The sequence below is a fragment of the Corynebacterium sp. HS2168-gen11 genome (assembly GCF_024834075.1).
GTDB lineage: Bacteria > Actinomycetota > Actinomycetes > Mycobacteriales > Mycobacteriaceae > Corynebacterium.
In genome coordinates this window covers 1-57671 of the sequence record NZ_JANUXR010000003.1, presented here as the reverse complement: position 1 = coordinate 57671, position 57671 = coordinate 1, and the positions used below count along the sequence as shown (strand labels likewise).

48 protein-coding genes, 3 tRNA genes and 1 rRNA gene are annotated in these 57671 nt (G+C 50.9%); 22 read left to right on the top strand and 30 right to left on the bottom strand.

Going from position 1 to position 57671, the window contains the following annotated elements:
* Positions 1-338: 338 nt before the first annotated feature.
* Positions 339-1568, bottom strand: coding sequence for an MFS transporter (locus tag NXS99_RS02815; protein WP_259287163.1), 1230 nt, complete (start codon positions 1566-1568; stop codon positions 339-341).
* An 860-nt stretch (positions 1569-2428) separates the two neighbouring features.
* Here NXS99_RS02815 and NXS99_RS02810 point away from each other — a divergent pair.
* From NXS99_RS02810 to NXS99_RS02795, 4 genes are all read left to right on the top strand, one after another.
* Positions 2429-2501: transfer RNA gene (locus NXS99_RS02810), tRNA-Lys, on the top strand.
* A 145-nt stretch (positions 2502-2646) separates the two neighbouring features.
* A complete protein-coding gene (locus NXS99_RS02805) occupies positions 2647-3216 on the top strand; it encodes an isochorismatase family protein (RefSeq protein WP_259287162.1) in 570 nt (189 codons plus the stop codon).
* Positions 3217-3750: 534 nt separating this feature from the next.
* A complete protein-coding gene (locus NXS99_RS02800) occupies positions 3751-3888 on the top strand; it encodes a hypothetical protein (protein ID WP_259287161.1) in 138 nt (45 codons plus the stop codon).
* Positions 3889-3947: 59 nt separating this feature from the next.
* A complete protein-coding gene (locus NXS99_RS02795) occupies positions 3948-4214 on the top strand; it encodes an excalibur calcium-binding domain-containing protein (RefSeq protein ID WP_259287160.1) in 267 nt (88 codons plus the stop codon).
* Between the two features lie 768 nt (positions 4215-4982).
* Here the strand turns inward: NXS99_RS02795 and NXS99_RS02790 are convergent.
* Complete coding sequence (locus NXS99_RS02790) at positions 4983-5261, bottom strand: DUF3618 domain-containing protein (protein WP_259287159.1); 279 nt, start codon at positions 5259-5261, stop codon at positions 4983-4985.
* A gap of 92 nt (positions 5262-5353) precedes the next feature.
* On the opposite strand from NXS99_RS02790, the gene bcp reads away from it, so the two are divergent.
* Both bcp and NXS99_RS02780 read left to right on the top strand, forming a co-directional pair.
* Positions 5354-5827, top strand: a complete 474-nt coding sequence (gene bcp / locus NXS99_RS02785) for a thioredoxin-dependent thiol peroxidase (RefSeq protein WP_259287158.1) — start codon at positions 5354-5356, stop codon at positions 5825-5827.
* Positions 5828-6490 carry a TetR/AcrR family transcriptional regulator gene (locus NXS99_RS02780; protein WP_259287157.1) on the top strand — a complete coding sequence of 221 codons (663 nt, stop codon included), beginning with the start codon at positions 5828-5830 and terminating at the stop codon, positions 6488-6490.
* A 24-nt stretch (positions 6491-6514) separates the two neighbouring features.
* Here NXS99_RS02780 and NXS99_RS02775 read toward each other — a convergent pair whose 3' ends face one another.
* The 4 genes from NXS99_RS02775 to NXS99_RS02760 form a co-directional block, all read right to left on the bottom strand.
* Positions 6515-6916, bottom strand: coding sequence for a holo-ACP synthase (locus NXS99_RS02775; RefSeq protein WP_259287156.1), 402 nt, complete (start codon positions 6914-6916; stop codon positions 6515-6517).
* Between the two features lie 102 nt (positions 6917-7018).
* Positions 7019-16096: a type I polyketide synthase gene (locus NXS99_RS02770; RefSeq protein WP_259287155.1), complete on the bottom strand. Its 9078-nt coding sequence runs from the start codon at positions 16094-16096 to the stop codon at positions 7019-7021.
* Between the two features lie 265 nt (positions 16097-16361).
* On the bottom strand, positions 16362-16541 hold the full coding sequence (locus NXS99_RS02765; protein WP_259287154.1) for a hypothetical protein: 180 nt from the start codon (positions 16539-16541) through the stop codon (positions 16362-16364).
* A 231-nt stretch (positions 16542-16772) separates the two neighbouring features.
* Positions 16773-16854: transfer RNA gene (locus NXS99_RS02760), tRNA-Leu, on the bottom strand.
* A gap of 73 nt (positions 16855-16927) precedes the next feature.
* Here NXS99_RS02760 and NXS99_RS02755 point away from each other — a divergent pair.
* The gene (locus NXS99_RS02755; protein WP_396124804.1) at positions 16928-17332 is read left to right on the top strand and encodes a hypothetical protein; all 405 of its coding nucleotides are present in this window, start codon (positions 16928-16930) and stop codon (positions 17330-17332) included.
* Positions 17333-17381: 49 nt separating this feature from the next.
* Positions 17382-17741 carry a DUF3817 domain-containing protein gene (locus NXS99_RS02750; protein ID WP_259287152.1) on the top strand — a complete coding sequence of 120 codons (360 nt, stop codon included), beginning with the start codon at positions 17382-17384 and terminating at the stop codon, positions 17739-17741.
* 148 nt (positions 17742-17889) lie between these two features.
* Here the strand turns inward: NXS99_RS02750 and rdgB are convergent, their stop codons facing one another.
* The 4 genes from rdgB to murI form a co-directional block, all read right to left on the bottom strand.
* Complete coding sequence (rdgB, locus tag NXS99_RS02745; protein ID WP_259287151.1) at positions 17890-18513, bottom strand: RdgB/HAM1 family non-canonical purine NTP pyrophosphatase; 624 nt, start codon at positions 18511-18513, stop codon at positions 17890-17892.
* A gap of 11 nt (positions 18514-18524) precedes the next feature.
* Positions 18525-19271: a ribonuclease PH gene (gene rph, locus NXS99_RS02740; RefSeq protein ID WP_259287150.1), complete on the bottom strand. Its 747-nt coding sequence runs from the start codon at positions 19269-19271 to the stop codon at positions 18525-18527.
* 184 nt (positions 19272-19455) lie between these two features.
* The gene (locus NXS99_RS02735) at positions 19456-20223 is read right to left on the bottom strand and encodes an MBL fold metallo-hydrolase (RefSeq protein ID WP_259287149.1); all 768 of its coding nucleotides are present in this window, start codon (positions 20221-20223) and stop codon (positions 19456-19458) included.
* 62 nt (positions 20224-20285) lie between these two features.
* Positions 20286-21131 carry a glutamate racemase gene (gene murI / locus NXS99_RS02730; RefSeq protein ID WP_259287148.1) on the bottom strand — a complete coding sequence of 282 codons (846 nt, stop codon included), beginning with the start codon at positions 21129-21131 and terminating at the stop codon, positions 20286-20288.
* A gap of 441 nt (positions 21132-21572) precedes the next feature.
* Between murI and NXS99_RS02725 the strand changes: the two genes are divergently transcribed.
* Positions 21573-22520, top strand: a complete 948-nt coding sequence (locus NXS99_RS02725) for a substrate-binding domain-containing protein (protein ID WP_259287147.1) — start codon at positions 21573-21575, stop codon at positions 22518-22520.
* 309 nt (positions 22521-22829) lie between these two features.
* Positions 22830-23669, top strand: a complete 840-nt coding sequence (locus tag NXS99_RS02720) for a GDSL-type esterase/lipase family protein (protein ID WP_259287146.1) — start codon at positions 22830-22832, stop codon at positions 23667-23669.
* A 188-nt stretch (positions 23670-23857) separates the two neighbouring features.
* On the opposite strand, the gene NXS99_RS02715 is transcribed toward NXS99_RS02720, so the two are convergent.
* From NXS99_RS02715 to clpS, 4 genes are read right to left on the bottom strand one after another with little or no spacing between them, the layout of a single operon-like run.
* Entirely contained in the window at positions 23858-24529 is a 672-nt protein-coding gene (locus NXS99_RS02715) for a rhomboid family intramembrane serine protease (RefSeq protein WP_259287145.1), read from the bottom strand.
* A 5-nt stretch (positions 24530-24534) separates the two neighbouring features.
* Positions 24535-25650 carry a P1 family peptidase gene (locus NXS99_RS02710; protein WP_259287144.1) on the bottom strand — a complete coding sequence of 372 codons (1116 nt, stop codon included), beginning with the start codon at positions 25648-25650 and terminating at the stop codon, positions 24535-24537.
* The gene (locus tag NXS99_RS02705; RefSeq protein ID WP_259287143.1) at positions 25650-26195 is read right to left on the bottom strand and encodes a DUF2017 domain-containing protein; all 546 of its coding nucleotides are present in this window, start codon (positions 26193-26195) and stop codon (positions 25650-25652) included. Before NXS99_RS02705 ends, NXS99_RS02710 begins: the two co-directional genes overlap by 1 nt.
* Positions 26196-26202: 7 nt before the next feature.
* Positions 26203-26523, bottom strand: coding sequence for an ATP-dependent Clp protease adapter ClpS (gene clpS / locus NXS99_RS02700; protein WP_259287142.1), 321 nt, complete (start codon positions 26521-26523; stop codon positions 26203-26205).
* Between the two features lie 269 nt (positions 26524-26792).
* Here clpS and NXS99_RS02695 point away from each other — a divergent pair, with 269 nt between their 5' ends.
* The 3 genes from NXS99_RS02695 (at position 26793) to NXS99_RS02685 (ending at position 30820) form a co-directional block, all read left to right on the top strand.
* Complete coding sequence (locus tag NXS99_RS02695; protein WP_259287141.1) at positions 26793-27401, top strand: serine protease; 609 nt, start codon at positions 26793-26795, stop codon at positions 27399-27401.
* 84 nt (positions 27402-27485) lie between these two features.
* A complete protein-coding gene (locus NXS99_RS02690; protein WP_396124808.1) occupies positions 27486-28823 on the top strand; it encodes a nicotinate phosphoribosyltransferase in 1338 nt (445 codons plus the stop codon).
* Positions 28823-30820, top strand: coding sequence for an ATP-dependent DNA helicase (locus NXS99_RS02685; protein ID WP_259287140.1), 1998 nt, complete (start codon positions 28823-28825; stop codon positions 30818-30820). Before NXS99_RS02690 ends, NXS99_RS02685 begins: the two co-directional genes overlap by 1 nt.
* A gap of 38 nt (positions 30821-30858) precedes the next feature.
* Here the strand turns inward: NXS99_RS02685 and NXS99_RS02680 are convergent, their stop codons facing one another.
* The 4 genes from NXS99_RS02680 to nrdF form a co-directional block, all read right to left on the bottom strand.
* On the bottom strand, positions 30859-31641 hold the full coding sequence (locus NXS99_RS02680; protein ID WP_259287139.1) for a peptidyl-tRNA hydrolase: 783 nt from the start codon (positions 31639-31641) through the stop codon (positions 30859-30861).
* A 6-nt stretch (positions 31642-31647) separates the two neighbouring features.
* On the bottom strand, positions 31648-32913 hold the full coding sequence (gene serB / locus NXS99_RS02675) for a phosphoserine phosphatase SerB (RefSeq protein WP_396124803.1): 1266 nt from the start codon (positions 32911-32913) through the stop codon (positions 31648-31650).
* A gap of 398 nt (positions 32914-33311) precedes the next feature.
* Positions 33312-35006, bottom strand: coding sequence for a cytochrome c oxidase subunit I (gene ctaD / locus NXS99_RS02670; protein WP_259287138.1), 1695 nt, complete (start codon positions 35004-35006; stop codon positions 33312-33314).
* 551 nt (positions 35007-35557) lie between these two features.
* Positions 35558-36547 (bottom strand): class 1b ribonucleoside-diphosphate reductase subunit beta, encoded by a 990-nt coding sequence (gene nrdF, locus NXS99_RS02665; RefSeq protein WP_259287137.1) that lies wholly within the window; start codon positions 36545-36547, stop codon positions 35558-35560.
* Positions 36548-37102: 555 nt separating this feature from the next.
* Between nrdF and NXS99_RS02660 the strand changes: the two genes are divergently transcribed.
* Entirely contained in the window at positions 37103-37588 is a 486-nt protein-coding gene (locus tag NXS99_RS02660; RefSeq protein WP_259287136.1) for a ferritin, read from the top strand.
* A 252-nt stretch (positions 37589-37840) separates the two neighbouring features.
* On the opposite strand, the gene nrdE is transcribed toward NXS99_RS02660, so the two are convergent.
* The 3 genes from nrdE to nrdH all read right to left on the bottom strand — a co-directional run bounded on the left by nrdE (position 37841) and on the right by nrdH (position 41011).
* Positions 37841-40000: a class 1b ribonucleoside-diphosphate reductase subunit alpha gene (gene nrdE, locus NXS99_RS02655; protein ID WP_259287135.1), complete on the bottom strand. Its 2160-nt coding sequence runs from the start codon at positions 39998-40000 to the stop codon at positions 37841-37843.
* A 186-nt stretch (positions 40001-40186) separates the two neighbouring features.
* Positions 40187-40612, bottom strand: a complete 426-nt coding sequence (nrdI, locus tag NXS99_RS02650) for a class Ib ribonucleoside-diphosphate reductase assembly flavoprotein NrdI (RefSeq protein ID WP_259287134.1) — start codon at positions 40610-40612, stop codon at positions 40187-40189.
* 171 nt (positions 40613-40783) lie between these two features.
* Complete coding sequence (nrdH, locus tag NXS99_RS02645; RefSeq protein ID WP_259287133.1) at positions 40784-41011, bottom strand: glutaredoxin-like protein NrdH; 228 nt, start codon at positions 41009-41011, stop codon at positions 40784-40786.
* A 489-nt stretch (positions 41012-41500) separates the two neighbouring features.
* On the opposite strand from nrdH, the gene NXS99_RS02640 reads away from it, so the two are divergent.
* Complete coding sequence (locus NXS99_RS02640; protein WP_259287132.1) at positions 41501-41824, top strand: hypothetical protein; 324 nt, start codon at positions 41501-41503, stop codon at positions 41822-41824.
* Between the two features lie 3 nt (positions 41825-41827).
* Here NXS99_RS02640 and ykgO read toward each other — a convergent pair whose 3' ends face one another.
* Positions 41828-41950 carry a type B 50S ribosomal protein L36 gene (gene ykgO / locus NXS99_RS02635; RefSeq protein ID WP_005511141.1) on the bottom strand — a complete coding sequence of 41 codons (123 nt, stop codon included), beginning with the start codon at positions 41948-41950 and terminating at the stop codon, positions 41828-41830.
* Between the two features lie 384 nt (positions 41951-42334).
* On the opposite strand from ykgO, the gene nadE reads away from it, so the two are divergent.
* Positions 42335-43159 (top strand): ammonia-dependent NAD(+) synthetase, encoded by an 825-nt coding sequence (gene nadE / locus NXS99_RS02630; RefSeq protein ID WP_259287131.1) that lies wholly within the window; start codon positions 42335-42337, stop codon positions 43157-43159.
* Positions 43160-43643: 484 nt separating this feature from the next.
* On the opposite strand, the gene NXS99_RS02625 is transcribed toward nadE, so the two are convergent.
* On the bottom strand, positions 43644-44069 hold the full coding sequence (locus tag NXS99_RS02625; RefSeq protein ID WP_259287130.1) for a pyridoxamine 5'-phosphate oxidase family protein: 426 nt from the start codon (positions 44067-44069) through the stop codon (positions 43644-43646).
* A 46-nt stretch (positions 44070-44115) separates the two neighbouring features.
* Here NXS99_RS02625 and NXS99_RS02620 point away from each other — a divergent pair, with 46 nt between their 5' ends.
* Both NXS99_RS02620 and NXS99_RS02615 read left to right on the top strand, forming a co-directional pair.
* Complete coding sequence (locus NXS99_RS02620; protein WP_259287129.1) at positions 44116-44448, top strand: multidrug efflux SMR transporter; 333 nt, start codon at positions 44116-44118, stop codon at positions 44446-44448.
* The gene (locus tag NXS99_RS02615) at positions 44445-44759 is read left to right on the top strand and encodes a multidrug efflux SMR transporter (RefSeq protein ID WP_259287128.1); all 315 of its coding nucleotides are present in this window, start codon (positions 44445-44447) and stop codon (positions 44757-44759) included. Before NXS99_RS02620 ends, NXS99_RS02615 begins: the two co-directional genes overlap by 4 nt.
* A 15-nt stretch (positions 44760-44774) precedes the next feature.
* Here the strand turns inward: NXS99_RS02615 and NXS99_RS02610 are convergent, their stop codons facing one another.
* Entirely contained in the window at positions 44775-45155 is a 381-nt protein-coding gene (locus tag NXS99_RS02610) for a hypothetical protein (RefSeq protein WP_259287127.1), read from the bottom strand.
* An 850-nt stretch (positions 45156-46005) separates the two neighbouring features.
* Between NXS99_RS02610 and NXS99_RS02605 the strand changes: the two genes are divergently transcribed.
* Positions 46006-46491 carry an Ltp family lipoprotein gene (locus NXS99_RS02605; protein ID WP_259287126.1) on the top strand — a complete coding sequence of 162 codons (486 nt, stop codon included), beginning with the start codon at positions 46006-46008 and terminating at the stop codon, positions 46489-46491.
* 357 nt (positions 46492-46848) lie between these two features.
* Here NXS99_RS02605 and NXS99_RS02600 read toward each other — a convergent pair whose 3' ends face one another.
* The 5 genes from NXS99_RS02600 to pgm all read right to left on the bottom strand — a co-directional run bounded on the left by NXS99_RS02600 (position 46849) and on the right by pgm (position 51484).
* Entirely contained in the window at positions 46849-47196 is a 348-nt protein-coding gene (locus tag NXS99_RS02600; RefSeq protein ID WP_259287125.1) for a hypothetical protein, read from the bottom strand.
* 755 nt (positions 47197-47951) lie between these two features.
* A tRNA-Ala gene (locus NXS99_RS02595) sits at positions 47952-48024 on the bottom strand.
* A 125-nt stretch (positions 48025-48149) separates the two neighbouring features.
* On the bottom strand, positions 48150-48860 hold the full coding sequence (locus NXS99_RS02590; protein ID WP_259287124.1) for a thioredoxin domain-containing protein: 711 nt from the start codon (positions 48858-48860) through the stop codon (positions 48150-48152).
* A gap of 234 nt (positions 48861-49094) precedes the next feature.
* The gene (locus NXS99_RS02585) at positions 49095-49577 is read right to left on the bottom strand and encodes a MauE/DoxX family redox-associated membrane protein (protein WP_259287123.1); all 483 of its coding nucleotides are present in this window, start codon (positions 49575-49577) and stop codon (positions 49095-49097) included.
* A gap of 248 nt (positions 49578-49825) precedes the next feature.
* Entirely contained in the window at positions 49826-51484 is a 1659-nt protein-coding gene (gene pgm, locus NXS99_RS02580) for a phosphoglucomutase (alpha-D-glucose-1,6-bisphosphate-dependent) (RefSeq protein WP_259287122.1), read from the bottom strand.
* A 179-nt stretch (positions 51485-51663) separates the two neighbouring features.
* Between pgm and NXS99_RS02575 the strand changes: the two genes are divergently transcribed.
* The 3 genes from NXS99_RS02575 to NXS99_RS02565 all read left to right on the top strand — a co-directional run bounded on the left by NXS99_RS02575 (position 51664) and on the right by NXS99_RS02565 (position 56637).
* Positions 51664-52047: a CrcB family protein gene (locus tag NXS99_RS02575; RefSeq protein WP_259287121.1), complete on the top strand. Its 384-nt coding sequence runs from the start codon at positions 51664-51666 to the stop codon at positions 52045-52047.
* Positions 52044-52355, top strand: a complete 312-nt coding sequence (locus NXS99_RS02570) for a CrcB family protein (RefSeq protein WP_259287120.1) — start codon at positions 52044-52046, stop codon at positions 52353-52355. The genes NXS99_RS02575 and NXS99_RS02570 overlap by 4 nt, the downstream gene beginning before the upstream one ends.
* A gap of 727 nt (positions 52356-53082) precedes the next feature.
* The gene (locus tag NXS99_RS02565; RefSeq protein ID WP_259287119.1) at positions 53083-56637 is read left to right on the top strand and encodes a hypothetical protein; all 3555 of its coding nucleotides are present in this window, start codon (positions 53083-53085) and stop codon (positions 56635-56637) included.
* A gap of 917 nt (positions 56638-57554) precedes the next feature.
* On the opposite strand, the gene rrf is transcribed toward NXS99_RS02565, so the two are convergent.
* Positions 57555-57671: ribosomal RNA gene (rrf, locus tag NXS99_RS02560) — 5S ribosomal RNA — on the bottom strand.

The window sequence follows — 57671 nt, the reverse complement described above, 5'->3', positions numbered from 1 at the left end:
ACTATAAAGGCTTCAAATATTACTTCTATACGCCAGTTTCAGGGGTTCAATACTCAAGGGAACTATTTACACCAAGGAAATAGGCGCTGATGGCAGGCAGACAAGTGCGCGATCGATTAGTGAATTATGCGGGTGAGCAAGTAGCAATGGCAGGCGTTTGTTTCGTCTGTGTCCACGCTGTGTTGGTTGCGTATTTTCAACGCATCTTCTGCTTTGATCTTAGTCGGCTGTCTGGCATGAGTTTGTTCACTCGATTCTTTATTACAGACCACTCCGCCCCAGACCTGACGGGGGCGGCAAGCCTATATTCTCACTCTAAAATCAGCAGAGATTCCTAATTAAGCAACCCTTTCCCTTACTTCACTCTTTTCAATTCCTTTCCAAAGGCCAGGAATTACACATAGCACTATGCTAGCCCCTAATGCGATCAATACCGTAGTTACCCCAAGCATGGGATTTCCAGCCGTAAAAGCAACAAGAAGCATCCCTAAAGGAATCGCCGTCGTGTTCACCAACTGATCACGAGTAGCGAAAGAATGAACTGCACCAGGGTTGGAGAAAGCTTGGCCTAAAATGTCCCACGCAATCCCCGCAAGTGTAGTTACTGCAGATCCCAAAAAAGATAAGGCGATGACTAAGGCCAAATGAGGCGCCAGAACCAACGCCAGAACTTGCCCCATCACCGTTAAACAAGCAAGTCCTTGTTTACCCCTCCAGGAAACTAGATTAAGCCAAGACGTCATCGATACAGATGAACCAATTAAGGAACCGACAGCCATACCCATGGCAACCCATCCCCAAGAAGACTCGTCAAAGCGATTCATAATGAATGTAGGCGCAGCGGAGCCCAAATATCCAATGGTCAACGATACTGCAAACCAAGTAGCCAATCCGGCAGTAACCCAATAAGGTAATGTATCCCCACGCACTTCCCGAGAATGAGTGACCGCATCTGAAGCCTCTGAAAAGGAATCCTCTTTCTCAGAAGTCGATGCACCATAAAATCGCGAGAGTAATATCATTCCCACCACAAAGGTCGCAGCATCCAAAAGCAATACCACATCAAATCCGAACCATAGCATCAGCCAAGTGCCCACGACGGGGCCAACAACAAAAAAGATATCCCCGATAATAGATAAGGCCCCGTTCACTTTTTGTCGCTCATCTGCTGTGAAAATTGTGCTTATCAAGCCGAATCTTCCAGGCGCAAAGAAAGACGTGGCTATCCCATAAAACAACGCTGAAATCGCCAATGCCACAATTGTGTATCCGAGTCCGGATATGTGTGCCCATGCAAGCAGCAAAAGTTGTGCGAGCAACCGGATTCCATCAGCCCAAAGCATCCATCTCACAGGGAAAGTCGGCGGAGGAAGCCTCCGTACCAGCAATGACGAAGCGAATCGTCCAATCCATAAGGCAATGAGGACAATCGTTAGTCCCCTACCCGAATCATCTAGCCTATGAGATTGGATAGCAAACGCTGTAGGAACTAAGCCATCTCCTAATCCTGAAATTGCTGCAGCTGAGAGCAAAAACAAAGACTTCCTTGTCGTAAGAGCTGTACGCATTAGAAACTCCAGTCATCGAAGGGATCAATCGAATTAAATATGACTCCTGCTTGGTAGCATCGCTGCCAAAACTGAAGAACTCGAGTTAGATCCATATCAAGCACTTCCGCCACTTCCTCTGGCAAAACCGAAGCTCCCTATCTACAGCTATGCCAAGCGCTTCCGCCAGTTCTAATTCCATTCAATCCTCCAAAAATTAACTGGGGGTGAGGCATATAAGCTTCACTCCCAGCCTTCGCCATATCTCTTCATGACCGACATCCTGGCGCGGACTCATAACCGTGTTAGAATCCTCCACTTCAAACGCGTCCTTGGATTCTTCATCGATATAACGATGCATCGAAACTCTCCCTATCTCATAGATTGAAGAAATTCCTATCCAGGATGAGATATGCACCACATCGGTAATTGAATTATGACACATTATAAAATTAGATTTGGCAATTCTATCGATGTTTATTTGCATATATCGAAAGGCGCAATCACAAAGATCGAAGCGTTGCCTACGATCCAAAGCTTGATATAAACCAGCAATCAAAGCGCTCCGACAACCAGCGTGCAGGAGCGCTTTTATCAGGGAATAAGGGTTAAGGGACACACTTTTTGTCCCTTAACCCTCACACCGTGTCGATATCGCTTACTCTCGATTCTTCAAGCTACCTACTGAAACGCACGGCACGACACCCGTGCAATACACACGAAAGCGAAGCATCAGCGAGATGCCGAGGAACGGGTCCGCGTCGAAAAGCAATGAGCAGAGCCATAAATGGCTCTCACGAGCTGCGAATTTTCTTTTAGCAACGGATCTTGCTAGTATCAAGCGCGTGCGTATGAAGGCCAAGCCTTTGATACACATATACGCGCCATTAGCTCAATTGGCAGAGCAACTGACTCTTAATCAGTGGGTTCGGGGTTCAAGTCCCTGATGGCGCACAGTTTACCTCCTTGCTTCGTGCGAGGAGGTTTTTTATATGCATATCGCTTTGTCTCCGCTGAAACTTTCAGAAAGACCACACACAAGGGGCAATTCTGACACCATGCATTTATTTCTACTGTGTTTCACGCTACACTAACGTGCATGAAGCGAGCATTAGTAGTTGTTGATGTTCAACAAGATTTTTGTCCAGGCGGTTCCCTTGCCACAGAACGCGGCGGAATTGTTGCCGAAGCAATCGCTCAATACATCGTGGCAAACACACACCGATACGCCGCGATCGTAGCAACCAAAGACTGGCATATCGATCCAGGCTCCCATTTTTCAGCAGAACCTGATTTCGTAGACTCCTGGCCAGTGCACTGCGCAGCAGAAACGCAAGGCGCAGAGTTCCATCCGGCGCTGCAGCCGCTTGAAGATCAGTTCGACGAGATCTTCCTCAAAGGCGCGCACGAAGCCGCCTACTCAGGATTTGAAGGACTTGCGGCCTCTGATTCCACAACTAAGTTGCACCAGTGGCTCAGCGAGCGGGAAATTACCATCCTTGACGTTGTTGGCATCGCAACCGACTACTGCGTACGCGCAACCGTACTCGACGGCTTAGCAAACGGTTTTGAGGTAAAGGTACTCACCGATTTAGTGGCACCTGTCACCGAAGAAACTGGCAACGCCGCTTTGCAGGAAATGGTGAAAACCGGCGCGCAGTTAGCTTAATCGCAAAAGCTGTGTGCCATTCCAGCGATATACACTTTGCTCTACCGATTCTCCCGATGTTGCATGCCCGTGACATCGGGTTTTATACGTCACACCTGCTGGTTGTACACCGCTTGCACTGCCTTCCCGAGGAATGCAGTTTTTTACACCGTTACGTTACAATACAACCAGAGTTTGAACCTGGCTTTTCTGCATTCCCCTATCATTTGGCTCAGGCTCTGCACCTTAGTGCCATATCATCGCCACTTGGTGCAAGAGCATCTGCGCAGCTTATGTGTTAAGGATGATCGATTCGTATGCTCGCAACCCTGCACCAGCCCCCTACTGCTTTACGACGCACTCCGATTCGCATTCTCGCCGGTAGTCTTTTCTGTATCCTCACCCTCACAGCCTGTGGAGATCTTGAATATTCAGACGCTACGGCTGAGACAAGCGCGCTTCCATCAACATCTGTAGCTATCTCTGCTGATTCTAAGCCATCAAGAACCACTACGAATACGCTAATATCGAAAACTTCGGCCAACAGCACCAGTCGTGTCATCAGCACCACACGTGCCAGCAGCACCAGCCGTGCTAGCAGCACCAGCCGTGTTAGCAGTACCAGCCGTGTTAGCAGTACCACACGTGTTAGCAGCACTGAACCATCACCGCAAACTTCACCAACTCATGTAGATTCATCAGCGCCTACGCCGGAATCTCCTCTACAAAAGCCTCCTGCTCCACCAACTATCGTGGAACAACAAGTAACACCGCCTCCACCTGTGGACCCACCAGTAGCACCGCCAGTCGTGCCAGCAGCCGTACCCCCACCTGCTCCAGCACCTGCGCCAGCGCCTGCGCCTGCGCCAGAAGTTCCTATCCCAGCACCAGTGGAGCAGACTTATTACGCTAATTGCAAGATTGCGAAGGCTGTTGGTGCTGCACCACTGTATATCGGTGACCCAGGCTATCGGCCTGGCTTGGACCGTGACGGTGATGGCGTTGCCTGCGAAAAATAGTTACTTCAATTTCACAGGTCCGATGTTTTCTGTTCTGTGAAGTATGTAGCTCTTTGATTTGGTATACGCCAAATATGTTGCAAGCGCAGTCGAAACCTACCGTCACTCCTGCGCTTCTCTGCTCCTCGATGTCGAGTTGCAGGTAGATGATCCATGTTCTCGGCTATATCCCGCAGCCAATTGCGATCCACTTTTTATTTCGTCAATGGAAGATACGGCACTCCAGTAACACTCAGCATATTCAAAAGCACCAGTGGCTTCGTCGCCATCGGTATCAGTACGTCTCATGTGTACTAGGCACCGATCTTTTTCTATGCAACATCAATTCACTTCATCCGTCACAACGCCATAGAGTCCTGAATATGCACTTCCAACTGCACCAAATCATCATCACAGCCACAATTCAGGCGTCGTACTACTGTCCCCTTACTTCAAAAACCAAGCAGCACGAAAATGCACACAAAGATACCGTGCCTTCCGGTGTACCGCATACGTCAGCCTCGCGATAGTCACAAGCTCACCTGTACTTGCAACGATGCGGGCCTGTGCAATAATCTGACTCTTTGCATCTGCCATTTCATCTTGTGCTCTTAGTGCCACACGCGCACACGGTTATTATTCGAACAACACAACCGCACTAACGTGACATATCCATAACGCACAAAACCCCGCTACTCCACACTGTGAATATCGGGGTTCTATGCTCGTTTGTACTTTCGAAAAAGCAAGTATCACATCAGCACTACGCTGTATCCGCAGCGTAGCTACTTATGCTCGGGAGGCAAGCAACGCCTGAAGTTCCTTGAGGTCCTTCTTCTTCTTTGCAGCTGAACGTACACCCAGTGCTACAAATGCCACAACAGCAACGCAGACGCCAGCAACAATCTTTTGGAATTGAGGATCTTGGAATTTTTCAACCACACCAGCTTTTGCTTCTTCTACCAAATGCTGTGGCTTGGTGCGATCAGCAATCTCATCAAGAGTAGATGCCAACTGACGACGGGCGCGTTCGATATCGCGTTGAATATCATCAAGATTTCGTGCCACTTTGGACTCCTTAGAAATTTGTGTAAGAATCTTACTTCCTACCTTAGTACGTTCCAGCCGAAAATGGGCGAAAGCAAGGTAAACTAAGCACTATGACACAACAGGTACGGCTTGAAATTGGCGACGTCGCTCCCCCATTTCGCTTAGAAAACGATCACGGCCAGATCACATCGTTAGACGATTATGCTGGTAAGCGCGTAATTGTATATTTCTATCCACGTGCAAACACGCCAGGTTGCACCAAAGAAGCCTGCGATTTCCGCGATTCTTTAGCGCCATTGAACGACCTCGGCATTGATGTAGTTGCGATCTCACCCGATACTGTTGAGAAACTGGCAAAGTTCCGCGACGATCACGCTTTAACGTTCCCATTGCTCTCGGATTCCAGCAAAGAAGTCATGGAAGCCTATGGTGCATTTGGCGAGAAGAAGAATTACGGCAAAATTGTGCAAGGCGTGATTCGTTCCACCTTCCTTGTTGGTGCTGATGGGCGTATTGAGCAGGCGTTCTATAATGTTCGTGCCACTGGCCATGTTGCTCGCATTCTGAAAACCTTAAATAGCTAAGTGACAAGCGCAGAAAAAACTCCGAAGATCGTGGCTGAGGGAGAGATTCTCCAGCCACGGCGTCGGCCTGCGCAGCAACGCTCCAAACAACGCTATAGTCGGATCCTCCAAGCTGCACGAGATGTACTTGTTGATCTTGGCTTTGAGTCGTTTACCTTCGATGAAGTGGCCAAACGCGCCGAAGTGCCAATTGGTACGCTGTATCAATTCTTTGCGAATAAATACGTGCTGATTTGCGAACTCGATCGCGAAGATACCGCAGCAACCGTTGCTGAACTCACGGCCTTTGCCCAGCAGGTACCAGCACTACAGTGGCCCGATATTCTTGATGAACTCATCGAGCACTTCGCTGATATGTGGCGCGCGGATCGCTCACGCCGAGCCGTCTGGCATGCCGTGCAATCAACTCCAGCCACCCGTGCGACTGCCGCCGATACCGAACGACCTGTCTTAGAAATCTTGGCGCATGTCCTACGTCCGCTTTCCCCAGGTGTCCCTGAATCAACGCGTTTAAGCATTGCAGGACTACTCGTGCACACGTTAGTGTCACTGCTGAATTATGCTGTCACCGACGAGCATATTAGCGACGCAGAATTCCACGCCACGGTAGAAGAAATCAAACGCATGCTCATTGCCTACCTTTTCGCCGTAGCCACGAGTTAATCACGAGTGAATACAGCACCTGCACTAACTATTCACCACCGTGACCATTGCAATTGCGTACGCGCCATCATGGCTAATACTCACATTTGCTTCATCCCACGGACACAACTGGCCAATAGCGCCGCGTAAATAAATATGCGGACGCTGCCACTGATCCGGCAGCACTTCAATATCCGCGAAGTTCACCTCTGTGGCTGCAAGCACAGGAGGAGCACCCAGCAACGATAAACTCCACGCTTTTAGAAATGCCTCTTTCGCCGCCCATTTCCCTGCCAAATGCTCAGCCCGGCGCGGATGCTCCTGTGCATGGCGAAGTTCTTGGGGGCTAAAGACGTGCTCGAAGCGCGATCCTGGGATTGCTAGTTGTGCAGCAAAACTTGGTATATGCACAATATCAACGCCCGGTATAACCTGTGCTGGTTGCATCCGTGGATTCTCCTTAATAGGCGGTTTCGCTTATTATGCCAAAAGGCTTTGCAGCGTGTGGAGTACACACAGTTGCAAAGCCTTTTCGTAACAGTCAGGCAGTTAGTTGCTTGAATCCGGATTTGGTTCCAAGACTGCGTCGATAAGCCTGGTGTGCTCGCTTACAAGGATCGCGATTTCGCGTTCTTGGGCGGCTGCACCAGTGGCGCCAAGGTTGCGATCAACTGGGCGCTGGTAGAGGGCGGTTGTGCCATGCATGCCCTCGAGAATGTGACGATATCCGGCGGCTTCGCGTTCGATTGCTTGTCGACGCCACTGCTCGACCCGTGCCTGGCCATATGCAACACGCACTGCTTCTGCAAAGGCAGCTGGATGCACAATTGCCACCAGGGCTGAAACGTGTCCGAATCCGAGGGATGTCACCAAGCCTGCTTTTGGCGGCAGGGAGGAAAGATCCAGGCTATTGCGCAGCCACACCAGGTGTGGATGTTGTGCCAGTACTGGATCAACGCAGTCGAGGGATTTGTTTCCTGGGATTACGCCTGTGCGCAGTACTTGGGTTAATCCGATGATTTGGAATGCTGCTGCGCCACCTTTAGCATGGCCGGTGAGCGTTTTTTGCGAGATCACATAGAGCGGATTGCCGCTGCTGCGACCAATTGCGGTGGCAATGCGTTCGTGCAGCTGCGATTCGTTTGGATCGTTGGCGGTGGTCGAGGTGTCGTGTTTGGAGATAATGGCAATCTCATCTGGTGTCACACCGACGCTGCGTAATTGGGTGACCAAACGTGAGTGTGTGCCTCCGCATGCAGCACCCAGTGCGCCAAGACCCGGCGCTGGGATGGAGGTGTGTGCGCCATCTGCGAAGGATTCTGCAAAGCCAATCACGCCGTGTACTGGCAGTCCCATTTCTAAGGCAAAAGATGCCCGGGTGACTAAGACGGTGCCGCCACCTGCAGCTTCCACGAATCCGCCACGGCGGCGATCATTTGCCCGCGAAACATAGCGATCGTCAATGCCTTTTGCGCGCATTGCGGTGGTATCGGCAGTTGCTGCCATATCCCCAAAGCCGGTGATGCCTTCAATGGAAAGGTCATCGAATCCGCCGGCGACAACGAAATCTGCCTTGCCAAGTTTGATTTTGTCATAGGCTTCTTCCACGGATACTGCTGCGGTGGCGCATGCGGCTACTGGGTGAATCATTTGGCCATAGCCGCCAATATAGGATTGCATGACGTGTGCTGCAATAACGTTTGGTAGCGCTTCTTGCAAAATATCGTGTTGGCGTGGTTGTGCCAAGAGCCCATCGATATACAGCGATCGCATTGCTTGCATGCCACCAAGGCCAGTGCCTTGGGTTGAGGCTACGCGTGCTGGGTGCAGTGCGCCGAGCAGTTCTGCTGGGCTAAAGCCAGACGATAGGAATGCATCGACTGTTGCCACGATATTCCAGACGGCAACTCGATCGAGGTTATCGATCATATCGGCTGGAATGCCGTAGACCGCTGGGTCGAATCCTTCAGGGATTTGGCCACCAACCACACGTGTCATCGCCATGCGACGCGGAACATGAATGGCGGAGCCTGCCTTGCGGGTGACAATCCATTCTTGACTGTCCGCATCAAAATGAGCCGTAGTGTGCTGTGGTTCTGATGTGACAAAGCTGGTCGCTGTGGCCTGATCATCAACTGGGAAGCTGATGTCGTGGTCAAGGTAAATGGTTGTAAGCTCTGGTGCGAGGTTATTCACCATTTCGAAATCGTCGTGGAATTGGCGAATACCAATGCGCTGTAAGACGATGTCGTGGAAGTGATCATAAATATCAGCTTCTGCAATGAAGGCATCGTTGGTGTCATACCACCCTGGCGTTGGGTCGCTCTCCCAGCGAATCAGCCCCATTGACCACGCTAATTCCGTCACACCGGCTGCGCTGAGCTTGCCGGAAATCTCAACTTCGAATCGCGTGCGTGCAGAGCCTAATGGCCCGAGTTCACCACTGCCGACAATAACCACCATTTCGTCAAGACCTACGGTTACGGCATCGTGAAAGTTTGGTGTGGTTTCAACAATTGGCCGGTATGGGGTTGGCAATGCCTGCAGCGTGGTTGGTGTTTCGGCTGCTAGCTGCGGCGTTGAGTGCGATACTTGGCGTGCCAGTGCCGCAAGATCAAGCGTTGCTTCGGCTAATCCACCTGTGACATCAACAATAACCGGCTGCTGCGCTGCTTGTCGACGCACCTGCGGCTCCACATTCGCAAGTACGAATGCCGCCATCTGGTCGGTGGAATAGGTAGTCACCCCTGCTGCTTCCACAGCAGTTACGAGTGGATCATTCCCACCCATTAAGCCAGTTCCGCGCACCCAACCAATAAGCATATGCACCAAGGAAGTGTGTGCTTGCCAGGAAGTTTCGGCATTCCACCTAGTCACGAGCGCATCGAGGGCGGCTTTGGATTCACCATAGGCGCCATCGCCACCAAAACGACCACGGTTTGGTGAACCTGGTAGTACCACATGCAAGCGTTGTCCCACATGCGTATGAATGCCAATGGTGGAAAGTTTTGCAATGAGGCGTTCAACCGACCACAGCAGCAGGCGCATTTGTGATTCTGCCGCTGGGCCTGCATCTTGCAAAGACCCACTAACACGCGGCGCCGCAAACGGGAATAACAAGGTTGGCTTCAACGCTGGTTTTTCCACCTTGGTTTGGCCATTCACCGTACTGGTTTGAGTTTCACCAATCCATTGTGCAAGCGCATCAACATCCGCAAAACTTGATAAGTTAGCAGGAACTACCCATAATGCGGCTTGGCCACGTGCATGACGTGCATAAAGATCCTTATAGAATCCAAGGCGCGTATGACTTAACGACGAGGTTGTCGCGATCACTGTTGCACCTTCATGCAATAATTTTGCAACTACAGCTGCAGCAATCGAATCTGGCGATGCCCCTGTCACCACTGCAATATCATCGCTGTAAGCAAGCGGGGCAAGATTACGTGCTTGCGCGGCAAGGTGTGGCAGCTCAAAATATTCTGCCAACTTGGCTGCGGCTTCCCCACTGCCAGTAATATCCAGCTCATCTGCATGTCGTTCACCAGCAGCCACCCGGGCAAGATCTTCGCGTACACTTGCCCATCGATCATCGAGCAAGACTGCTTGACGAGCATCAAAGCGTGGCGCTACTTGTCGTGGCCAATCAGCACCAAGTTCAGCAGCAACCGTGTCATAGAGTTGTTGTGCTTCTTGTTCAGCGCTGGTATCTGCCACCACAGGTTCTGGCGAAAGCCCAAGGGCTGCCAAAATATGATGTGCGGTTTGTGCCAGGACTCCAGTTTTACCGGTCACCTGTGCAGCAAAATCAGCCAGAGCTTGGGAATCTACCACACCCATGTGCTCGGTATTACCACCAGCTTTATGGATTTCTACCCCATGATCGCGGGCAACTGCAGCGACCGCAGTATCAAGTAGTTCGTGTAATTGCGCAATGCTACTTGGATGTGCTGGTTGCAAGGTGGCTAATTCACCACCTCTGATAGACGCTCCTTCGCGTGCACCTAACACAAGCGCAGCAGTGACATGTTCTACCCAGCCAGCACCAAGTGACCAGGTCTGCTGCAGGTATTCAGTGATATAGGTTGGGCGTTTGCCAACTGGCCCAGTGAGGCGTCGTAAAGCATCGGCGATGGCATCTGTTAAGACTGGCCCAAATGGGGTGTAGCCTTTGGCCATGCGGGTCAGCGTTGCGTACAAATCGCGCAGCTCAGCATCGGCGGCACCATCAATTGCACCCAGGCCGAACTCCACGCCGAGATCTAAGAGCAGCTGGTTGCGCCGCGAGGAAACGCCCTCAACTAAGGTTTCGATGGAATCAGTTGAGCTCATTTGTTCTGGGCGAACCTTTGTCCACAACGCGATGAGCATGGCGGTTGCTGCTGCCGGGCCAAATTCTAATGGTGCTACCACCTGACCTGCCGCAGGCTGGGATACAACTGATTCGATCGTTGGGGTGACAGGTGCAGCTGGCTGTGTAGGAGCTTCCGGATCTGGCTGCTCGATCGGTTCTGGATGTGTGCTTCGCGCTGGTGGTGCAATCTGATCGGTGGCGAATACGCGTCCGCGATCGCGTTCCAGGTTTTCAACATCAATGGTGACCTGCGCATATTCTGGCAAGGATAAGGTTTGCCCCATCATATTTGCCAAGGTTGGCGCGCTACCAACGCCGACTTCAATAAATCGTTGCACGCCTAAACCAGATTGTTCACGCGAGGTTAATAATAAATCTTGCGTTTCAATCCATCGCACAGGGGAAGCAAACTGCCAGGCCAAAAGTTCTACTAATAACGTGCGCGCCAGGCGTTGTGGCTGCTGAATCTGGGTATCCCAGGTATTGAGTACCTCGCGTAGAATTGGCGCATCAACAACCTCCAGCATTGCGTGCACGAACTCTTGGCTCAGGCTAAATGGTCGCGCCACAAGGTTTGGAATATAACGATCAACGAGCACATCCAACGCAATTTCATGTGGCAGCAAGGAATCCAAATGCTCGCGGAAGGCATCAACGCCACCAAGCAGGCGTGTGGAATGGAATGGCACATCGATACCCGGAATGATGATGCAGGCGCGTTGGCCTGGCCCACGAGATTCGGCATCAGCGGCTAACTGTTGCAAACCTTTATAGGTACCGGCCACAGCATATTGCATGCCGCGCAGGTTGTAGTTCACGATTTCTAAAAACTCGCCGGATTCTGCCGAAATACGCTGCACATAGTCAAAGACGCTGGCAGCGGTTAATCCCATCTTGTGTGGGCGCAGGGCAGCTAAGCCATAGTTGGAATTGCCATGTTCATCGCGCTCAACTAGGCGGTGCATGGTGAGACCGCGCTGATACACAATTTCAATAACATTTTCCAAGGTCAGAATCGAAGCGTAGGCAGCCAAGGCATTATATTCACCCACTGAATGGCCCGCGAAATACGCACGTTTTTGCAGGACATGCGCTTCTTTCATCTCAGCGATCTGGGCAACCCCCAAACATGCCATTGCAACTTGGGTAAATTGCGTTAAGAACAACACACCTTTTGGATGCGTGAAACTTTCCCCAGCAACTACCACCTGCGTTGGATTATGCTGCACAATTTCAATAATTGAAAAGCCCAGCTTCGCACGGGTATGCGCATCGGCGCGATCCCAAATAGCGCGTGCTGCTGGTGATTTCGCGCGCGCATCCATGCCCATATTTTGCGACTGGATTCCTTGTCCCGGGAACGCATAGAAGGTGCGCGGTGCTTGCAGAGTTGCAGTTGCAGTAAAGACCAGCTCACCTGCAACATACGCATTGATTTCGCGGACTTCACCACAGTTTTCTCTGGTATCAAGACCAATGCGCTCAACAATAAATTCAATCTCGCTGCCAGGAAGCACTGGCTGCAGCATCCGTGCATGGAACTCGTGCAGCGTGGCGTGTGCAGTTGTAACGGTATCATCCTGGTACCCGGCAGTAGCCACCAGCTGAGCAATGGCAGATGTCCACATGCCATGAACAATCACGCCTTTTGGCAATCCCGCGAGAGCAGCTGCCGTTGGTGAAAGGTGAATCGGATTATGATCACCTGTTACCAGCGCAAATGGTTTCATTGACAGTGGCGCGGTAACAGTGGCTCGTGCTCTAAACGAACGTGGCGTTGCCACTAAGGTTTCTGGGAGTACAGCTGTTGGCGCTGGTTGGCTGCCTTTTCGGCCACGAATTGCCATGCGCTCGTGCAACTGTGCCAGCAACGTGTTCGCACTGTAAATATCCACCGCGATTGCAATAATGCGGCCAAGCTCAGTATCACGTACGTCTTCTACACGTGCTGTAACCGTTAATGGAAGTGGGGTTTCTCCTACCTGTGGCAATGCTGTGTGCAGCTGCAATTGATGCTCAAGATGCACTAAATTCAGCATGCCTTCAATCACTGATGCGGAGTGCTGACCTGGGATGTGCGCTGCTTGCACGGCTGCAAAAATTGCTGGCCATGCCTTGCCGACGAGCACATCAGCAGCCACTTGTGCTGCCGCACTACTCGTAGGCAGCACACCAGTTGTCACTGCCTGGTACTCTGCAATTTCAACAGCAGAAAGGCTGGTCTCCCACTGCACACCAGCATCGGTATATTCCCCAAGTACGCCACCTGCGGCAGTAAGCGTGAGCTCCTGCATGGCTGCTTCTGCATCAGCGGCTGTCACCTGTGGTGCTGTACCAGCTGCGGCATCCAGTGGCGTCGTAAAGCGAATATTCAGTGCTACCTGTGTGCCAGAAATTTCTGCACCAGTAAGTGGAACACTCAAGCGGGCATGTTCAGCATCTTCTGTCAGAAGCTTCGCGCCAGTTGCCACATGGGTATAGCCATGTGGAATAGCCTGCCAGCTTGCGGGTTCACCAATGCGAGTGATCAACGATGGTTGATTTTTACCTGCCCAATAGGTGCCAGGTGCATTCAACACGCGAGTTGCTGGATCCAGGTCAAGCGGTGTAGCAATCTGGCCTTCGGCAAGTAGGCGTTGGGTAAGTGCTGCATCAAAACGTCCAAAAAGCTCAGCAATTGGTTCATTGACAGTGGTAATACCGGCAATTGCGGCGATACCTGGAATGATGGCAACCTGGTCGGCGTCGTAACGCTCATCTTGTGATTGCCACAGCGTATCTGCCCGCCACCAGCGGCGTACGTCTTGGTCAATGCGTGGGACGAAATTCGCCGGCTTGCCAGGGGTGCGCAAGGTATCAATAAACCAGGCGCGATCACTTGGGTGCAACAGATCCGTTGCTGCATGCGGATATAACTTTACGAGTGCATCAACAGCGACTGCTGGATCTTGCGTCTGAGAGCAGGTGATGCGTGGGCTAAATTCGCCATGATCTTGCGCAATCAGGCGAGCTTCGGTGCGTGCCAGCATCTGGCTAAAACGCTGATACCAAGCAGCATCGATCCATTGTCCTTGGGTTGGGCCGGAAAGTTCCAGGTAGCGCTGTAGCCACTGCTGGTAGGTCATTTCTTCAAGCTCGCCAAAATATGGCTTGGCGGTTTTATTAATCGCTGCAATAATCTCTGCTTTACGAGCCTCAATTGCCTCAGCATCTGCTGCTACCTCATCTAACAGCCTGCCAGCTTTGGCAAAAGAGTTTTCAATTTCATAAATGTCTGCGCCAAGCTGCGATTTACCAGAAGACAAACCACCAACCGCGCTACTTGCCCCACACCAGCCTTCAATTGCTTGAGTTTCAACGAGCAATTGTTTCACGGAACTAGAAGTTTTTGCCTCTAGTGTTGCCATGGCAGCAGTGCCCACTAAAACACCATCAACTGGCATCTTTGGCAAACCATAGCGCTGTGACCAGCTACCGGTAATATAATCGGCCGCAATTTCAGGCGTGCCAATGCCACCGCCGACGCACAGCACCACATTTTGGTGCTGACGAATCTCATCGTAGGTCGCAATTAGCAGCTCATCAAGGTCTTCCCAAGAATGATGCCCACCTGCTTTACCGCCTTCGACATGCAAAATCACCGGAATCTCTGGGATTTCACGAGCCACGGCTAAATTCTTTTGAATGTGGCGAACCGCACCAGGCTTAAATGCAACCCACGGGAAACCCTCGGCACGCAGCTGCTTGACCAGCGCAATTGCATCGTCGTGTCGTGGCGCACCGGCAGTAATCACAATGCCATCAATCGGGGCACCATTTGCGCGCGCTTTTGGAATCAACCGCTTGCCACCAATTTGCAGCTTCCACAATCGCGGATCCAAAAACATGGAATTAAACTGCACATTTACCCCAGGATCAAGCAGATCCTCTAATTTTGCCAAGTTCGCAGCCAAAATTTCCGGGGTGACCTGCCCGCCACCAGCAAGTTCTGCCCAATATCCAGCATTCGCCGCCGCTGCCACAATTTCAGGATCCACCGTGGTAGGTGTCATACCAGGTAAAAGAATTGGACGTCGCCCAGTCAAACGCGTAAACGCGGTACTGACGGAAACTGTGCCATTGCGTTGTTCTAATACTGGCGCAAAGTTCGAGTATGGTTGCGGTAAATTCGGTGCTTGACCAGCGTCGAAAAGCTTTGCCTGGCCATTGGCATCGCACACGGCAAAGGTTGCGGCACCGTAACCGGCAAGAAGCGATTCAGTAAGCTTGACGACGCCGCCATATGGCCCAATATCGAAGAACCAGCGCACATCGGCATCCACAGCTGCCCGAACTTTGGTTGGCCAATCTTCTGCAGTGAGCATGGTTGCAGTTGCCCCGGCGCGCATAACATCAGTATTCAGGCCAGCTTGTGCCGCCCATGCAACAGCTTGTTCGACGCCTGGTTGTAATAGTGGGTGGTGGAAGCCAACTTCAACGGCAAGGGGTTGGATGGTTGGCGCAAATGGGGCGCCACCTTTACGTTTGGCTTTCACAGCTGCCAGATCGGCAGCAGCCTCGGATTCTAACAGGGCCATAACCTCGGCATTATCAGCTGGGCGGCCAACGATGACAAAACTCTTGCGACCATTTTGCAAGCCGATGACAGGGCGTTGCTCAGGTGCAATATTCGCACATGCGGTTGCAATAGCTTGTGTGAGATGTTCGCGGGTAATGCCATCGATGCTGATCATTGGCATGTGTTCACCTTGGCGAATAAGACCGGTGAGTCGGCCGTGACGGGCTACTGCTACACCAACAATCTGTGCCATTGCTAAAATTTCGGCCGCTTGGGTTAAGTCTTGCCAGGCGTAGACACCCCACACACCTTGAGAATGGCCAAGTGCAGTTGTCGCGCGTTCGAGATCAAGGCCTTGAGCTTCGAGCAGTTCCAAGGTTGCAAGCTGGGAAAGCACAATACCTGGCACGCTGATACTTGCATGAGTGGTATCAATGCCAAGCTCAGGTTGTTGCACCCAGGTAAGCGGATCGAAGCCGTGTGGACGCGAGCGTGCGAGTTCATCTTGAATCGGTGCTAAAAGTGCGGCTGCTTCTTGGACGAGGCGCGCCACAGTTGCGCTAGCCCCAAAGGAAACTGAAGCACGCAGTGTGCTCAGCCAATCTAGGCCTTGCCCTGAAAAGACGAACGCGAATTTGTGATTGTCAGTCCCTAGTTTGGTTACCAAACGAGATGCTGTGGTGATGTGCTCGCTTTTCACGCGGTGATCGGTCACTGTGAAAGTCTCCTTATTTGTTCAAGGGGAACGGATTGTTCGCGTTGGTTGCACGTTACACGGGGTACATCTTCATGCTGCACGATGAGGTGCGAGACGAACGTGTCGCTCAACGTCGATAAAGAACTTGCGAGAACGGTGAACAATCCAAAAAATAGTTTTGTCTACAAATATGCCATAAAACATGAGGAAAGTGTCATATTTGCTCCAACTTTTTCTTCACTCGCCTATTCCTACTAGGCCGAAAATCTGAGAAAAGGGGCACCTAGCTGTGAAAACTCTCCCAAAACGCGATGTCATCTTCGCGTGTATTTCTTGCGAGAACACAGCTTGCGAATCCTCCATCAGAAAGAAACACCTCGCATTCGCTTTCCGGTATCACTTCTGCGTGCACTTGGCCACCATGTTGGTCAATGTATTCATCAAACTCGCGAGAAATGCTCATGGCACTAGTCTATGCCTTCTTGGCATAGGACGCGCGATTGTTGTGGGACAACTGCCAAGAAGAATCGTGTGGAATCGCGAGAACGATCCTTGCGCTCGCAGTGCAAACGTGCTGGCTGTGCGTGAGTTGTGTGCCGCAGTCGCGCCAAGCTGCGTCGCGGCGTCGAAAAGCCCGAAAAGCTAGTAGAGACGCACAAAAGGCCCCTTCCGAAGAAGGAGCCTTGTCATTGTGTGCGCCCGGGGAGACTTGAACTCCCACGTCATAAGACACTGGAACCTAAATCCAGCGCGTCTGCCAATTTCGCCACGGGCGCGTGCAGAAGTAATGATACAGGTGTAAGGGAAGGTTTCGCAAAATCTCATGCCAGCGATTCCTTTGCTAGGCTTATGGTCGTGAACATTGACGATTCCAAGCCGGCTGCCCCAGCACCAAAGCTTCGGGTCAAGCCGTGGCATGTTCTATTCCTTGCGGTACTGATTATTTGTACCTGGGCATTAGCATGGTGGCAGTGGACCCGTTTTCAGTCTGGAACAGGCACATTCCAAAACTTAGGTTACGCATTCCAGTGGCCATTTTTCGGTTTCTTCTTCGTCTTTGCCTATCGTAAAATCTTGCAGTACGAGAACGAAAAAGCTGCCTTTGAAGCAGAACAAAATGATCCGTTTGTGCTTCCGAATACGTCTGCTACCCCGACCACAATTGCTGAAGATTTCCTGCCTGAACGCAAGTCGTTAAGCGTCGAAGAATTCAACGAGCTACATAAACCAACTCGCCGACGTTCTCAGCCGTAACGTATCTGCACGCTGCAGGAATACAATTTTCTTTCAAGGAGCACATTTCATGACATCCCCAAAGCCAATCCATCCAGAGCGTAAACGCCGCGTCAAGCAGGCCTTAACCTTATTTTCCATCAGCGCTTGGGTCACCGGCGTATGGCTGCTGATTCTCACCAGCCGTATGATCGCTGAATATCTCATTGGCATTGATGTTCCACAGTGGATGCACTATATCGGCCAGGTCCACGGGTTGTTCTACATCGTCTATCTTCTGGCTACCTTGAACTTAGGTACCAAAGCACTGTGGCCACCACTGCGCTGGGTTATCACCGCCGCTGCGGGATGTATTCCATTCTTAAGCTTCTTCGTTGAAAAGTGGCGTCGCGACGAGGTTACCGAAAAGTTCCAACTCAACGTCGCATAACAACGTTTCACCGCTACTGTTGCATCGCCTCTGCGTCACAGCTTGGTCTAGGCCTGTAGCAGCTTCCATCACAAAAGGCCTCTTGAACTGTGTAAACGTTCAAGAGGCCTTTTTATTCGCCTGACATGGGCAGCTGCCCTTGGCGTCGCTAAGCAGATTCAGCCAGCTTCGCAAGAATCGGCATCAACGTCTGCAGCGCCCGAGCACGATGTGAGATCGCATTCTTCTCCTCTGGACTCAAGCACGCCGAACTGCGCCTTTGCCCATTGTCAATTTCTTCTTGCGGCAAAAACAGCGGGTCATAGCCAAAGCCATGCTCCCCTTGCGGTTCGCGCAGCAACCAGCCTTCCCATTTGCCTTCGACTACGTATTCTTCCCCAGTTGGGGTCACTAATGCGCACACGCTGACAAACGCTGCTTGTCGACGCTCATCTGGTACATCGTGCAACTGCTGTAATAACAATTGGTTATTTGCAGCATCATCGCCATGCGTTCCTGCCCAACGTGCTGAAAGCACCCCAGGGCACCCATGTAATTCTTCAACGGTAATGCCTGAATCGTCGGCAAGCGTGATAAGTCCAGTATGTTCTACCCCGGCGCGGGCCTTAAGTAACGCGTTATCGGCAAAAGTGCGCCCATTTTCGATAGGTTCGGGATAGGCTGGAACCTCTGCGAGGGAAAGAACTTCGACGTTGTCAATACCGGTTTGAGTCAAAATTGCGTCGAGCTCTTTTGCCTTTTTCGCATTATTACTTGCGAGCAAAATCTTCACGGTGGTGTCCTTTATCCAGCGACTGCAAGCCCAAGTGCCTGACGCTGCGCAGCAATCAGTTCGCGGCAACCTTTTTCAGCATGCGCGAGCAGGCTCTCGAGCTGTGCGCGATTAAAAGTGGTGTGTTCACCGGTACCTTGAATCTCGACGAATTCGCCAGCTTCGGTCATAATGACGTTCATATCAACATCAGCACGTGAATCTTCTTCATATGGCAGATCCAAGAGGGTGTGGCCATTGACAATACCCACCGAAACAGCTGCAACTGGTGGGAGCAGTGGTTCGCCTGGAACAAGTCCTTGGGCTTTGAGATAGCTAATGGCATCTGCGAGCGCCACATACGCACCGGTAATAGAAGCTGTGCGGGTGCCGCCATCGGCTTGCAGAACATCGCAGTCAATTTGGATAGTGTTTTCGCCCAGGGCGCGCAGATCAATTGCAGCGCGCAGGGAACGCCCGATCAGACGGGAAATTTCATGGGTGCGGCCTTTGACTTTCCCGCGCATGGATTCGCGCGGCATGCGTTCATGGGTTGATGCTGGCAGCATGGAGTATTCTGCGGTGAGCCAGCCTTCCCCTGAGTCACGCTTGAACCGTGGCACGCCTGCTTCAACGCTGGCAGTACACATCACGCGGGTGTTGCCGAATTCGATGAGGACAGAGCCAGCAGGGTTGGTGGTGAAACCACGGGTAATTTTAACGCTACGCATTTGGTCGGCGGCGCGACCATCAGCACGGGTGAAAGTATGTTCAGTCATACTTTCAAACCCTACCGCACGAAGCCGTGCTGTGCTGAGATGGAGCTACGATTGTGGTGAGGCGGTGAGGCGGTGCTTCAAGTGCGGTGAGGCGGTGCCTCGATTGTGATTAGGCAGCGATTCAAGCGCCCCTGCAGCGCTGAAACAGTGCTCCAGCAGCACCTCAACCGCACCTCAACAGTGCTTAAACAGCAAACTCCATACCAGGCATGGCGATGTCCACAGGTCCGGTAAAGTGCGCTTCAGCGGCACGTTTGGTGGCTTCTTTATCCACCCACGGCGGAATATGCGTCAACACCAGGCGCTGCACACCTGCTGCTTGGGCAATTTGGCCGGCTTCAGCACCAGAAATGTGCATATCTGGCACTTTGCCTTCGGAAGACTCACCCCAGGTTGCTTCACAGATGAACAAATCTGCATAGCGTGCACAGGCGATAAGTTCCTCGGTGTAGGCGGTATCACCGGAATAAGCGATCACTTTTCCGGTTGCTGGTTCTTCGAGCCGAATTGCGTAGCTTTCGGTTGGGTGAATAACCGGATATGGGGTGACGTGAATACGGTCGATGATTTCAGTGTGATGTGGCTGCCACGGCAGGTAGATAAAGCTATCGCCCATATTGTCAATCGCATCTGGCGCATCTGCCGATAGCCGCCCTAAGAGGTCATGTCCATAGCCTGGGCCGATACAAATATTGCGGCTTGCTGCAGAAAATTGTGGGTGATACCTCCGCCATACCATCAGTGATGGGAAGTCAAGACTGTGATCTGGGTGCAGGTGGCTAAAGATCACATGCGCATCACTTGGATTTTGTACTTTTTGCAGATTCCCCAGAACACCAGGGCCAATGTCCATGATGATACTTGGCGCATTATCTACTTGTACTAAATATCCAGAGGCTGGATTATCCGGAGCACCTAGGCTGCCGGAACTTCCGAGAATGATCACCTTCATAGGCATAACTTTCGCACGTTTTCGAGTTGAGTGGCTAGTTTTTGCTGAAAAGTTGTGAAATATTACAACAGGTGGGCTTGTTCGACATATGTCACATGCGGACCTAAAAATCGATGGGCTAACTGGGCAAAGAGATGCGGGTCACCAGTGGATTCGAAGGTGCGCTGTGGATTGGGATTATTGATCGCGTCGGCAAGCAAGTCGCGTTTTGAAAGTTCTTTCAGCACGTCTTTCGCGGTTTCTTCGGCTGAGGATACCAAGGTGACGTGATCGCCAATCGCCAGCTGAATAACACCTGATAATAATGGATAATGTGTGCAGCCGAGCACGAGCGTATCGACTCCGGCAGCTTGCAGTGGTTCCACATAGGCTTGCGCCACGCCTAAAATCTGCCGACCTGAGGTAATGCCTCGCTCCACGAAATCGACGAATCGTGGGCAGGCTGCCACATAGGCTTCCATATCCTCGTGATTGGCAAATGATTGCTGGTAGGCGCCAGAATGAACGGTTCCAACCGTGCCGATCACACCAACTTTGCCATTGCGCGTTGTTGCAACTGCCCGGCGCACAGCTGGCTGAATAACCTCCAGCACTGGAACGTTATAGCGTGCTTGGGCGTCGGTATAGCAGGCGGCGGAAGCGGTATTACAGGCGATCACAATCATTTTACACCCGCGAGCAACCAGCTCATCAGCGATTCTTAACGCATGCGCACGCACTTCTTCGATTGGGAGCGGACCATACGGACCATGCCCAGTATCACCGATATACATCACTGATTCATTCGGCAGTTGCTCCATAATGGTACGCACGACTGTCAGGCCACCAACGCCGGAGTCGAAAATCCCAATTGGCGCAGCAGGATCAGTGACTGCCGATAGCTGTGTTTCTGCAGGATTCTTTGACACGCAACGTTCCTTTCTTAGCCCCTAGCACCTGCACAGGCACAGGTTGTGCTGCTCACGCACGGTGATACATAGTTAATGCCCGATCGAGCTTATCTGCTTGACGACGCTTCGATGACATCGCGATCATGACTCCACACCGGATTCATCCCGACGACGGGCGTAGTAAAGACGCCCTTGATCCTACTCGCTTTGCCCCATCAGACGCTCATGGCCGCTTGTGACTCACACAATCATAGCCCCCTGAGCAGGCACAAGTACCATAAAACGTGACCGCTCATACACACTACCTGTATGTATTATCACTTTTTTCTATCGAAGTGACTTTCCATGCATCCCGCTCAGAAAAGATGCACGACACAGCCTTAAAGGCATACCATTTTCTTATATCACGTTATGTTGTCGTTCGACACTTTATGTGCCTGAGGAAAGGAACCCTCACCCATGTTTTCGACCATTGTTCGCAAAACTCTCACCATTGTTTCTGCCACAGCACTGAGCTTGAGCGTCGCTGCCTGCCAACCGCAGACACCGCAACCGCATCCTCACAAACACCCAAACACCGTGGCATTTTCAATTTCCAGCCAAACAAATCCATTTTTCACTGAAATGCGTGAAGGCGCAGAAGCCAAAGCTCAAGAATTAGGTATTCGCCTCCTTATCGAAGATGCCTATGATGACCCCGCCGAGCAAGCCAGTCAACTCAGCACAGTCGCCGAAGATGGCGCCCATGCAGTCATCATTCAGCCAACCGACCCAGATGCGATTATCCCATCGGTGGCTGCCTTAAATGCGTTGAATATTCCAGTGCTCACGGTAGATCTCAACAGCAATGGCGGCGATATTGCATCGTTTATTCGCGCAGATAATCGCACAGGTGGACAGCAGGCCGCTGCACTACTCGGCGCGGCGCTGCACGGCGAAGGCGAAATACTTATCCTCGAAGGCGATGCAAAACTGCCTACCACCAACGAACGCACCGCAGGTTTTCAAGCTGGACTGAAACAATTTCCAAACATTACAGTCAGCGCAACGCAAAGCGCAAAATTTGACCGAGCAGAAAGTATCAGCGTTACCAAGCAGCTTCTCGACGCTCACCCGAAGGTCAAAGCCATTTTTGCGGAAAATGACGAAATGGCACTCGGCGCGATCGAAGCATTAGAGGAACGTGCTGGCACTGACGTTCTCGTGGTTGGTTTTGACGGTACGCCGCAAGGTCTTGCTGCAGTGCAAGAGGGCACTATGTTTGCCACCATTATGCAGCAGCCACGCGAGATTGGGGCGCGTGCTGTGCAAGAAGCTGCGAAAGCCCTCACAGGTGAACGGCTCACTGCTGAGATTCCACTTCCCGTCATCACGGTAACCAAAGAAAATATCAACGACTTCTCTTAAGTTTTACTTGACTTGAGTCCGATAATAATCATGCTTGTTACTGCCTATAAGTGCCGGTAACAAGCATGTTTTATACCTGGTGCATCACAAGTTTTTGCGTGTTGTCAGTCTTGAGAAGTTACCACGCTAGCGGTGCGTACACGCGCACAACTAGGAAAGAAATTTTCCATCAAACAACCTCAGAGGTTGTATACTCAACTCCCAAACCATTAACATTTTTAACATTAGTAACAGTTATGTATGTTTGTGTGGCTCTGTACCGTATTTTGCTGCATGCATGCTCATTTCCGACCCTTTGGGAGAACCATAATGCGCCACTCGATCACTCGCCTTCTCGCCGCTGTCACCACAGCATTGCTTGGCTGCACTCTTTGGGCGGCACCGGCACAGGCAACTGGGCGTCAGATCGTCTTATTCGGTGATTCTTTAATGGCAAATCCCTACTTCGGCTGGGCTGACTATATTCAAGGTCCTGGGAAAGTTTCCCCCAACGCACCAGGCCAGGGGCGTTGTCCACGGAGTGAAAGCCGTATTGCGACCTCATTAGCACGCATCACGGGTGATCAGGTGGAAGACTTTGCATGTACTGGTGCGGTGGCATACGCCCCAATCGAACGCAATAAGCGCCTTTCCAATCAGATCAACACAGCAATCGACCAGCGACACCTGCATGCCGGAACCAATATCGTTCTGATTCAAATTGGTTTTAACGACACGTGGAAAGCACCTGGCTTCTTCAATGTGCAAACGGAAGGGTTTGTTCGTGAAATGCAAACGCAGGTTGCTAGGATCCGGCAGGCAGCACCGAATGCGCGCATCGCATTTTTAAGTTATCCGTCCTTAATAGGGCCAAGTGGACAATCCTGCCCAATTCACGTACGCGGTCTGCCACCTATTGTTATTCATTCACGGCTGATCCGCAGTGCGTTTGATTCAGTCAGTCATTGGCAACGCCAATCTGCTACAGCGACTGGCACAGAATGGATTGATATTGCTACGGATTCAGTAGGACACGATATGTGCGCCCCAACTGAACAGCGTTGGGTAGCTGGAATTATTGATAACGCATCTGATCCGTATAACATCACCACGCACTTAACGCATCGCGGTAATGATGAAATTGCGGCAATTATCGCCCGCAAGATTTAGTATATTTGTACTGCGCTCATTCATACACACGCCCGCGTCGATAAGCACAGACGCGGGCTTTTATGCTGCTCAGTGTCGAACCAAGTACCGTCGAATCACACACCACAGTGCAACGTCACATCAATACTGGTGCCGTCACGGTGCAAACGCCTCGGCGGCTGTTGGGCGCGCCTTGTGAAACTGGCTTGTCACTTGCGTTCGAGGCGTTGTTGCTGACGCTTCGCGCGAAGTTTTGGTGGATCGTCCGAGGTGATAAACGCACCTGCCAAAATGCCACCAATGGCACCCCACATATGGCCTTGCCAGGAAATATTTGCGCCGGCGGTTGGAAAAACGCCCCACACCATGCTCGAAAACGATATGCTCAGCACGATTCCTAGCAAGATTTGGGTCCAGCTGCGATTGAAAATGCCACGGATCACGAGATATCCCAGCCAGCCATAAATAACGCCAGAGGCGCCAACGTGAATGCCTTGGCCGCCAGTGAGCCAGGTTCCGAGGCCACCGACTACCATCGAAATTAATGTGACTTCCCAAAAGACGCGACGGCCAGAATATCCCACTAGAAATGCGAAGATCGCACCGGTGCTGTTGGCGATAATGTGCTGCCAACTGCCGTGAATCAGCGGCGCTGAAAAAATATGCAAAATGGTAGGGACATCTAACGGTTGAATGCCGAAATACGCAAGACCACCTCGGAATACGACTACGTTGATGACGTGAATTAGCCAGATGATCAGCAAAAAGCGCACCGCAATTTGGCGTCCAACTCGAAAACCTGCCGATTTCGTATTGGGAGGTTCTAATGCTGAGGTTGCAGGGACCGCAGGTCCTCCATATGCAGAATTTCCAAACGTCATAGTCGCTATTGTACGCGGATTTCACGCAAGGATACTTGGCCGAATCCACTTTCTGCTGATACCACCGCATCAAGAATCGCCTCTGCAACCACATACGACACCGCCGCTGAAAGCTCATGCAGTACGTGTACGTCCACACCTTGACCGTCGCCGGTGGACAGACAAAATAATGTATCCCCATCAAATGGCGCGTGTGCTGGGCGAACTGCCAGCGCAATGCCATCGTGGCCAACCATTGCGACTCGCTTCGCTTGAGCTTTACTGATCGGAGCATCGGTGACAATCACGCCGATTGTGGTATTTAACTTCGCAATTGGCGATTGCAACTGGGAAAAGGCTGCAATATCCACAGCGATCGAGCTATCAAACCAGCTTTTGCCAGTGGAAGGATCAATGACGCTGCCCATCGGATTCGCCACAATGCCTGCGGCAATTGTATAGGGCCCGACCTTGCGCGAAGCTTGCCCGAATCCACCGCGCAGTACGCCTGCTGTCGCGCCGCAACCTGCTCCAACCGAACCCGATAATGCTGGTTGCGTATGCACATTGCGGGCAAGCTGGTCTATGCCACCGTGTGCTGCTACTGCACTTTGTGTATCTTGCACTGTGCCATCTTGCGCTGTGCCGTCTCGCGCTGTGCCGTCTCGCGCTGTGCCGTCTTGCGCTGCGGCATCACGCGCTGTGCTGTCTCGCGAGCTCACTCGTGGCCATTGCCGGAGGATCTCACAGGTTGCCGAGTATCCTGATTCCCGCGTTGGTCGATGATCAGCCTGACCTACCAGCAAATCGAAAATCACTGCTGCTGGCACAATCGGCACAATTGGCCCTGGCGTATCAGGGCCTAAAACCGCAAAACCAATGCCATGTTCTTCCAGCGCTGCCATCACGCCATCAGCAGTTGCCAAACCATAGGCCGAACCGCCACTTAAACAAATTGCATGCACGCGTTGAACCGTATTCTGCGGCTCAAGCAAATCAGTTTCGCGTGTACCTGGGCCACCACCGCGAACATCCACAGCGGCAATTGCAGATTCAGGTGCCACAATGACCGTGCAGCCAGTATCCCCCATGCTGTGATGGGCAATACCAATGCCTGCAACGTCTGTGAGCTGTCCACTCATTATTCAAAATCTCGCATCAGAACATCAAGCAACGTTTCTTGTTGGCCACCAATCCAATCTGCGATGCTGCCACAATCTAATTTCGCAACCGCATCGGGGATGTGGCAGGCATCCAAATACAAGCGAATATCATTTAACGCACGCAACCACAGATGCGCTTCTGGTTCAGTTAAGACGATTTCATTCGAACCGCCCGGCCCCAACGCAAAGGTAATGGTGGTCAGCCCTTCTAATTTCGCCTTAGTGATTTCAGTTTCATGCAGGCTGCGCAGCAACGCATTATCGCCTTCATATTCTTCATCACCAGGGCGCTCAAAATCAGGCAAAAGTCGCGCAAGCGCTGGATCAGTTGGTGCTTCTTTGTGCCCAGACGGCATACCGGTGAGTTCTGCAAGTTCGTCTTTTGGTGCCGATTGCGCACGCTCAATTAAGGCTTCAGCAACCATTGACGCCAGACTGCCTAATACTTCCCGTTCGGAATCACGCAACGTACACACATATTTTGGCGCACCGAAAAGAGCTTTTTTACGTTTCCAAGGATCCATGGTTTCCTTACCCTGCTTGCTGCATTGTGGCCCACAACCCGGCGGTCTGGAGCTTAACGACGTCCATTTCTACTTTGTCTTTTTCGCCAGAACTGACCGCTGCTTTGCCTTCAGTATGCACTTGCATCATCAGTTCAATAGCACGTTTTTTGTCATATCCCAGCACGGTTTGGAACACATATGAGACATAACTCATGAGATTGACAGGATCATCCCAAACTATGCAGAGCCATGGCAGATTTTCACTTGTGAGTTCGTCGGCAAGCAACTCCTCGTCAAGCTCAGGAGCGGCCATCGGCGACGCTAACATCGGTGGCATAGTACTCATGCCCTACAGCATAACCGTTGAAGTGTTACGAAGGTAGCCGAAAATGAAAGTCATCGGAAGTTTTTCGCCTGTCCTGCCGTTTCAGGAACTTTTTTGGCATCGGCAATTGATTAGACTGTACGACAAACGTATTTTTCCGTGTCATATGTGTGATACCCCTATCGTCAATCGCGTCTGCGTCATGCCGCCCATCGGCATATCAGCGTTTTCGGCACTGTGTGCAATACTGTTTCCTCAATTATGTTCAGGCGAGAAAGGACATTTCAGCAATGGCAATCCAAAGCGTGAAGGTCATAACTGATGCCGTCAAACAGCATCTACGCTCGCTCAAAGATCCAGCTACGTTGGAACAGGTGCAACAACTTTTATCCAAAGTGATGGCCGTTGTGACAGTACTCAGTGCCACATTTTCAACCATCGTCACGGTAAGCCATACCTTCAATCCACGTAGTTCCGGCTATGAAGATGCCAGAATACTTGCTGAAAATCCCACCCTCGACCAGCTCACGCAGCCGTTGGATATTTCGCGAGTCTGGGAAGATTCTCAAATTCGCACTGATATTGCGTTTATTTTGAATCGCTCTCGCACCGATACACACCGTAATCCGCTGAATCCCGATATTGAATTAAGTATTCAGGCACAACACTGGGCAGAGCGGAATGCTATTACCAATTCTTTTCGGGAAACTCCTGCCGAGGTAATTATGGTGCAAACTGCGTTACCGAATGAACAGGCAACTGCGGTAGCTTTTCTAGATCTGTGGTTTCAAGACGCTGCAAGTCAAGCAGCGCTCGCGACAAAAGATGCCGCAATTATTGGTGTTGGCGTTGCGAGTGCGGCAGGAAAAACTTACGCTGTCATACAACTGGCGCGTTAGGTTTGCTACGCTACTTTTAGATAACTTTACGGTTTGCGGTTGCTTGTGCGGTGCTGCAGACAGTTGGATGCCTACGATGTACTGATCGCGATCAAGCGGAAAAGTGAGAATACTGTGACCACCTTCCAATCCACAGCCCTATTAACCGATATGTACGAGCTGACGATGCTCGAGTCTGCGCTTGCCGACGGTACTGCCCACAGGCAATGCGCCTTTGAGGTATTTACGCGCCGCCTACAACATGAACGCCGCTATGGTGTGGTTGCTGGTACCGCACGCGTACTCGAAGCGGTACGAAACTTTGTCTTCACCGAAGATCAGCTAGCAACTCTGACGTTCTTGCAGCCAAGCACCATTGAATATTTACGCAACTATCGTTTTTCTGGCCACATCGACGGCTACCGCGAAGGCGAACTCTTCTTCCCGCACTCCCCGATTCTGACTGTTCGCGGCACCTTTGCTGAATGTGTGGTGCTCGAAACTGTAATCCTCTCGATCCTCAATGCTGACTCAGCGATTGCAACTGCCGCAGCACGTATGGTCACAGCCGCCGATGGACGCCCACTGATGGAAATGGGGTCCCGACGCACACACGAAGCTGCTGCTGTGACTGCAGCGCGTGCTGCATATCTGGCGGGTTTCACCGCCACCTCGAATCTCGAGGCGGTATATCGGTATGGCATTCCTGGTGCTGGTACTGCTGCTCACGCGTGGACGCTGGTACACGTCAATGAAGACGGTTCGGCAAATGAGCGTGCGGCTTTCCAAACTCAAGTCGATCTGCTCGGCTTCGGAACTACGCTGCTCGTCGATACCTTCGATATTACGCAGGGCGTCATCAACGCAATTGAAATCGGCGGCACCGAACTTGGCGCTGTGCGTATCGATTCTGGTGATTTAGGTGTGATGACGCGCAAAGTCCGCCAGCAACTTGATGAACTTGGCGCCTATAACACGCGCATTATCGTATCCTCTGACCTCGACGAATACGCCATCGCAGGCTTGCGCGGCGATCCTGTCGACGGTTTCGGTGTTGGCACCTCAGTGGTCACCGGTTCTGGTGCTCCAACTGCCTCAATGGTGTACAAACTCGTGGAAGTTGATGGCTTGCCAGTGGCAAAGCGTTCGCGCAATAAGAAGTCAGTTGGTGGAGCAAAACGCGCTGTACGCACACATCGGGCAACTGGCACCGCAATTGAAGAAATCATCACCCCATTTGCTGCCCCAACCCCAGAGATCAACAACCTTGAGGTACAAGAACTTACGGTACCGTTGATGCGCGATGGCAAGATTGTAGAAGGCCAACCAACCTTGGAACAATCACGAAATTATCTTGCTGGCCAACTTGTCACCTTGCCGTGGGAAGGTTTAGCACTGAGTAAAGACGAGCCAGTATTAAATACTCGTTTTCTTGGGTTCTAATGGCATCATCTGCGCAGACGTCGACAAGCAGCGATTCCAAACGGAATGCTCGCGTATTAAAACTGTTGTCCACTGCGGTTGAGTCACTTGGTGGAAGCACCCGCAGTGGACAAGAAGCGATGGCACAAGCTGTTGCTGGTGCTCTTGCCAATGAGCGTCACCTGGCGGTGCAAGCGGGCACTGGTACGGGTAAATCGCTAGCATACCTCGTACCAGCACTTGAGTATGCCATTCGCAACGACACCACAGTGGTCATTTCAACGGCGACCCTAGCGCTGCAAAATCAGTTAATCGAGCGCGATCTTCCTGCCCTGGCGCAAGCCCTCGAACCCGTGCTGGCTGCGCCTGTGACTTTCGCTATTTTGAAAGGGCGACAGAATTATCTCTGCGAGCGTAAACGCGAGCGTCTGTTTGCCGAGGACGATTCCGAAGCAATCCTCGAAGAAACTCAAGTATCAGCCATCGGCGCGCACGCATTAAGGCTGAAAGAATGGGCACAAACCACAGAAACTGGCGATCGCGACGAAATCGTGCCAGGTGTCCCGAATCTCGTGTGGTCGCAGGCAAGTTCAACCAGCCATGAATGCGTTGGGGCTGTCATGTGCGCATTCGGTGACACCTGTTTTGCCGAGCAAGCGCGCGAAAAGGCCAAACACGCCGCGCTGGTGGTGACTAATCACGCCATGTTGGCGATTGAGGCATTAAGTGAGGCCAATATTTTGCCAGAGCATAGTGCTGTGATTATCGACGAAGCACATGAGCTGGAAACCAGAATCACCTCAGTTGCCACCATCGAGCTTTCGATGCAAGCGTTATCGTTATCGGCCAAGCGCGCGAAGAAACTTAACGCTGCTGAACGCGCTGAAAAGCTGGTGGAGTCTGCAGAAAACTGGGAAGACGCTCTCTTGACGCTGCCGACAGGACGCTTGACTGCTTTGCCAGAGCAAATGCAGCCAATCTTGACGGCCTTGCAAGGATGCTTGTGGACCTTACGCGACTATATTGCACACGCACCGAATGGTGAGCAAAGCAATGATCCCGAGACTCATGCTGAGCGCCTGGCACTTTCCCGACATTTAGCTGAGCAACACGATGCGATTGTCAGTGTGCTCAAGATCTTCCATGAGCCAGATATCACCGCCCATCACGACGTTGTATGGGTCGAGCACGACGAACGCCGCGGCGCAGTATTAAAGGTGGCACCATTAAGTGTCGCTGGGCTACTTGCAACCAATCTGTTTAACGAAAACACCGTGGTCTTAACCTCTGCCACACTCACTCTCGGCGGTAATTTCCGCGCAATGGCGGCTAGCTGGGGTATTCCACATAACAGTTGGGATAGTTTAGACGCCGGCAGTCCTTTTGACCCGCAACGCTCTGGCATTTTATACACGCCGCGACACTTGCCGGAACCCGGACGCGATGGCCTGCAGAAAGAAACTCTCGAAGAAATCTACACCCTGATTATGGCCGCCGGTGGCCGTACCTTGGGGTTGTTTAGTTCGCGCCGGGCTGCTGAAGAAGCTGCCGATGCGTTACGCGCACGACTGCCATTTAAGATTTTCTTGCAAGGCGAGGACACGACCGGCACCTTGATTCAGCAATTTCGAGATCAAGAAAACAGTTGCTTATTTGGCACGCTCTCGTTGTGGCAAGGCGTGGACGTACCAGGCAAGAGCTGTTCTTTGGTGATTATGGATAAAATCCCATTTCCTCGCCCTGATGATCCATTACTTCAAGCTCGCAAAGAAGCCGCGGATCAGCAAGGACGCAACGGTTTTATTGAAGTTGCCGCCACCCATGCCGCATTGCTCATGGCACAAGGCGCCGGCCGATTACTCCGCCGCATTACCGATAAAGGCGTGGTGGCCGTGCTCGACAAGCGTCTCGTCGAGCGACGCTACGGCAAGTTCTTACTCGATTCCATGCCACAATTTTGGCGCACCGATGATCCCGACGTGGTAATCGGCGCGCTCAAACGGCTGGTGCAACAGTAACGAGATTGCTTTTCGACGTAGGCTGCGAACCTGCGTCGTCAAGCATGCAGCACGTCACTGGCAAGCAGTGCGACACAGGTTGCGGTATTCGGCGCGATTTCGGTAAAACCAGCGTCACGAACCACCACTGCCTGCGGCAGCGTTTGCTTTGCGACGAACTGATCGTGCGGAATCTCTCTCACAGTTAGCGGAAAGCCAGCTTGCTGCCAGCGCCAACACCACTCAACGGATTGCTGACCAGCAAAGAGCATCGAAGCATGACCCACCTGCGCGGCCACTTTGCCAACCGACATGCCCAACGATGCATCAACAACAATCACAACAGGTGCCACGGACACTTCAGCGGTAATCTCCGGCAGAGGCGAATGAACAGCATCTGGCGGGAGATCAGTGCCATGAATTTGAAGTTTCCGTAACACCGGCGGTACGTCTTGTACTGCCGAAGGCACACATGCACGCACGCTCGCCTGCTGGTAATGCACGGTTACCCCTGGTACTGCTTGCGCGTCACGCCACTGTTTATTCCTGGCGCGACGAGCGACTTTCCGAATCCGATGCGTATACCAGGTTTCCAGACGCGTTTGAAATTCACCAGGGATCCCTGCTTGCGGCTCCAGACACAGCGTCACAACTGCCTGCGCTGCGGCAATAAGCACGTGGGAGCGTGGCGGAATACGCGTTGGATCTTTTGGAAGATGCAACACAAGCTGCATTGCTTGAATGGTTGCAGGATCGTCTGGGTCTTCGCCGCGCGTCCACGAACGATCTGCAACCGCACGAGCCAAGCGCGCATGAGAGGTAGCGAACTCCTGTGGAATCATGAAAACCTAGTCCAGCGGAACGCGACGCAGCGAACCTTCTTGTAAATCAGCAGCATCAATTTCGGCACGCGTAATGCCTAACATATGCAGCACTTCATCCAAGAATGGAGAGTTCACCGAGGTGTCAGCGACTGCGCGCAACGCTGGCTTCGCATTAAACGCAATGCCTAGCCCTGCAGCAGAAATCATATCGATATCATTTGCGCCATCGCCCACTGCAACCGTTTGGTGCATTTCCAAGCCGGAATCAGCGGCGAACTCGCGCAAGAACTCAGCCTTTGCGGCTCTATCGACGACCTTGCCAATCACGCGGCCCGTGAGTTTCCCATCCACGATTTCCAACGTATTCGCGCGCACATAATCTAATTCAAGCTCCGCCGCGAGATCTTCAAGCACTTGTATAAAGCCACCTGAGACTACGGCTGTTTTATAGCCAAGACGCTTGAGGGTACGAATGGTGGTACGGGCACCAGGGCTGAGAATAATATCGGCTGCGACTTGATCGATCACTGCTGCATCAAGGCCGGCAAGGGCTTTCACGCGTTCACGCAAGGATTCTTCAAAGTCGAGTTCGCCGCGCATGGCGCGTTCGGTAACCGCAGCAACTTCTGCTTCCCTACCGGCATGTGCCGCAAGCATCTCGATGACTTCGCCGGTGATCAGTGTGGAGTCGCAGTCGAAACAGATCAGACGCTTCGAGCGACGCTGCAAACCAGCACGTTCGATCGCGATATCAACGCCGAGCTCAGTGGTCAGTTCTGCAAGTGCCTTGCGCAGCGGAACACCTGCGCCTGGAGTGGCACTTGGTAAGGAGAGTTTCAGTTCCAGACCAGTGACTGGATAGTCAGCAATGCCGCGAATGGTATCGATATTGGCATCATAATCAGCCAGCGTCTGACCAATCTTAGCGATTGCAGATGCTTCGATGGGATTACCTAAGACGATCATTTCGTGCGTCGAACGAGGTCGCGATGATTGCGCGGTGGCTTGAATTTCCACCGACACACTCTGCTGATAAATGCTCAGCGTCTCGCGCAGCGCAAGCTCGATCCGTTCCTGGTCTTCAATGCGAAAACCGACGAAGGCTGCCAGTGAAAGAAAACCTCTAAACTGCGACTGCTCCACGTCAAGGATCTGGACGCTGTTGGCGGCGAGGACGCGGAAGAATGCCGCAGAAACACCAGTGTGGTCAGGTCCTGAGATCGAAATGACTGCCGGAGTTAAGCCAGGCTGTAACGAAACAGTGAGTTGAGGTGGTTGAGTTGTATTCACAAGTATGTATTCTTTCACGAAATAATTGAAACTTAAACTATGCGATGCATCACTGAAATCAGTGCGTCCACTAGCATACAGTCAAACAAACGATCAGGGGCACAGATACCAAACGTGAAGGTGAACAATCTGGGGCATTGTGTCCCATTGGGGCTCTGAGGGCGCTGCGTTCGCTGGGTTGGCTGAGGGCGCTGGGTTCTGTGGGTTCGCTGCGCTCGCTGAGGGTGCTGCGTTCTCTCACGCGCCGAGAGGAAATATGGTGGTCTGTGCTAACAGTGTTGGTGAAAAGCCAAAGGGCCAAGACCATCTTTTCGAAAGATAGCCTTGGCCCTCAAAAGTCAGTAAGACTATGAACCTAGTGCGAACGGATCACTCGCACAAGATATTCACGATTCGGCTTAGTGATGTCCAACGTGTGCTTCGCGACGCATCGTTTCAACCATGTGAGGATGATGCAGCTCGAACGCTGGGCGTTCAGAGCGGATGCGTGGCAAGGATACGAAGTTGTGACGTGGTGGTGGGCAGGAGGTAGCCCATTCCAAAGAGTTGCCATAACCCCAAGGATCATCAACGGTGACAACTTCGCCGTAACGCCAGGACTTCACAACGTTCCAGATGAATGGCAGTACCGACAGACCCAACAGGAAGGAGAATACGGTAGAAACCTGGTTCAAGAAGGTGAAACCGTCGGACTCGAGGTAATCCGCGAAACGACGTGGCATACCCATGTTGCCCAGCCAGTGCTGCACAAGGAAGGTGCCGTGGAAACCAACGAAGGTAATCCAGAAGTGGATCTTGCCAAGACGCTCGTCGAGCATACGACCAGTCATCTTAGGGAACCAGAAGTACACACCTGCAACTGCAGCAAATACCACGGTACCGAACAAGGTGTAGTGGAAGTGTGCAATCAGGAAGTACGACTCAGCCAAGTGGAAGTCCAATGGAGGGGAAGCCAGCATAATACCGGTCAAACCACCGAAGAGGAAGGTTACCAAGAAGCCCATGGTCCACAGCATTGGGGTTTCCCAAGTGATGTGGCCGTTCCACATGGTGCCCAACCAGTTGAAGAACTTCACGCCGGTAGGAACCGAAATCAGGAAGGTCATGAAGGAGAAGAATGGAAGCAACACAGCGCCGGTCACGAACATGTGGTGTGCCCACACTGCCATCGACAGGGAACCAATGGACAAGGTTGCGAATACCAGGCCGATGTAGCCGAACATTGGCTTGCGGCTAAAGACTGGGACAATCTCAGAAACAATACCGAAGAATGGCAGTGCCAACACATACACTTCTGGGTGGCCGAAGAACCAGAACAGGTGCTGCCACAAAACAGCGCCGCCGTTGCCTGGATCGTAGATGTGACCGCCGAGTTTACGGTCGTAGAGCACGCCCAATGCAGCAGCAAGCAGCAGTGGGAAGATCAGCAGCACGATCAACGATGCAACAAAGATGTTCCAGCAGAAAATTGGCATACGGAACATGGTCATACCAGGCGCACGCATGGTGAGGATGGTGGTAATCATGTTAATTGCGGATGCAACGGTACCAACACCAGTAGCACCAACGCCGACGATCCACATATCAGCACCAACGTTTGGAGAGTGGATAGAGTCAGCCAATGGCATATACATGGTCCAACCGAAGTCGGCCGCACCGCCTGGAGTTAAGAAGCCAGCGAGCATTGCGACAATGCCGATGGTGGTAATCCAGAAACCAAAAGCGTTCAAACGTGGGAATGCAACGTCTGGTGCGCCGATTTGCAATGGCAGCACATAGTTTGCGAAGCCCCACACAACTGGCGTACCGAATGCAAGCAACATAATAGTGCCGTGCATGGTAAACAGCTGGTTAAACTGCTCATTTGAAAGAAATTGCAAACCTGGGGTAAACAACTCGGCACGCAGAAGCAGTGCCATGAAACCACCAAGGAAGAACCACACGAAGGACATCACGATGTACATAATGCCCAAGAGTTTGTGGTCAGTGGTGGTCAACATCTTCCACGCGAGGGTGCCAAGACGGGCACCTCCGGTTGGCGCGGGACGAGTAGGCTCGGAGTAATTCTCCTGCCTTGGCGCCACAGCGGTCATACGATCCTCCTGACTTTGAGTTAGATGCGCAAGTATCACACTTTTCACACACACCTAAAGGTACGCTCCTCATTCTACGGAACGTATTGCTTTATTTTCTAGCCCTACTAAAGAGCTAGGCTTTTGAATACTTTACTCAGGTCTTTTTGTTTCACGAAACGGTTGAGCCATTTTCCCAGTCCACTCGCTACAACCAGCGGGTGTTTTAGTTCCAGACAGTGACACGTAACACATGTGAGATTCGGAAACATCAGCGTTTCCCAACGTAACCCACCATTACTACACCCCCCTAATGTATCAACCTAAAGATTGAACGCCGTGTCATCGCACGCAATATACCCCATACCGCATATAACACGCGCCTCAAATGCCAGCTATACAACAACCCCATCGCTAACCTTCGCGGCATATCTGCCATTGAAGGATAGAGATGGGGTTCAAGCCATTCAGACCACAGCTACAATCACACGACCATAGACCACACTCAAAGCTTCGAACCGCAGCAATTGCGTGGTCCCAGGTCTGCGTCGTCAAGCATCGACTTAGGCCTGTTAGAAGTCCCAGTCGTCGTCGGTGGTGTTTTCTGCCTTACCGATCACATAGGACGAACCAGAGCCAGAGAAGAAGTCGTGGTTTTCATCCGCATTTGGCGAAAGCGCAGACAGAATTGCTGGCGAAACGCGGGTTTCATCGGCTGGGAATAGCGCCTCAAAGCCGAGGTTATTCAAAGCCTTATTGGCGTTATAGCGCAGGAAACGACGCACGTCTTCCGTCCAACCCAATGGATCGTAGAGATCTTCGGAGTACTGGATCTCGTTTTCGTAGAGTTCCAGCAAGAGATCATAGGTGTATTCCTTCAGTTCCTCCTGACGTTCTGGAGTTTCCTTCAGATATGCCTGCTGGAACTTATAGCCGATGTAGTAGCCATGCACTGCTTCGTCACGAATAATCAGGCGAATAATATCAGCCGTATTGGTCAGCTTCGCATGCGATGACCAGTACATTGGCAGGTAGAAACCCGAGTAGAACAGGAAGGATTCGAGCAACGTGGACGCAACCTTGCGCTTGAGCGGATCATTACCTTCGTAATACGAGAGCACGATCTTTGCCTTGCGCTGCAGATTCTCGTTTTCCTCCGACCAACGGAAAGCTTCATTGATCTGCTTGGTCGACGACAGCGTCATAAAGATATTGGAATAGCTCTTGGCGTGCACAGATTCCATAAACGCGATATTGGTGAGCACTGCTTCCTCATGCAACGACTGTGCGTCTTGCAGCATCGAAACAGCGCCCACAGTGCCTTGAATCGTATCGAGCAGCGTCAAGCCAGTGAACACACGCATGGTGGTCTGCTGCTCTAATTCAGTCAGCGTTGCCCAGCTCTTGAGGTCGTTTGAAACCGGCACCTTTTCAGGCAACCAGAAATTACCGGTGAGACGATCCCACACTTCCAAATCTTTTTCGTCAGGAATTGTGTTCCAGTTAATCGCGCTGACTGGATTTGGATGCTCGTCAATATACTTCTTTTCAGAAATCTCCACGTTATAGCACTCCTTTTGCTTTGCGACGGTCACCCGCAGCAAAGGTTTCACTAGAAAATAGATAGCCTGGTACGCATACCGGCCACCTGAAGGTTGTTTCGACTTACGTCAAAAAGGTCTACACTGGTGCCACTCTCGCTGAATATTCGTGCGGATGGCCACTGCCAACTAAAAATGAGTTGCGACAGGAATATACCCTAGACTACCGAGCAAACTACGTCACGGCGAACTTGCTTATCAGGGGTACTTTTTGCAGATTTTCATCTTCGCTATCATTACTTTTTAGCTCTCAATACCCTTTCAGAATATGAAGTGCATCACATTTTTGCAAATGGTCTTTACCGAAGAAATCTCTCACCAATCGTGACGCACGGACAAAAAACGTGGCGGATATTACATATAATCGGCAATCTACCACGTCATTTAGATGTCTGTAATATAACCGTGCGGGTGTGTGACACAGCAACAATATTAGGATATCCAAACCATAAAAACCTAAGTTAAGCTGGGCTAACTTTACATGACAAGCATTCCAGCACCCTTTACACTTTGAGTATGCATATTGATGAGAAACTCTCCACAGCCCTGAACAATCAAGTAACCGCTGAACTCGAAGCAGCAATGATCTATTTGCAGCTTTCTTATATCCTGGAAGACCTTTCCTTGACTGGTATGTCTAACTGGATGAAGAAGCAGCACGCTGAAGAACTTGAGCATGCACAAGCATTCGCTCAGCACTTGCTCGATCGTGGTTATACCCCACAAATTGGCGATATCAACCCACCAAAGTTAGATGTCACCACTGCTTTGGAAGCATTCGAAGCAGCACTTGGCCACGAGCAAAAAGTCACCGCCATGATTCGTGAAATCGCGTTAATCTCTGAGTCTGTCAAAGACTTCGAATCTCGCCCATTCTTGGACGGCTTCTTGGTCGAGCAGATCGAAGAAGAATCTTCTGTTGAAGAAATCATTAACCGTATGAAGTTTGCTGGCGACGGCCTTGGCTTGCTGTATATCGATAAAGAATTAGCAAAGCGTTAATACTTTTCGTCTTCGACACAACCGCGGCCTTGTTTGGATCAACCAAGCAAGGCCGTTTTTGTAGGCCTTCGCACTACTCCTCACCTACTTCTACAGACAGCAGATATAAGCCCACCACGACGTATGCAGCACGATACTCACGACACAAGAACGTAGGCGTGAAACAGGTGGCTACAAGGCGTCGTCAAGCAGGCAAGTAGCTGGCAATGCCGCTGCACATAGAAACTCAATGTGCAGCGGCATTTTTGGTGGTTAGAGCATGCAGCTTACGCATCCATCAACTTCGGTGCCTTGCAAGGCGACCTGACGAAGACGGATATAGTACAAGGTCTTAATGCCCTTGCGCCATGCGTAAATCTGTGCGCGGTTGATATCACGGGTGGTCACGGTGTCCTTGAAGAACAAGGTCAGCGACAAGCCCTGATCCACGTATTTGGTCGCCACAGCATAGGTATCAATAACCTTCTCGAAACCAATTTCGTAGGCGTCTTGGAAGTACTCCAGGTTCTCATTATCCATATGTGGCGCTGGATAGTAGACACGGCCGATCTTGCCTTCTTTGCGAATCTCAATACGAGAGGCAATTGGGTGAATCGAAGATGTGGAGTTATTGATATAGGAAATCGAACCTGTTGGCGGAATTGCTTGCAGGTAGCGGTTGAACAAACCGTGTTCCATAACGTCGGCCTTCAACTGCGCCCAGTCCTGTGCCGTTGGCGTATAGATAGTGGACTTTTCAAACAGCTGCTGAACCTTTGGCGTCTTTGGCGCGAAATCGGCTGGATCGAAGCGATCAAAATACTCGCCACTTGCGTACTCAGAGGTTGCGAAGTCAGCGAAGGTTGTTTGACGTTCTTTGGCCAGCTTATTAGAAGCTCGCAGGCACTGGTACAAGGTTGCGGCGAAATACGCATTGGTGAAGTCCAGTGCTTCTTCCGAACCATAATAGATGTGCTCGCGGCCTAAATAACCGTGCAAGTTCATCTGACCCAAACCAATTGCATGGGCTTGATCGTTGCCCTTGCGAATCGACGGTACGGAATCAATTGCGGTTTGCTCTGACACTGCCGTTAATGCGCGAATGGCAGACTCGATGGTCATGGCAAAATCAGGAGAATCCATTGCCATGGCAATATTTAATGAACCGAGGTTACAGGAAATATCGTCGCCTACATGCTTGTAGGTCAAATCGGCGTTGAACTCGGATGGTGTATTCACCTGCAGAATTTCAGAGCACAGGTTTGACATATTCACGCGTCCTGCAATTGGGTTTGCAGCATTGACGGTGTCTTCATACATGATGTATGGGTAGCCCGACTCGAACTGAATTTCTGCCAGTGTCTGGAAGAATTCACGAGCATTAATCTTCTTCTTACGAATACGTGGATCTTCCACCATTTCTTGATAATGCTCAGTCACTGAAAGATCGGCAAATGGCTTACCATATACGCGTTCTACATCATATGGCGAGAACAAGTACATATCATCATTGCGCTTTGCCAGCTCAAAGGTGATATCTGGGATGACAACGCCAAGCGAAAGGGTCTTAATGCGGATCTTCTCATCAGCATTTTCACGCTTGGTATCCAAGAAGTTCAAAATATCTGGGTGGTGCGCATTCAGGTACACAGCACCTGCGCCCTGGCGCGCACCGAGCTGGTTCGCATAGGAGAACGCATCTTCGAGCAGCTTCATGACTGGAATCACGCCAGATGATTGGTTCTCGATGTGCTTAATTGGCGCACCTGATTCACGTAAGTTGGTCAGCAATAACGCCACACCGCCGCCGCGCTTAGATAGCTGAAGTGCAGAGTTAATGGAACGACCAATGGATTCCATATTGTCTTCAATACGCAGCAGGAAGCATGATACTGGTTCACCACGCTGGGCTTTACCCATATTCAAAAACGTTGGTGTTGCTGGCTGGAAGCGACCAGAAATAATTTCATCAACTAAGTGGCGTGCCAGTGCTTCATCGCCGTCGGCAAGCGATAATGCAACCATGCACACGCGATCTTCAAAACGCTCCAGGTAACGGCGACCATCAAAGGTTTTTAAGGTATATGAAGTGTAGTACTTATACGCACCGAGGAATGTGTGGAAACGGAAGCGGTGCGCATAGGCTTGCTTGAACAGATCCTTAATAAAGTCGAAGTCGTACTTCGCTAAAACAGCTGGATCGTAATATTTGTTCTCAACCAGGTATTCCATTTTCTCTTCGAGATCATGGAAGAACACGGTGTTTTGATTGACATGCTGCAAAAAGAATTGATTTGCAGCTTCGCGATCCTTATCAAATTGGATCTTGTGATCGTCATCATAAAGATTCAGAAGTGCATTTAATGCATGGTAATCGAGCTGCTCGCTCGCCGAAGCTGGCTCTGGCACGGTGGACCCAAATGAGTTCGACACGATAGATTTCCCTTACGTTGGAGCCTAATCCGGCATATATGCCAATTAAGCAGTTGTGCCATAAGGGAAGCGTCGCAAAGCATATTGCTTGACGACGCTCCTCTCATGGTGATTGTTGAAAAGTATGAAATTATGCAGTCGTCCTGCCAGCCACATCAGCTGCGCGCTGGCGGAGAAAGTTGTAGTTTACGGCACTAGCCCAAGTTGTTCTGCATTCTCGAGCAAACCTTCACGAACCTTCGCAACATCTTCTGGCAGCCCCATGAGCTCGAAGCGGTACACATATGGAACCTGGCACTTTTCGGCAATGACATCACCGGCCATGCCGAAGTCGGTGCCAAAGTTAGTATTACCAGAAGAAATGACCGCGCGAATCAGGCTGCGATTATGTTCGTTATTTAAAAAGCGAATCACTTGTTGTGGCACAGGACGGGTGTTTTGATGGCTAATGCTTGCCCCGCCACCGTAGGTCGGACATACCAAGACATATGGTTCATCGACAATAAGTTCTGGATCTGTCTTACGTTGCGGAATACGCGCGAGTGGAAGATCGAGCTTTTCCACGAATTTGTGAGTGTTTCCAGTGGCGGAAGAATAATAGACAACAAGCACGATACGTACCTACTTATCCTTGCAATCAAGTGTGAGAATGCTTCTCATAGGAAAAGCCGCCTGTTGATCTCCCACGCATACGAGCTGATTACTGCTTGATTATTGCGTGCTCGCTTGTGGGAATCTCATGTGACGGCTTGGAAAACTCTGAGATGTTTGTATCGAAAGTCCTTATGCAGCGACCAGGCTGGAGATACGCTCTGGGCGGAAACCGGCCCAGTGCTCGCCATCGGCCATTACTACTGGAACTTGCAAGTAGCCCAGCGCCATGATGTATTCGCGAGCTTCTTCATTCACCGAAATGTCTACCATTTCATAGTCCAAACCTGCCTTGTCGAGTGCGCGCTTGGTAGCCTTGCACTGAACACAAGCTGGCTTGGTGTAGAGAGTTATAGACATAGTGTTGCTTCCTTTGCTGTAGAGCCGTTTTGCACTGTGGGTGATGAATAATTGCGGTTTTCATCGGTTCACAGGTACGTACAAACCCGAAAAATCGGCCTCACCGAGGAAATATTCCTGCGGTCGATCTGACAGAAAAGACACTATACGTTGTGGTGATTTTACGCAAATATTCTATATGTAGTAGTTACACGCATGAAACTCCCAGCACGACCTTAGTCGGCAGCCCACATATTGAGTTTGGGTAAATTACACATTGGTAAGACCGGATTACATTTGCGCAGCTCGGCCAGATTGCGCCAATTTTTTGTGAGCTTCTTCACAAACCCACTCCACCCCCTTCTAGTTCCCCCGCCAAAACTACCCCTTGACAATTAACCGTTCAGGCCTTGCTCACGACTGCATCGATACATGGTTAAAACGCTACCTATCCGACCCTCCAACGCCGCATCCTATCGTGCTACCCGCATCCATCACCGGTACAGCGTTATGCTTGACGACGCTATGCGCGGTGGACAGCAATCAGTCCAACACGATTGTCAGTGGATGCAACCTGAACGCGCTGCTGGCAGTGGATGCAACCTCGACTCGCTGCTGGCAGCACATGCAACCTGGACTCGCTGCTGGCAGCACATGCAACCTGGACTCGCTGCTGGCAGCACATGCAACCTGGACTCGCTGCTGGCAGCACATGCAACCCGGGCTCGCTGCTGGCAGCTACGCGCACACCCGGGTAGTATCTCGCATGCAAAACAGCCGCCGGTTCACCTCTTAACGAGAGAATCCGGCGGCTGCAAAGCACAGAGTAAGTAAAGATTAACCCTGACGAGCCTTGAAACGTGGCTCCTTCTTGTTGATCACATAGACCTTACCGCGACGGCGCACAACCTGAGCGCCCGGCTTGTTCTTCAGCGACCGAAGGGACTTACGAACCTTCATCGGGCGCTCCTTTCTCCTTATGGAAGAGTCATTATAGTACTAACTCGTCACAACTTTTCTAAAAGGCATGACCTCAAACATCAATCAAAGAACGCTTGAACCAGCAATTTTTCGATAACATGCGGCCAGCCATGACACGAGGAGTTATCTTATCGCATATTAGGCTATATCACCAAACGGTTCCCCATGCCACTTTCTCACCCCGTGTCGATAATGGTCATCTTCATCACCAGCATCACCAGGTTCTCTCCATCCTACACGCACTGCACTTTTCAGTAACTGTTACCTCCAAGCGTCATACCTCCGCTTCGCACTTTCAGCCTAATCGGCGCTCTTTCTGGAGCTCTTCAGCGGAATCACGCAACAGTTACTACTATAGGAATAATGAGCAACCCTGAGATCCTCCGCGCACTTCACACCAAACCAACGCTAGATGCCGCCGAAGAAATTACTCGTCGTATTAATTTCTTGGCCAATTACGCCATACATGCACATGCCAAAGGGTTTGTCCTTGGCATTTCTGGTGGACAAGATTCCACGCTTGCCGGCAGGCTGGCGCAACTTGCCGTCGAAAAGCTGCGCGATCAGGGTTATGAAGCTCATTTTCACGCTGTGCGTTTGCCCTACGGTGTCCAAGCTGATGAGGACGATGCTCAACTGGCATTAGATTTTATTCAGCCAGATTATCGCCACACCATAAATATTCAAGCTGCGACAGATGCCCTGGCTGCAGCGACCGCAGAGACACTCGGCATGGATGAGGTCACGGACTTTAATAAGGGCAATATTAAAGCTCGCCAGCGAATGGTTGCGCAGTACGCGCTTGCCGGTGAAAAGGGCTTGCTGGTGATCGGTACTGACCATGCGGCTGAGAACGTCACGGGATTTTTTACGAAGTTTGGCGATGGTGCCGCCGATCTATTACCGCTGTTTGGGCTGAGCAAACGTCAAGGTGCGGCATTGCTGCAAGAACTCGGGGCTCCGGCTGCAACGTGGGAAAAGGTTCCAACAGCAGATTTGGAGGAAGATCGACCAGCGCTTGCCGACGAAGAAGCCCTTGGGATCACCTATCAGGAAATTGATAACTACGTGGAGGGCACTGGGCCAGTCAGTGACGCAGCGGTTGCTCGTATCGAACATCTTTGGAAGATTGGCCAGCACAAGCGCCATTTACCAGTCACCCCACAAGATACCTGGTGGCAGCAGTAGCTATCGATGGTGTGTGCCTGGCTTACTTAGCCTTTGCATAAGCCAGAACATATCCGGCCGTCGCATATTGGGCACGAATTCTGCTACGCCAATGCAACCCGGCGCGCTGTCAGAGCTTCGTGCAAGGTGACACGCATCGTCGCAAAGCTGCACGGGTATATCGGTCATGCGTCTGGCAGCGCCTGGGAACGCGGGAACGTCAGGCACGTCTGGAACGTCTGGAAAAGCCTGACAGCGCCCGAGAACGTCACCAACACCCGGCAACGCCCGAGAACGCCCGGCAAACAGTTTCTGAAATTCTCTTGCATGTGACAGCAAAAGGAGCAGCACATCCGCACTGCTCCTTTTGCTTATTTGTGAACTATTGATGTTCTATTTGCATCTCATGCACTGCTGAAAACCACCCGATGCTACCCAGATCATGCCACTGATCTCGAGCGTGATCGTTGTTCACCAGATGATATCTCTGCAATGCAGGATTTTCTTAATAGCGCTCAGGCTCCTCACCCAGCAGGAACGCTCGGCCGGATACTTCGTTAGCCTCAATACGCACGTAGTTGTACTTCAAGGTTGGAACCCAAGGGCGCAGTGGCAGGGAGTCTGCATGGCTAATTTCACTGAGTTCTTTCACTGGTACCGCGTTGCCTTTAATCACAACGCTCCAAGCTGCAGATTCAGTGACCTCATCAACTTCAAAGAGCACATCCGAGTTCAGCGCAAGGGTAAATAATTTTGCGCCCTCAGCAGTGCGGAAATAAATATTTTCACCGTCGGTAACATAGTTGACAGGGAAAATATCCATGTCGTTACTACGGCGAACAACCAAGCGTCCAAGTTGCTGGGTTGCAAGCTTTGCAAAACATTCTTCACGAGACAAAACAGAAATTACGTCATCAGTCATAGTTACCATTATCTCACTTTCTCCCCCCGAATGTCAGCACTGTATATTTTCTATTATGAGAAAATGGGGATTGCTCCTCGTTGCGATTGCCTCTGAAGTCACCGCAACGCTGAGTTTAAAAGCAGCTTTACACACTTCAGCGCTCTATATTGTCGTAATTGTCGGATACGTCCTCTCCTACGCAGCCTTAGCCGGACTACTCCAAAAAGGTGTGCCCCTGGGGGTGGCCTACGGTATTTGGGGAGCCTGCGGAGTTGCACTGACTGCCGTTTTTGGCACCCTGCTTTACGACGAACCCCTGTCTGCCATCAGTGGCCTGGGAATCATGATTATCATCGCAGGAATCGTCCTTGTCGAAACCGGCAGTCCGAAAGCACCTGCAGCATGAGTGCACTGTATCTCATTGGAGCAATCCTGTGCGAAGTACTTGCCACACTCGGGCTTAAAGTTGCTGCAAGCGGCAAACGGATCGTCTATGTAGGTGTGGTAGTCGGATATGTGTGCGCGTTTTCTTTACTCTCACAAGCACTTCGCTACGGCATGGCAATCGGTATTGCATATGGTCTATGGACTGCCTGCGGAGTCGCACTTACAGCAATATGCTCCCATTTCTTCTTTCGCGAGCACTTAACAACTCGCATGAGCCTTGGCATTGGCTGCATCATGCTCGGAGTGCTGCTCGTTGAAATAGGAGCATAGCAAGCTGCACATTCCTTAATGGCGGAGTCCGCCTGATTGCTCAATCATGGCAACAAATGGTGGATCTTGGAATTCATACTGGTCGATATATGCAAACAGAATCTCACGATAGTGTTCTTGCCATATCGTAAAACGTGGCTGGCCGTCCCAAGCATGTAGTACCTCAAGGCTTGCGAAGTGAGCAAAGCCCATCTCCGTGCCGTCGCCAAGCCATGCCCAGGCTAGGTCAGCTGCATCAACGAAAATTGTGGTGTGCTTATCAGGCTTGTCGCCATCGCTCAGCAGCGAAAGCTGATAGCGGAAATCCTCGAACGCTTGGATGGATTCAAGAGCGGCGGGTGTTTCGACCAACGCACAGAAGCTGGCGAAATCGGCAGGAGATAATGGATTGCTCATATCTACTATTTCTACCTGTTTTAGCCCCCTGGGGGAAACTTTGACGCTGGAAGTGGCAGGCTGCACGTGTACGACTGGCAGCGACGCGGATCGGATGACGCACGGTACCGGACAGTTCGGCATTTTCATAGCAGTAACACCAGAGTGTGCGGCGATGACCAAACGCCGCGTAATTGTTTTTGGGAATAGGAACCTTGCACAGTTTCCCCTGTTCACCCGCATCTTGCGATCACGTCCGAAGCGCAAGGAATCTAACAACGGCAACGGAATCGCCCAAGATATTATCCGAACAATCCACACCCCATCAACGTATCTCAAAGAAAAACAACCTCCGATACGAACGAGGTGAGGATTCGCTTAACTCACTACATACACACTTCCATTAAGTACGTCGCCGTAAACACGATCTACAGACTACAGCTCATCACCGCCAGATTCTGCACACTTCTCAAAATCTTCAAAGCCCAAGGAGACTCTCAACAAAAAGCAAACTGCATCAAAACAATTGGCTGCTCCCAACAGTCAGCTCTGGCTCTAGATAAGATCCTGCATTTGCTGATCTTACGGATGCAACTTTGCACAGTAGATAAGATTTCAAGGATGAACTACATCATTTTTTAATGCATCAGTAGTAATCCTATTGACTTTTTCTTTCCCACCTTCATACGCTAATTTTAGTCATGTAAAGTCTGCATATAGTGTGCAATTCTTTTTCCAAAACTTAGCCTCGCAAAGTTTTGTACGTCCACGAGACAAGCCTGTTATTTTCCGTTGGCTCGAAAAAATGCACAGACCAGATCGTGCGTCATGCTGTCGTAGTGTGGCATAAACTATTCGAAAGGAAATCGATGTGAACAAGTACGCAAAAGTCATTATCATAGCGGGTGCAATGACAACGTTGGTGGCATGCGGAGCTTCGACGCCATCTGCATCTGATCAGACAACTTCGGTGAATACACCTGCGATTACAGAAGTGGATACTACAGGTTCTGTCGAAACATCTACCGAAGCAGCAGAAGCAGAAGAAGTAGTCCCACGCGAGTATCAGAACGCTCTACGTTCCGCAAAACAATACTTGGATTATTCAGGATTCTCACAGCAAGGTTTATATGACCAGCTCACCAGCGAATATGGAGATAAATACCCTGCTGAAGCCGCGCAGTACGCAGTAGACAATGTCGACGCGGATTGGGATGCTGAAGCCCGCGAAGCCGCTGAAAACTATTTGAATATCTCACCTTTTAGCCGCGAAGAGCTAGTGAATCAGCTATCGAGTGAATATGGGGATAAATTCACGCGGGAGCAGGCACAGGCTGCAGTCGATGCAGTGTACTAGAAAATAAATCGAGTGGGCTGTCGGGTTTCCCGACAGCCCACTCACACCACTGTAGATGTGGTGCATCGCATACGGCGATTCTCTACGTTAATACAGAAATACTGACTGGCTTATAGTCCCAATATGTATTATCAATGTGTGGTCGTCGGCACCCATGATCCAGAAATCCGCCAGTAAGATTTATTAGAATTATCCCATTCACAAGCCCACTGCTTACTCACATCCAAACTACGTAAATTCCGTACCTTTGTACAAGTATGTTTCCATACACACATACGTACCCGACGACGAAGATACTCATCCAAACTAGTAAGAAACATCTTCGCATCCGCCAATGCGGAATCACCACATCAACGCCTACGAACGCAGTCTTTCCCGATTGCGCACATGATTACCAAAATCATCCTCCGCTTCAAAACTCTCTTCCTCAAGGTCCTCCCAGTCCACCTCTATAGACCAGTCAGTATTCGCTTCTAGCTCTCTATACAGCCGATCAATAGCCTTGATGCTTGCATCTGAAACGTCTTTAAGCGTGCTGAAATACCCAATCCAAAACGGATCGTCTGGCGTCGGGATATACCACAAAATTGGCTGCTCATCACCTGAGAAACTATCGCGAACTTTCTGCTCAATCTCCCGAAGGACTTCGAGAGAAAAAGAATCCGAACCTTTAATATGGATCATTACGCTAGGCTCAACAGACATTATTTTTGTCCCTTCCAAAAAAAGTTACCAACATTACTGATAACTAAAATAACACGGCCTACGTGGGCTCATTGAGCTCTATCCAAGTCGGATTGTCCGTGATTTCTGTCACCAAAACATCCAGACCACATACATCGAATATTGCATACTCAGCTTGCGAAGATGCCTCACGAAACCTGTTCCAGCGCCTTCTAATAGGCTTCACGCGTCTTACTCTCAACTGGGTCTTTTCAAGCGACTAGCACCAGTGCCTACGCGCTCGAGATCAGTCATGTTCGTGATACGGCCCATCATGAGACTTCTGCAACACAGTTTTTCCGCATACGCATCACCGCGAGAGGCAAGCATCACACAGAAATAGCTAACAAGGGTTAAGGGACAAGAAGTGTGTCTGTTTCTAAACATAAACCCAGTTCAGAGTATCTAAATCGCTGTTATATTTGATCCGTGACCAGATATAACAGCAAGAACGGTTGCCCCTCTTAAAATGCGGGAACTCAGAAAACAATCCCGCTAACAACGCAATCAACCCCAGTACCGGACAAGCTGAGCAGACACACTTTGTCGCTTAATCCTCGCTTAACCCGATAGTTCCAACGCCATGATGTTTTGTGGGGCCATTTTGGGGCAATTGTGGGGCAATTTCTTACTCTTTTGTCCCTATATGACCACAAGTGGATATTACGATTCCCTCGCATAACTGCAGGTAGAACCGAAAAAACCCAGCTACCTAAAGTAACTGGGTTTTCTATCAGTGGAGCTAACGGGACTCGAACCCGTGACCCCCACACTGCCAGTGTGGTGCGCTACCAGCTGCGCCATAGCCCCGGAAAGAATTGCACCATGCAAGTTGATGCTCCTACAGGCTACATCACCAACGCAATTCCGCCAAATTGCACTCCTGACATGCAAAACTCCTCAAATAGCACTGAGGAGTTTTGCATGCCACAGCATTACTGAATCTCAGCGACCCACTCGAATGGGTTTTCAACTTCCTTGTCGTTGATAATCACTCGTGGCGAAGAAATCTTGGCATGTTCCTTTTCAAGCTTTGCTGCATTGGCCTTTGCTGAAGCAAGGTAAGCGTCGTTAAATGCTTCATCCTTCACGTCTGCAACTACCGAATCATCAGCGCCGTAGGCTGCAGCAATTTGAGAGAAGTTTTCTGGGGTCCAAACGCCATAGGCGGTGGACTGATCTGCCAATAACTTTGCACGGAAGTTCCAATATGCTGCAGCATTACCCGACTTTGCCAGGCCTTCAGCAGCTGCGCCAACCTTCGAAGAATGCCCAAAGTTATCGCGATCCAGGAAGTTCAAGCTGCGAATACGCACAATCACCTTGCCATCCTCAAGCAGCTGCTTCATATCCGCATCAGTTGCTTCTGCCAGCTCAGCGCAGTGTGGGCAGGAATAATCTTCATAGATATCAACCACTGGTGCATCGGCAGCTACCGAATCGGCTTTCAATTCCACTGCATTGTCAGCCACTGAAACGCTAAAGGCAACAGGATCAGCCTTCAAGCTGGCAAATTTATCACTTACAGCTTTATTACCGCTGGTCACAATATAACCAATCACAGCCGCTGCCAGAATAACAATGGCCACAATGGCGATGATAAAGCCATAGCTTTTTTCATTTGGGTTTGTAACTTTTTTACTCACGTTCGACATCCTTATCATTCAAAATTGGAGTGCTTCACAGCTTTATACACCATCATCCTACCCGCGCTACTCCCGGCGCCAGTGCCGCTCGTTATCAGCGCCGCTCGTGCTACCTGCGCCTCCTCGCAACCAGCACCGCTCATTATTAGCACCGCTCATTATTAGCACCGCTCACGCCGCTCGCAGAACCAGCCCTGCCCCCACAAAGCACAGCCGCTACACGTAGCAAAGCGCTTATGGATATAACGCAAACTTCGTAAACGGCCTCCGCATTGTCCATATCGACATTGCCACCAACACCAAATCGCGGCCAATCGTCAGCGCGTAGCTCATACCGCCATCAGCAAGATCTGGCTCACCAAAGCAGCCACAATCAATCACCAATCCTCGATACCAAGCTTGGCCAATGCCAATAATAAAAAGCACCAGCACATACAGCGACACACGTGCAGCCGGACGTATCCCAATACCCAGCAGCAAAATCACACCACCTGCAATTTCGAGCGGCCCAATGAGTTGCGCTAAGAAAAAGGACCATTCTTGGGTAAAAATACGGTACGCATCAATAGTTTGAGCCAGTTGCATTGGGTGACCAAGTTTCGTGCTACCAGCAAAAATCCACACTGCCGCAAGCCCATACCGGCAGGCCAAACCAATAAGATCAACCAACTGCCAGCTTTGGGACAAAGGAGCAGAAGTGCGCGTTTGTGTTTTCACGCCCCTAAGCATAGTCAGTTTTACTGGCATTTGCCTGCCAAAAGCCGTACAACACTATTCCCACTTCCTGAAATCAGCATGCATCTCTCACCCGCACCGTTTACCAGCGATGATTGCACCTTCCTCACAGCCTGCACAAGATACACAAAAGCCGAGCTCGCAGCATCTTTTTTTGCGTATCGACGCCGCCAGCTCGACTCTGTTTCTTATACACACCAACAGTTTCGAATCAGCCTGCTGAATTGTGCTTAGTTATTTTCCAACACACTCGAAACCAGTGCTTGTGCTTCCTGCTGCACTAATGCCAAGTGCTCAGCACCTCGGAAGGATTCTGCATAAATCTTGTACTTATCTTCGGTACCAGATGGACGAGCTGCAAACCATGCGTTTTCAGTTGTCACCTTCAAACCACCAATAGCTGCACCATTGCCAGGTGCGGCAACTAACTTCGCAGTAATTGCCTCCCCTGCAAGCTCAGTTGCAGTTACTTGCTCTGGGCTTAATGCCTTCAGTACAGCCTTTTGCTCACGATTAGCATCAGCATCGGTACGTGCATATGCAGGTGCACCAAATTCTGCCGCAAGTTCTGCATATCGCTGTGATGGAGTCTTTCCGGTTACTGCAGTAATTTCAGAAGCAAGCAGGTCTAAGATCAGGCCGTCTTTATCGGTTGACCATACAGTACCGTTGTGGCGCAGGAAGGAGGCACCTGCCGATTCCTCGCCGCCGAAACCGATGGAACCGTCGATAAGCCCTGGTACGAACCACTTGAAACCAACTGGGACTTCCACAAGCTTCTTGCCCAAGCTCGCCACTACGCGGTCGATCATCGAGGAGGATACTAAGGTCTTGCCCACAGCATCGGTGTTCCAACCTGGACGATGCGTGAACAGGTATTCAATAACAACGGCAAGGTAGTGGTTTGGATTCATCAAACCGGCATCTGGGGTAACAATGCCATGACGATCAGCATCAGCGTCATTGCCGGTTGCGATATCGTACTTGGAACGGTTGTGTACCAGTGAAGCCATCGAGTTCGGGCTCGAGCAGTCCATACGGATCTTGCCATCGGTATCAAGGGTCATGAATCGCCAGGTGGCATCTACCAGTGGATTGACCACTTCCAGGTTCAGCTTGTGTACCTCAGCGATACGACCCCAATAATCAACCGATGCGCCACCCATTGGATCAGCACCGATGCTAATGCCAGAATCACGGATAGCAGCAATGTCGATCACATTTGGCAGGTCAGCAATATAGTGCTGCATATAGTCATGCTTGAGTGTGCGTTCATCCAGCACACCTGCAACCGGAGTCCGCTTTACGTCGCGCAGACCAGCACGCATGAGCTCATTCGCGCGAGCAGCAATCCAGTCGGTTGCATCGGTATCTGCCGGGCCACCATTTGGTGGATTGTACTTAAAACCACCATCACGAGGTGGGTTGTGCGATGGCGTAATGACAATGCCGTCGGCACGTTTTGGATCCGTACCGGTCACCCCACCAGCAAGTGCTGCGTTGTGCGCCAAAATTGCATGGGACACTGCTGGAGTTGGGGTGTAGCGACCTTGTGCGTCAACCAGCACAGTAATATCGTTGGCCAGCAAAACCTCAAGTGCGGAAATCATTGCAGGCTCGGAAAGTGCGTGTGGATCACGGCCGATAAACACAGGTCCACCGATGCCTTGTCCACGACGATAATCCACAATTGCCTGGGTGGTAGCCAAGATATGATGCTCGTTAAAAGCAGTATCAAGAGAAGAACCACGATGCCCCGAAGTACCGAATGCAACTTGCTGATCCGGATTATCGGCATCTGGAATGCGAGTGTAATAAGCGGTCACAAGCTCAGCGATATCAATCAGATCCTGAGGTTGCGCGAGTTGTCCAGCGCGAGGGTGAGCCATCGTGGTCTCCTTTAAATGGAAGGCTATCTGTCGAAAACAAAATCTGCACACATAGAGACAACAGATTCTATGTACTCTTTATATTCTTATCGTTTTCGCCAAAAAATGCACGGCTTCTGCCATCTTTTCTTGTGTAATCTTCGTCAGCGAAGAAAATCGGTGGTGTAGGCTCAATATTTATGCACGCTATTGACCCCAAACTCGCACTCCTTGCCGGCCTCGGTGCCGCCATTGGGGCAGTCGCAAGAGTATGCATCTTCGATTTCAGTACTTCTCTATCCACCACCGCAACTCTGCTAGGTATCAATGCGTTCGGATGTTTCTGCATGGGACTCTTGCACGTTCGCCGCGAAGCCTTACAAGTATTTTTCGGCACCGGCATTCTAGGTGGCTTTACCAGTTTTTCTGCATTTGCAGCCCTCCTGGCAGATCTCCCTTTGCCGCTGGCTCTAGGCCAAATGTTTGCCACGCTCACAATGTGCGTCGCAGCCTGGGCAACTGGCGATGCGCTAGCCAACAAACGCAGCCACACGCATAATCCGCCCTCAGGTGACCAATCATGACACTTGCTCTTATTGCGATAGGCGCGTTTTTCGGCGGCATCGGCAGGTTTAGCTTCAGCAAACTTTTGCCGACACCAGCCGGAACATATGTAGCAAATTGTCTCGCCTGCATCGTGCTGGCATTAACAATGGCCGTCCCCGACTACATATTCTTAAGCGCAGGTTTTGCCGGCGCGCTTTCAACGTGGTCCACGCTTGCCAAAGAACTTGGGACATTCATACAGCGCAAACGCCCCTTGTTCGCCCTGGGGTATTTTCTGCTTACCGTAACGAGCGGCATTTTCTGCATTGCACTTTTGCATGCTTGACGACGCTCCCCCGTGGCGCAATTTCTGTTATATTTCCCACATTCTCGTGCATTATGGATGAGGGTCTGATAAAAGCCTGTTTTGCTCAAAAAACATCACGCACAGCACTAAAACTAGTAGCAAATTGCCTACCCCTAAACAATCATTGCCACAAAACATTATTCTTCGTGTAATTCACGTCGCACACACCTATTATCCCCAACCGTTCAAGTTTTAAACACCTCCCCGACAGGGGCGGCATAAGTTCTACATACAGCCTTCATGCTGCACGATCGCGTCGCCACAGCCAGAAGCTACCCACTCGCAACAAAACTTTCAATCATAGACATATGATTGAAAGGCCATTAATAAAACTTATTACCCAGAAAGCGCTATTTAATAAGTTTTCTCCCGCATCTAAATACGCGCCATTTAACCATTCCGAAGCAATAAATACGCTACAACAATATGTTCAAATACCCCATTCTACGGCTCAATTTTTCTTAGAAAAGTATACAACTTCCACAAATCCACCACTTCTCAAAACTGCACAGATCAAAAGTCTAACTGCAGTTTTGTCGAAGAATAAGGAAACTTACAAGATTCTTAAAAATTAATGCCAGAACGACTGGTTATTTAAGCGCCGAACGCCTAAGATGGAATGGGTATAACTTATTTATAACTTCAAGGTTTGTAGTTATTACAAACGACCGAAACGACAATTGCATGAAGGAGGGAATAGCAGCATATGGCACAAACAGCACATTCACGCAAGAAAACTGTGTTCAGTTTAGGTCTGGTGAGCACTCTATTGTTGACACCACATGTTATTTCCTTCTCACCTGCCGCAGCTCAACCTCTCACATCGACGCATGGGGAACAAGCATGCACCGATGCGTCGATAAGCACGCGCGTAACAAGCGCAACCTTAGCGATCCAGACACTTACGCAAGAACTCACAACCGCACAACAGCAAACGCTCGAGTTGCAGCAACACTTGCAGCAATTGCGCCAAAGTGAGCATCGCACGCAATTATTAAAGTCGGTACAAGACGAGCTCTCTCGCGCCCAGGAATCTTCGCGCCAGACGATTCAGACTCTGCACAGCGAACGTTCTGCCCTTGAGGAGCAGATTCAGCGCACGACTGAAACATTGAATGAACATCAGCAAGAGTTTCGCCTCTTGCAGCAACAACGTCAGACTGTTCGTGATGAGCTTGCGATTCTGCGCCAAACCTTACAGGAACGTCTGGAAGCTGTGGATACCACAACGCTTTCAGAGCTGCAACAACAGCAATATCAACAGATCACGACGCTCCTGACTACTCTTGCTGAGCACACATCAGCAACCGATACGCTTGAAGCTAACTGGAAGAACACGCTAGATAACAGTTATTCACAGCTGCGCGCGCAAGATCGTATCTGGATTGAAACGCAGCGTGATCAACTCCGAGTGGAACAGCAAGCTGCGCAAACGACGCTGCAAGCAGAAGAACTTCAGTTACAGGAGCTTGAACAGGCTCTTGACGGCCAAGATGCTATAGAGTACCGCGAGTACGTCGAACAGGCCCTCGTGCTAGATAAGCAGCGTCAGCGTATCGATGAACAATTAGCACAAGCAGTCGACGACCTCGAGCGTGCGAATACGCAACTCCTTGAAAGCCAAGCCGCATTGCAACAAGCACAGGCAGACGCCCTTGGCACTGACACTGACGGTGCTGCTCCAGGCGGCGCTGCTCGTGACGAGCAAGAAACACAATTGCGTCAGGTGCAAGCAGCACTAGCCGAAAACGAAGCCAATAAACACGCTGTTGAGCAGTATCTTTCATTAGCAGAGCGCACAATTCAGCGTGATGATTCCATGGAGTTTATTGGTTATCATCTTATTGATACCCGCACGCAGGCGATTGTGCATGAACTGCCAAGTGCGACGGTCGAGCCGCACCACTATTTCCTAGAGCTCCAACGCCCGCAGAACCAAACCTTGCTGATTCCAGCTGTTTCGATCACCGATGGTGGTCCAGTAGCAATCGTGCGAGGATTACTTCCCGGACTCACAGACACAAGCGTCGCTCAAGATTTTCTGGTGCCGCTTGCAACCAGTCGGACACTTGAGACGCAGGCACTCCGTTTCCGGGGACAGCACAATCTCGCGCTGCTGCTGCCTCATGCTTCAGCTGAACAACGAACTGCAATCGCTGAGCAGTTTGCACCACAGGATCGTGTACTGACAGATGTATTAATCAGCGCTACCCCACTGCGTGATGGCGTCGAACGTGATCCAGCAACTGATACTGCTGATTTTGATGCTTTAGCCTTGCACTTTGCCGACGGCAGCATACAATACCGCAGTTTGACATCAGCAACTCATGATTCTAGCGCTAGTGCATCTTATGTTCCGGCGAATGGACGTCAATATCATATCGGCGCAGTCATCCAGACGGGTGAACAAGCTTTTGATCTTGCGTTGGTTACCTCTCACGAACGTCGTTTCTTAGAGCAGCAACTCACGCATATCGCTGAGCAAAGTACACGTTTCCAGTCGCAGCTTGAAACGCTAACTGCAAATCTCAATCGCACAAACACTGCTGACCTCTCCGCATTGCAAGCCTTAGTAAACAGCAATCAAGCAGCAGTGGATCACGCATTCAGCGTGCACAAAAACCTACTTGCAGAACGTTCGGAACTTACGAACACCATTGACGCTCTTACTCGCCGATATGAATCTTCAGACCTCATTTCGCAAATTTCCGCACGGAAACAGAAAATCCAACAGCTACAGGATCATATTCATGCGTTAAACACAGAATATGATGCTCTGGAGCTGCGGCTGCAAGGATTCGATGCCACAACTGCCAATGGTGAGACCACGGATGCAGCGACCACGCGTACCGTGTTGAACCAGCTTGAAGCCACGTTGAACAGCCAATGGCAGCTGATTTCCACTCAGCGCAGTGAACTCAAGGCTCTGCTGGTCGAAGTACCTCACACGCATGAGTACCACGAACAGCTTAATACCGTCATCGCTACTGAAGAACAGACACATGAGGCGCTGCACCGTGTCAATGAAACGATGCTGCACCTCAACGAACTCCAGCTTCAGCTCACGAGCCTGCGAAACGATCAGCGTTTCCAGGCGAATCAGGCATTACAAGCACTGACGGTCGATGCTGCAATTGAAGGCACCGTTGATCTCGCAGAGTATCCTGCGCTTGCACAAGCCGTGCTAACCGCGCAGCAGGACACTTCGACCACTGAGATTCAACGACTCAGTGCCGAACTGACTCACGCGCAAACGCTGCTCAACGAAAAGACTGAACTGCTTGCTTCACGACGCGTTGAGCTCGATCAACTCGTGCAGCTTCGCCAAGACTGCGGGATCAAGGATCCTTCTGTAGATGCAGGTACAACACCACCGACGACAACGGTGCCGTCCGGAGAGGCTGTGCCGTCGCATACGCCACAGCCAAAACCATCTTCGGAGGCTACACAGCCGGATAAGCCGAAGCCAGAACCTGGCCAGACTGGCAAGCCTGAACCTACACGGCCGAATGAGCCACAACCAAGCCAGACTGGCAAACCGAAACCTGGAAAGACAAGCAAACCTGATCCTACCCAGCCTGATGAGCCGACAGCTACACCGGTTCAGCCAAGCACACCGGCACAGCCTACGACGCGACCAAAGGTAATAGAACCTGCCACCAAACCTTCAGGGACACAGGCCCCTGTTCCACCTGCGTTCTCGACATTAGTTGGCACTGCAGGTGGTGCATTAGCAGTGAGTGCTCTTGGCGCATCAGCGGCACAGACTGCTGCACAAAGCCCGGCAAACGGCGATGCTACCAATTCAGGCGGACCAGGTACTGCTCACCCTAGCGTCCTAGGATCGAACCCAGCGCTGCCGATCGCTGCTGGAGGGGTAGCTGGTGCAGGTGCGGGAGCTGTTGGCGGATCCTTATTGGCGCGCCACATTGCGCAGGGACAAACTCAAAATAACCAAAGTGAAGTCCCACAAGAACCTGCCGAGAACAGTGAAGGTGAGCGCTCACCAGAGAACTCAGCAGAAGGCTCACCTACACACACCTCACCGACGTTGTTGAATGCGCCAAAGGCCGATCAAAAGGTCACGGCAGAGCTGCTTGGTTTGCCACGCCAGACCATTCGTCACGGCAACGCGAAAATGAACCATCAAAAAGAAAAAGCTGCCAATACGGTTGCGGCAATGATTCCAACCACGCTTGCGCTCTTAATTTTGATTGTGATGGTCGGACTTGGCCTGACGACGTTCCGTCCGAAGCCATAAGACCTTGAGGTGCCAGTCAAATACCTCACAGGTAAAGCACATGGATCTGTGGGCCGCAGAAGGTTCTTCTTGCGAATAGACTGGCACTACCCTATTAAGGAAATTTTCTCGATTATAAGAACATACCGTCATAGGTATGTATGCGTTGCGGCCGTAGCATTGGCTGTCAAACATGCTCAAAGAATCGCTCACTAAAGTTGGTCGATTCGATGGCAATACAACGCTGTAGCAGTGACCAGATAGCCTTTCGAGAGAAAGACACTCCGTTATCGCCAATACACAGCGTTCGACCAATAAGCAACGATGCAAAGTCGCTCACGTCATGCTGCACATGCTTCCTGTATATGCGCCACAGTCGACGTTGAAAACAAAAAACGGCGTATCCTTTGAATCAAACGTGCCGTAAAAGATAACCATCCATTCAGCAATACAATTACCTGAAACTCATAAGACTACGTGTTCCAACCTGCTGTGTAACAGGAAGGCAGTTGAAAAGCACAACACAGGCTGTGAACAGTGTTGATACTTGATGGTTTCATGGTTAAAAGATAGTGCTTCAAGCGCAACCAAGATGGCTAAAAACCGATCCAGCCCAACAAAAGATTTTCAGCAAGCGAGCGCATGGGGCAGCATGTCTACACACTACATGCGCTTGGTGTGTCATTGCCTACTACAAGGATTCCAAATAGTTAGATGCCAGTGTTGTACTCATCACGTATAAATTTCTAAACATCCACCAAATGCGGCGCCACTGAGAATAGTAATAGAGCAGTCTATATTGTGTTGCATATTTTCTATTTAGCTTGTATACACACTGTGTAGCAAGGAATGTCGTACTCAACATGGGTATGCGTATAGCACGGCAGGCTCTAACAACCAAAATTGTTAGAGCCTGCCGTGCATTATTTTAAGTTTTAGGTCGGCGGTGTCTTACTCTCCCACAAACTCCCGTTTGCAGTACCATCAGCGCAATTAGGCTTAGCTTCCGGGTTCGGAATGGGACCGGGCGTACCCCCAATGCTATAACCACCGAC

Bases quoted from the DNA above. Each gene is read 5' to 3' on its own strand.
- NXS99_RS02815 (WP_259287163.1), bottom strand. From the start codon at position 1,568: ATGCGTACAGCTCTTACGACAAGGAAGTCTTTGTTTTTGCTCTCAGCT.
- NXS99_RS02805 (WP_259287162.1), top strand. From the start codon at position 2,647: ATGAAGCGAGCATTAGTAGTTGTTGATGTTCAACAAGATTTTTGTCCA.
- bcp (WP_259287158.1), top strand. From the start codon at position 5,354: ATGACACAACAGGTACGGCTTGAAATTGGCGACGTCGCTCCCCCATTT.
- NXS99_RS02775 (WP_259287156.1), bottom strand. From the start codon at position 6,916: ATGCAACCAGCACAGGTTATACCGGGCGTTGATATTGTGCATATACCA.
- NXS99_RS02765 (WP_259287154.1), bottom strand. From the start codon at position 16,541: ATGAGCATTTCTCGCGAGTTTGATGAATACATTGACCAACATGGTGGC.
- NXS99_RS02755 (WP_396124804.1), top strand. From the start codon at position 16,928: ATGGTCGTGAACATTGACGATTCCAAGCCGGCTGCCCCAGCACCAAAG.
- NXS99_RS02750 (WP_259287152.1), top strand. From the start codon at position 17,382: ATGACATCCCCAAAGCCAATCCATCCAGAGCGTAAACGCCGCGTCAAG.
- rph (WP_259287150.1), bottom strand. From the start codon at position 19,271: ATGACTGAACATACTTTCACCCGTGCTGATGGTCGCGCCGCCGACCAA.
- NXS99_RS02735 (WP_259287149.1), bottom strand. From the start codon at position 20,223: ATGAAGGTGATCATTCTCGGAAGTTCCGGCAGCCTAGGTGCTCCGGAT.
- NXS99_RS02725 (WP_259287147.1), top strand. From the start codon at position 21,573: ATGTTTTCGACCATTGTTCGCAAAACTCTCACCATTGTTTCTGCCACA.
- NXS99_RS02720 (WP_259287146.1), top strand. From the start codon at position 22,830: ATGCGCCACTCGATCACTCGCCTTCTCGCCGCTGTCACCACAGCATTG.
- NXS99_RS02715 (WP_259287145.1), bottom strand. From the start codon at position 24,529: ATGACGTTTGGAAATTCTGCATATGGAGGACCTGCGGTCCCTGCAACC.
- NXS99_RS02710 (WP_259287144.1), bottom strand. From the start codon at position 25,650: ATGAGTGGACAGCTCACAGACGTTGCAGGCATTGGTATTGCCCATCAC.
- NXS99_RS02705 (WP_259287143.1), bottom strand. From the start codon at position 26,195: ATGGATCCTTGGAAACGTAAAAAAGCTCTTTTCGGTGCGCCAAAATAT.
- clpS (WP_259287142.1), bottom strand. From the start codon at position 26,523: ATGAGTACTATGCCACCGATGTTAGCGTCGCCGATGGCCGCTCCTGAG.
- NXS99_RS02695 (WP_259287141.1), top strand. From the start codon at position 26,793: ATGGCAATCCAAAGCGTGAAGGTCATAACTGATGCCGTCAAACAGCAT.
- NXS99_RS02685 (WP_259287140.1), top strand. From the start codon at position 28,823: ATGGCATCATCTGCGCAGACGTCGACAAGCAGCGATTCCAAACGGAAT.
- NXS99_RS02680 (WP_259287139.1), bottom strand. From the start codon at position 31,641: ATGATTCCACAGGAGTTCGCTACCTCTCATGCGCGCTTGGCTCGTGCG.
- ctaD (WP_259287138.1), bottom strand. From the start codon at position 35,006: ATGACCGCTGTGGCGCCAAGGCAGGAGAATTACTCCGAGCCTACTCGT.
- NXS99_RS02660 (WP_259287136.1), top strand. From the start codon at position 37,103: ATGCATATTGATGAGAAACTCTCCACAGCCCTGAACAATCAAGTAACC.
- nrdH (WP_259287133.1), bottom strand. From the start codon at position 41,011: ATGTCTATAACTCTCTACACCAAGCCAGCTTGTGTTCAGTGCAAGGCT.
- NXS99_RS02640 (WP_259287132.1), top strand. From the start codon at position 41,501: ATGCTTGACGACGCTATGCGCGGTGGACAGCAATCAGTCCAACACGAT.
- ykgO (WP_005511141.1), bottom strand. From the start codon at position 41,950: ATGAAGGTTCGTAAGTCCCTTCGGTCGCTGAAGAACAAGCCGGGCGCT.
- nadE (WP_259287131.1), top strand. From the start codon at position 42,335: ATGAGCAACCCTGAGATCCTCCGCGCACTTCACACCAAACCAACGCTA.
- NXS99_RS02625 (WP_259287130.1), bottom strand. From the start codon at position 44,069: ATGGTAACTATGACTGATGACGTAATTTCTGTTTTGTCTCGTGAAGAA.
- NXS99_RS02620 (WP_259287129.1), top strand. From the start codon at position 44,116: ATGAGAAAATGGGGATTGCTCCTCGTTGCGATTGCCTCTGAAGTCACC.
- NXS99_RS02615 (WP_259287128.1), top strand. From the start codon at position 44,445: ATGAGTGCACTGTATCTCATTGGAGCAATCCTGTGCGAAGTACTTGCC.
- NXS99_RS02610 (WP_259287127.1), bottom strand. From the start codon at position 45,155: ATGAGCAATCCATTATCTCCTGCCGATTTCGCCAGCTTCTGTGCGTTG.
- NXS99_RS02600 (WP_259287125.1), bottom strand. From the start codon at position 47,196: ATGTCTGTTGAGCCTAGCGTAATGATCCATATTAAAGGTTCGGATTCT.
- pgm (WP_259287122.1), bottom strand. From the start codon at position 51,484: ATGGCTCACCCTCGCGCTGGACAACTCGCGCAACCTCAGGATCTGATT.
- NXS99_RS02575 (WP_259287121.1), top strand. From the start codon at position 51,664: ATGCACGCTATTGACCCCAAACTCGCACTCCTTGCCGGCCTCGGTGCC.
- NXS99_RS02570 (WP_259287120.1), top strand. From the start codon at position 52,044: ATGACACTTGCTCTTATTGCGATAGGCGCGTTTTTCGGCGGCATCGGC.
- NXS99_RS02565 (WP_259287119.1), top strand. From the start codon at position 53,083: ATGGCACAAACAGCACATTCACGCAAGAAAACTGTGTTCAGTTTAGGT.